Here is a 57,105-nt window from a genome sequence, read left to right as displayed (position 1 = left end):
GGACTCGGGGGACTCTGCGGCGGCGTAGTCGGCCCGGACGGGTATGCGGCGTTGGGCCCCGAGGTACCGGGCGTTCCGGAGGTACCGGGCGCAGGCGGCGGCGTATTCGGCCCGGACCGGAATGTGGTGTCGGGCTCCGGGACACCGGGCGTATCGGCGGTCCGGTCGCGCAGCAGCTCCAGCGCGGTGTCCGCGGTCAGCCGCGCCGCGGGGTCGCGCTCCAGCAACCCGGTGATCACCGAGCCGAGCCGCCCGGTGGCCGGCAGCGGCGGGATGGGCGCCGACAGTACCGCCGCGATGGCGGCCGTCATGGTGTCCCGGCGGAACGGCGAACGCCCTTCCAATGCGGCGAACAGGGTGATTCCCACGCTCCACAGGTCGGCGGCCGGGGCCCCGTGCCCGTCCTCGCCCTGCAGCCGCTCCGGCGACATGAACTCCGGCGAACCCACCAGCGCACCGGTGCGGGTGATGGCGTCGCCGCCCTCCATGGTGGCGATGCCGAAGTCGGTGAGGACGATCCGGTCCTGCTCGCGGACCATGATGTTGCCCGGTTTGATATCGCGGTGCACCACACCGGTCGCGTGCGCGGCCCGCACAGCCTCCAGCAGTTCCGCTGCGATCGCGGCCACCCGTGCCGGGGGCAGTGTCCCCTCGCGGGCCATGACCTGCTGCATGGAACTGCCGCTGATCAACTCCATGACCACCCACGGGTGGCCCTCGTGGTCGAAGACGTCGTGGATAGTGATCACCGACGGGTGGGAGACCCGCGCGGCCGTCTGCGCCTCGCGCCGCACGCGCGCGTGGGCCTGGGCGCGTTCGTCCGCGGTGAGGTGGCCCGGCAGCAGCACCTCCTTGACGGCCACGGGCCGGTGCAGGGCGGTGTCCAGTGCCTGCCAGACGATGCCCATGCCGCCGCGGCCGAGTTCGCGCTCGATCCGGTATCGGTCCGCGACCATGCGCGCGCCTGCGCCGCTGTCCAATGCCATGCGTAGCGCCTCTCGGGGGGATCTGCGGGGCCTCGCCGGGGTTTCGGGGCAGGTGGTCCTTAGAGCAGATTACTCAGTACCCGGAGCCGCGTAGGAGAGGGCCAAGCGCCGGAACATGGCCGCATGCGGCGTTTTCTCTGCAGGGCCGGTGCCCGTTGCGCCGGTGGGCCGGGGTGCGCGCGGGGCCGCCGGTGCCCGTTGCGCGCGCAAGGGCGGTGGCGGGCGGACCGGGCCCGCCCGCCACCGCCAAAAACATGCGGTCTTCAGAAACGTGCGACCGAGCGGTGCACAGCGCACCGGATCACCGCGAGTTGGTCATCCGCAGTACGTCCAGGGCCTCGTCGAGCTGGGCCTCGGTGAGCTTGCCGTCGTTGATGTAGCCCCGCGCCAGCACGACCTCGCGGATCGTCTTGCGCTCGGCCAGTGCCTGCTTGGCGACCTTGGCCGCTTCCTCATAGCCGATGTAGCGGTTGAGCGGGGTCACGATCGACGGGGAGGACTCGGCGTATTCGCGGCATTGGTCCTCGTCGGCCTCGATGCCCGCAACGCACCGGTCGGCGAAGACCCGCGAAACGTTGGCCAGCAGCCGGATCGACTCCAGCACGTTGCGCGCGATCATCGGCAGCTGCACGTTCAGCTCGAAGTTGCCGGACGAGCCACCGAAGGCGACCGCAGCGTCGTTGCCCACAACCTGCGAGGACACTTGCAACATGGCCTCGCACAGCACCGGGTTGACCTTGCCGGGCATGATCGAGGAGCCGGGCTGCAGGTCGGGCAGCCGGATCTCGGTGAGCCCGGTGCGCGGGCCCGAACCCATCCACCGGATGTCGTTGGCGATCTTCACGTAGCCCACGGCGATCGCGCGCAGCTGCCCGGACAGTTCCACCAGGCCGTCGCGGGCGCCCTGGGCCTCGAAGTGGTCGCGGGCCTCGGTCAGCGGCAGCCCGGTGGCCGCGGCGATCTCGGCGATCACCCGGGCGGCGAAACCCTCGGGGGTGTTGATGCCGGTGCCGACCGCGGTGCCGCCCAGCGGAAGCTCCGCGACACGCGGCAGGCTCGCCTCCAGGCGCTCGGCGCCGTTGCGAACCTGGGCCGCGTACCCGGCGAACTCCTGGCCCAGGGTCACCGGGGTGGCGTCCATCAGGTGGGTGCGCCCGCTCTTGACGACCGCGGCGAACTCCCCGGCCTTTGCCGTGAGCGCGCCGTCCAGGTGCCGCAGCGCCGGGATCAGGTCGTTGACCACGGCCGAGACCGCGGCGATGTGGATCGACGACGGGTAGACGTCGTTGGACGACTGCGACGCGTTGACGTGGTCGTTGGGGTGGACCGCGGCGCCCGAACGGGCGGCGGCCAGAGTCGCGACGACCTCGTTGGCGTTCATGTTGCTCGACGTGCCCGAACCCGTTTGGAACACATCGATCGGGAACTCGGCGTTCCACTTGCCTTCGGCGACTTCCAGGGCCGCCTCGCGAATGGGCTCGCCGAACTCCGCGGAGATCACCCCCAGTTCGGTGTTCACCTTGGCCGCAGCCGCCTTGATGTGGCCGAGGGCGGCGATGTTCGCGTGCTCCAGCCCTTGGCCGGAGATCGGGAAGTTTTCCACGGCGCGCTGCGTCTGTGCGCGCCATTTGGCCTCGGCGGGGACCTTGACCTCACCCATCGAGTCGTGCTCGATGCGGAATTCGCTCATCGTTGAAAGACACCTCCAGGAAACCTGTCCCCAAGAGTGCCAGACCGGCGGACCGGTCCGAGCGGCAACCCCGCGGCTCTGCCCTGGGCCGTTCGGGCCGTGCGGTCAGCCGAGCGCGGCGGGTCCGCGCCCCCAGGGCAGGCGGCTGCGGCGGCGCGGCGAGCGGACCCGGACGAGCCCGAACAGCGAGAATCCGGAGATCTCCAGCACCGGCGCGTCGCCGCGGCGCGGCGCACGCACCAGCGACCTGCGCAGCGCGAGGACGGACCGCCCGCGCACGCGGACCTCCACCCCGTCGGGCACGGTCACGTAGATGCGGCCGAACACGCTGACGGCGGTGAGTTCGACGTGGTCGCGCATCAGCAGCGCCTCGCGCAGGTCCAGGTCCACAGAAGCGCCTACGGCCAGCGCGGATTCGCGGGCGCGCACGACCCAGCGCCCGGAGCGGCGCAGCCCGGAGAACAGCGCAACCAACGGGGAGTCGTCCAGCCGGATCGGCTGCTTGTCGGCGGCGACCAGGTCGGCCACCACCGGCGGCAGATCGCCCAGGGTCCGCGCGCGGTAGACGCGGTCGGCGCGGTCTTCGAACTCGACGAGGTCCAGCCGGCCGTCCTCGACCGCGGAACGGAGCACGCCGATCACCCGCTCGCGGTCGGAGTCGGAGGCGCGGATGCGGGCGGGGGGCAAGCCGTCGTTCACGCTGCCAACGGTAACCGCCGCGGCGCGGCTCGGCCGCCCCCGCGGCCCGGCAACCGGTGGCCGGCTCTGTCCACAGGCCGCCAAAAGAAGTGGATATTCGCCGCGGCGCGCTTCTACGGTTGTCCCATGTCGCAACCGGGACACCGCTATTCGCCGGGCCCTGCCGGATCGTCCGACCCCGACGACCCGGCCGAGCTCCCAGATACCTCCGAACCCTCCGAATCCTCTGATACCGCGGAACCCGCCGCAGATCCGGCACACGCCGCCGATCCGGTCGGCGGCGACCCGGCGGCCATCCTGTTGCGCGATGTGGTCAAGCGCTTCGGCTCTTTCACCGCCGTCGACGGCCTGAACCTCGAAGTCCCCACCGGGGTTGTTTTCGGCCTGCTCGGCCCCAACGGCGCCGGCAAGTCCACCACGATGAAGATGCTCACCGCCCAGAGCCGCGCCGACTCCGGCACCATCACGGTGCTCGGCCATCCGGTCCCGCGCGCCTCAAAACGCGCCCGCGCCGAAATGGGCGTGGTGCCCCAGCACGACAACCTCGACGAAGAACTCACCGTCCGCGAGAACCTTGAGGTGTTCACGCACCTGTACCGGATCCCGCGGCCCCAGCGCGCCGATGCCGTCGCCCGCGCGCTGCGCCTGGCCCACCTTGAGGACCGCGCCGATATCCGCGCCGACAAGCTCTCCGGCGGCATGCGCCGCCGCCTGCTGATCGTGCGCGGGCTGGTGCACCGCCCGCGGCTGGTGCTGCTCGACGAACCCACGGTCGGCCTCGACCCCCAGGTGCGCCAGGAACTATGGGGCCTGATCACCGCGCTGCGGGCCGAGGGGGTCACCGTGCTGATGTCCACCCACTACATCGAGGAAGCCGAACGCCTCGCCGATGTCGTGGCGCTCATGGCAAAGGGGAAAGTGGTGGCCCAGGGGGTCCCGGCCGACCTCATCGCCCGCCACGCCGGCGCGACCGTCGAGGAGTACCCGCTGCCGCCGGGGGCGCCGGTCGAGGACACCGAACAGCGCCTGGCCGCCGCGGGCTTCGCCACCCGCCGCACCGGCGCCACACTGTCGGTGCTGCGCGCCGGCGACCTCCCCGAACCGCTGCGCGACTCGCTGGGCCGCGGCGCCGCGCGGGCGGGCGATCTCGAGGACGTGTTCGTCACCTTGACCGGGGAGCGTGTGGAATGAGCCTGGAAACCCGCAACCGGGCCCAGGCCCGCGCCGATGCCCGGCCCGCCGGGCACGTGCCGCCGGGCCGGTTCGAGTTCGCGCCGATCGCCGGGGTGCTCGCCCGCGAATGGGCGCTGTACCGGCGCAGCTGGAAACCCACCACCTTCGCGGCGGTGGTCGAACCGATCGTCATGCTGCTCGCGTTCGGCGTGGGGCTGGGATCCCTGGTGGGCGCCATCGGCGGCTACGAGTACATCCACTTCCTGGGCACCGGCATCGTGGCCACCTCGGTGCTGTTCACCTCGATGTTCCCCGGGCTGATCGACACCTACGTGCGCCGCGTGTTCCAGCACACCTACGACGGCATGCTGGCCGCCCCGGTCGACGTCCGCGAACTCGTCACCGGCGAGGCCGCCTGGATCGCGTGCAAGGCCGGCATCTACGGGTGCGCGCCGCTGCTGGTGGCGGTCGGGTTCGGGCTGCCGACCTCCTGGCCGATGCTGTTCGTGCCGGTCATCGCGTTCACCACCGGATTCGGATTCGCGCTGACCGGTGTGTGGATGTCGGCCGCGGTGCCCTCGATCAAGACGATGGACTACATCATCTCCGGGGTCATCACACCGCTGTTCCTTATCGCCGGCACCTTCTTCCCCATCGACACCCTGCCCGCGTGGGCGCAGTTTGTGGCAAAGGTGAACCCGCTGTACCACTGCGTCGAACTGGTGCGCGGCACGGTGTTCGGCATCGGCCTGCCCGGTGCCGCCGGGCACTTCGCCGCGCTGCTTGCCTTTGTCGCGGTGGTGTGGTGCCTCGCGGTGTTCCAGATGCGGCGCAAACTGATCGACTGATACCGCCGGTGCACCGGCAGGGGCGGGGCCCACCCGGTGTGCGCGGGTCCCCGCCCGCCCCCGCCATCCAGCGCGGCGGGCGGGGGCGGGCGGGCACCCGTGTCGGCGCTGCCGCCGAGCACGCGGCGCGGGCGCCCGGCGGATCCGTCCTTCCTACTTCCTGAACGCGGCTACGCGTCGCCGTTGGGCGCCCAGCGGGCCAGCATCGATACCGAATCCGAGCCGAAGGTCACCGAGGCACCGACCCCGCCCCACTGCTCGGGCGCGCTCTCCTCGGCGCTTTCGGCGACCGGCCGCAGGTCCAGGTACATGCCCATGTGGGCCGAGGAGGTGTCGGCCATCGTCTGCTTGTAGACCGGGTCGTCGCCCAGCCGCCCCGTTCCGGTGGTGCCCGAGGTCGCGACCGTGACCGGCCCCTCGCTGCTGACTCCGGGGGGTGTCGTGTAGGACCCCTCGTACATCCGGTCGATCAGGTCCTGGACCGCGGCCGAGTCGGCGCCGTCGGCCCGGTACTGCAGCGACGGGGCACTGCTGCTGCCGCTGAAGAACTGGTCGAGCGAGCCGCCGATGTCGGTGATGCCCAGCGCGGTGTGCCCGCCCAGCAGCTTGGTGAGCCCGCCGGGCATGGTCATGCCCAGTTCCGACATCATGTCGTCGAGGTCGCCGAGCTGCTCGGGATTGTCCTCGTAGGCCTGGCCGATCATGTCGTCCAGGCCGCTGCCGCCGACGGCCATGACGGTGTCGTCGGGCAGGTCGCCCATCAGGTCCAGGCCGGGGTCGGGCATTTCGTAGTCGGTCATGGAGACACCGTCGACGCTGACGCCGAAGGTGTCGCCGCGCAGCTCGACGTACTCGGCCTCGATGCGCAGGCCCATCGCCAGGCGCCCGGTGACATCGTCGAACTCCTGCAGGGACGCGGCCGGACCCGGGGTGGTCATCCCGCCGTAGCCGCTGCCCATGCCCGAGCTCTCCGCGGACAGCGAAGCGGCCTGGCCCAGGTCCATCCACGCCGAGGCGACGTTGTCGGCGCCGATCGCGTCCATGTCCTGGTTATAGGTCTCCTGCTCGTCCAGCGTTCCGTTGGATTCGAGCTGGGACTCGAGGTCGGTCAGCGCGGCGGCGCCGGGCGTGATGATCGCGAAGTCGTCGCGCACGTCAAAGGCCATTTCCGACGACTCGTTCTGCAGCTCGCCGAGTGTCTGCTCGGCGGCGTCCGTGTCCTCGGCCTCGATCGCGATCGCCGTGGCCGCGCCCGAGCTGTCGGCGGCATCCTCGTTGTCGGGTATCCACACCGACATGCCGAAGCTCTGGCCCAGCCAGGGCTCGAAGTCGGCCTCGTAGGTCATGCCGTCAAGGCCGGCGCTTTCGATGTAGGACTCGACCAGCTCCTTGGCGGGGTCGGCGTCCGGGTCGATCTCGCTGCGCATCGATTCGGGCAGCTTGTTGACGAACTGGGCGTAGTCGGCCAGTTGTGCGCCATTGGGCTGCAGGTCGAGCTTTGCGAATGCGATTGAGGAGCCGGGCAGCACGGTTTCGGGGTTGGCGCCGACGAAAACGTTCTGCGCGACCGTGTTCGCCGCCCATACGGTGCCGGCCATCAGGACCAGCCCCATGCCCGCCGCCACCGGAACCATCCACAGGCGGTTCGTCCGCCGCGGCGCCGGGGAGCCCGGCGGGCCCGGCGCACCGGGCGGACCCGGGGGCGGGCCATAGCCCGGCCCGGGAGGGGGCGGCTGGTACTGGCCGCCGGGGCCCGGCGGACCCCATTGCGGCTGGTTGGGGGGATCAGGGAAGGACATCGAACCTCCGGAGCAACGCGCTTGTCCGCTACGAAGGTACCAATGCGCAATCGTCCGATTGTCGGTGAATGCGAGGTCACTTCCCGGTGGAAGAGGTCGCCGCCGAGGCGAAGTCCACTCCGCTGAAGGAGGCGAGCTTGGCCAACCGGTGCTCGCTGCGCACCTGGCGGACCGTGCCGCTGCGCCCCCGCATGACCAGCGAGTCGGTGGACGCACCACCGGCCTCGTAGCGCACGCCGCCCACCAGCTCCCCGTCGGTGATGCCGGTGGCGGCGAAGAAAACGTCCTCGGAGGCGACCAGGTCGTCGGTGGTCAGCACCTTGTCCAGATCGTGTCCGGCGTCGCGGGCCCGGCGCCGCTCGTCGTCGTCCGTTGGCCACAACCGGCCTTGGATGACACCCCCCAGGCACTTGAGGGCACAGGCGGAGATGATCCCCTCGGGGGTGCCGCCGATCCCCAGCAGCAGGTCCACACCGGTGTTGGCGCGGGCCGCCATGATCGCTCCGGCGACGTCTCCGTCGGTGATGAACCTGATCCGCGCACCCGCCTCGCGCACCTCGCGCACGATGTCCTGGTGGCGGGGGCGGTCCAGGATCACCACGGTCACGTCCTGCGGGGTGGCGCCCTTGGCGCGGGCGACCGCCCGCACGTTGTCGGCGATGGGCGCGGTGATGTCGACCGCGGCCGCGGCTTCGGGGCCGGTGGCCAGCTTCTCCATGTAGAAGACGGCGGAAGGGTCGAACATGGAGTGGCGCGGAGCCACCGCCAGCACCGAGATGGCGTTGGGCATGCCCATCGCGGTCAGCCTGGTGCCGTCGATCGGGTCGACGGCGACATCGCAGTCGGGGCCGGCGCCGTCGCCGACCGACTCCCCGTTGAAGAGCATCGGGGCGTTGTCCTTCTCGCCCTCGCCGATCACCACCGTGCCGTTCATCGACACCGTGCTGATCATGTGCCGCATCCCGCGCACCGCAACACCGTCGGCCCCGTTCTTATCGCCGCGGCCCACCCAGCGGGCGGCCGCCAAAGCAGCGGATTCGGTGACGCGGACCAGCTCCAGTGCCAGGTTGCGGTCCGGTGCCTCCGAGTTGCCCGGTGCGGAGTTGGGAATGCTCATCGCTCAGCCCTTTCCAGCCGGTGCTGCACGCCCGCCGGGATGCGGTCGGTGGTTTTGGGACAAGCGTAATCACCTGACGTAATCTCGACCTAGGCGGGCCGACGGCACGCCGCCACGGAAAGGAACGGTAGCCCGACGTTGACTGTGGACAAGGCGCACAAACCCGTCCGGATATCCCATCGGGGAGCGGCCACGCGCAGCGCCCTGCTCACCGCCGCCGCGCACGTTTTCCGCACGGTGGGCTTCTCCCGCGCGGGTGTCAGCGAGGTCGTGGAGCACGCCGGTGCCAGCGTCGGCAGCCTCTACCACCACTTCACCGGCAAGGCCGACCTGTACATGGCGCTGTACGAGGAGTTCCAGCAGCGCCAGCAGGAGCGCACCCACCGGGCGGTGTCGTTGGCGCGGACCCAGGGCGAGAGCGACCCCACGCAGCTCATGTACACCGCTGCGCGCGCCTACCTCGACGGTGCCATCGAGGAGCGCGACACCACGCTGCTGTTCTTCTGCGGCGACGGCCCGCCGGGCTTCGACTCCCAGCTGCGCGAACGGCTGCGCGAATGGACCGACCGCAACGTGGCACTGTTCCGCAAGGCCGACGAACCCGTCGACGAAGCCCTGCTCATGGTGGTCAGCGGGGCGATGCTGGTGGCCGTCACCGAGGTCATCCGGCGCAGCGACACGGACGCCCGGCGCCTGGCCGACGACATCACCGGCCTGCTGTCGCGGCTGGGCCCGCGCGGCAGACCCGGGCACGACGCGTGAGTCCGGGCCGCAATACCGCTGCACCTATGATCTTGAACGGCACGATTAGACCGCGGTGAAGCCGCCGTCAGCGGCGACCACGGCTCCTGTGACGAAGCTGGAACGCGGGGAGGCGAGGAAACACAGGACCTCGGCGATCTCTTCGGGCTGTGCCACTCGGCCCAGCGGTTGCGCGCCGGCAAAGGACGCCAGGTACGCACGGCTGTCGGAGCGGAACGTGTCGAGGAAATCGGTCTCGATGACGCCTGCGGCAACGATGTTGGCGCGGATGCCCAGCGGCCCGCCCTCGACGGCGAGCACCTTGGTCAGCTGGGCCAGAGCGCCCTTCGACGCGCTGTAGGCGGCTCCGTTGGGTAGTGCGGTTGTGCAGGTGTAGGAGCCCGTGCTGACGATGGCACCGCCGCCGCGGTCCTTCATCGCCCGGAAGGCTTCGCGGGTGCAGAAGAAGGAGCCGCGGGCGTTGACCGCCATCACGGAGTCCCAGTCGTCGGCGGTGGTTTCGGTAATGGGTTTGTTCAGAGTGCGTCCGGCATTGTTCACCAGGATGTCCAGTCCACCGAAGGCGTCGATGGCCGACTGCACTGCATTTGCGGCGGTCTCCTCCCGGGTGATGTCGCCGCTTACTGCGAGAACGCCGGGAAATTCATCCGATAGGGCCTGGACGCCGGGGCGTTGGTCGACGGCGACGATGCGGGCGCCGCGGGCGCTGAGGAGCACCACCGTCTCCTTGCCCACGCCGCGTGCGGCCCCGGTGACAAGGGCTGTTTTTCCGGCGAACTCGGCGGCTTCGGCGGACGGAGTTGCAGGTGTCATGGTGGTTTCCCTGGATGAGGTGCGAAGGCGCCTGTGCGGGGCGCCTGAATTGCCGGGCGGTGGCGGGGCGGTCGGGGCGGGCGGCAGCCGTTGACGCGCTCACGGGGCGTTTCCCTTGCAGCGGGTCGGTGCCGGCATCGCGCGGCCCGGTTGCCTCTTAGTACGCGGTGAGCCCGCCGTCGACCACCAGCTCCGAGCCGGTGACGAACGAGGAGTCGCTGCTGGCGAGAAAGAGGATCGCGGGGGCGATCTCGTCGGCGCGGCCGGCCCGGCGCATGGGCGTGCGTTGGATGTCCGGCTGCTGGTCGCCGTGCTGGTCCAAGAGTTCCTGAATCATCGGCGTGGCGACCACCCCGGGATGTACCGAGTTGATCCGTACTCCTTGCCGGGCGTACTCGACCGCGGCGGTCTTGCTCAGCAGGCGCACCGCGCCCTTGGAAGCCTGGTAAGCCGCAGCCGCGCCGCTGCCCACCAGACCGGGCACCGACGACGTGTTGATTACGGAGGCGTTGCCGCTCGCACGCAGGAGCGGCATCGCCGCCTTCATGCCGAGCCACGTGCCCTTCTGGTTCACATCGATGACCCGGTCCCAGGCGTCTTCCCGCGTTTCCTCGATCCCCTGCCAGTCCAGGATGCCGGCGATGTTCACGAGCACGTCCAAGGTGCCGAACCGTTCGCGTACGAAGGTGATCACCTCGTCCCACTCCCGCGCGCAGGAGACATCGAGGCGGGCGGCGGCGACCTCCGCGCCGCGTGCCTCCAGCCGGTCGGCCAGACTCCGCAGCGGGCCTTCGGCGGCATCGGTGAGCACTATCCGGGCACCTTCGCGGGCGAAAAGTTCAGCGGTCGCTGCGCCGAGGCCGCCGGTCGCGCCGGTGATCAGTGCGACCTTGCCGTCGAGTCGTTGTCCTGTCATGGAAACGGTCCTTGGTTCTGGTTGGTGTGGTTCCCGCTGCCGCGGTGCGGTGGTTTCTCTGCCCGGTGGAGCACAAGGTGCTCGTGCTGGAGCACGCCGGCCCGGATGACGCGCGTCGCGCTGAGTCCCGTGTCGTCGATGAACCCGAGGCGGCGGGCAGCGGTTCCCGGCGGATGCGACCGTCCGCGGTCACCCGCAGCCCGGCCGCATCGGCGCGGTCGCCGAAGCGGTCGCGCCGCCGGCTGCGTTCTCCTGGGCAGGCCGGTGCGGTTCTGTCCTGCTCCACCGAGTTTGGGACCGTCAGCGGCGATCAACCAGGACGCGGACCGCCTGGGTGCGGCACACCCAGGCAGACCGCCGGGCCGCCGCCTAGCATGGACGCATGGACGCCAACCACCTGGGCGACTTCCTGCGCACACGCCGTGCGGGCCTGCGGCCCGATGACATCGGCATGGCGAGCTACGGTGCGCGCCGCGTCGCCGGGCTGCGCCGTGAAGAGGTCGCCGTCCTGGCCGGCGTGAACGCCGACTACTACACCCGCCTCGAACAGGGGCGCGAGCGCAATCCCTCACGCCAGGTACTCGAAGCGCTCAGCGGCGCGCTGCGCCTCGACGCGGACGCCCGCGCGCACCTCTTCCGGCTGGCGGGGGCCGCACCGGGCGACCGGCCCGCCTTCCGCGCCGCCGAACGGGTCACTCCGGCACTGCGCCAGTTGATGGACGGCTACCCGAACACGCCGGCGTTCGTCATGAGCCGGACCCTCGACATCCTTGCCACCAATGCTCTGGCCGACGCGCTGTACTCCCCGTTCGACCCTGCGGACAACCTGGCCCGCATGGCCTTCCTCGACCCCGCGGGCCGGTACTTCCACACGGACTGGAACCGGGTGGCCCAGGCGACCGTCGCCAACCTGCGCCAGGCATCCGGCTTCGACCCGGACGATCCCCGGCTGGGTGAGCTCCTGGCCGGCCTCACCGAGCACAGCGCGGACTTCGCTCGCCTCTGGAACGCTCACACCGTGCGCGGCAAGACCCGGGACGCCAAGGAGTTCCGCCACCCGGACGTCGGGCACCTTACCCTCACCTACCAGGCCTTTGACGTACGCGACGCACCCGGCCAGCAACTCGTCATCTACCACGCCGAACCAGCAAGCCCCAGCGCCCAGGCCCTCAATCTGCTCGGTTCGATCCACGCCACCCGGAACCGGCCCGCCCCCCGTCCCCACGGCTAGTCGCCCGGCGCAGCGCCCATAGGCGCCCGGAACCCGGCCGACGGCTCGCCGGCCTGCTGCGGGGGCCGGGACCGCGCGGCAAGTCCCGCAACGACGTGCGAATCGGGCCGAAACAGGCTCAACGCATTGCAGAATGACGTCCTAGACCGAATCCCATTTCCAGCCGAGCCGAAAAACCGCCGCGACTTCCGTGCCAGGGCCGCGTGGTGACGGCCGCGTTTCCGCCGCCGGGATTCGGGTGCTCGGGGAAGAGCCGTGCGCGGTGCCGTGAACTGGATATATGTTGCGATCTCCGGGGTAAGGGACGGGCCCCGGCAGGTGACGCGCCGCATTGTCGCCGCAGTCTTACCGCCTTCGCCGCGGTTTCGGCGGTCGTTTAGGCGGCGTTGAGGCCGGTGCGGGTATACCTGTTCTCCCAGCCACCAGATATGAGCCGGGTTCCCGGCACGGAGTTGATCTCAGATGCTCGACCAGGTTTTCGACTGGGTCAAAGGCTTTTTCCAGGACAACGCGGAATCCGCCGTCGGCGACGCCGCGAACGCGGCCGCCGGTGCGGGCGAGGCGGCCACAGGTGCGGCCGCGGGGGCGAGTGAGGCCGCCACCAGCGCGGCGGGCGATTTCACCGGCGCGGCCGAGACCGCGGCGGCCGATCTCGGCGGTGCGGCAGAACAGGCCGGCGGGGCCGCCGAAGGTGCTGCGCCCGAGGCTTCCCAGAGCGTGCAGGACGCCGCGAGCGGGGTGGGCGAGGACCTCGGCGGGGTTCAGGAGACCGCCGAGGACTTCCAACAGAGCGCCCAGGATGCCGCCGCCGACCCTGCGGCGGCGGCTCAGGAACACATCGAACGCGAGCGCTGAGGCCGCGGCGCCTGATACACGCAACCCGGCCCCGCCGCAGCGCACCGGTCCCTCGGATCGGTGGCCGAGCGGTCGGGGCCGGGGCTGGAGCGGCGGTCCTCAGCCGGTATTGCTCAGCCGGTGGTTTCGGCCCGCAGATCGCGGCGCAGTTCCTTCGGCAGCGAGAACGTCAGGCTCTCCTGCGCGGTCTCGACGTCCTGGACATCGCCGTAACCCGAACCCGCCAGCCGGTCGAGCAGGTCCTGGACGAGGATGTCGGGCACCGAAGCGCCGCTGGTGACACCCACGGTCTCGACACCCTCCAGCCAGGAGTCGTCCATCAGCGAGGCGTTGTCGATGAGGTGGGCGCTGGTGGCCCCGGCCTCCAAGGCGACCTCGACCAGTCGGACCGAGTTGGAGGAGTTCTCCGACCCCACCACGATCACCAGGTCGCACTCGGCCGCCATCTCCTTCACGGCATCCTGCCGGTTGGAGGTGGCGTAGCAGATGTCGTCGCTGGGCGGGTCGAGCAGGTTCGGGAACCGCGAGCGCAGGGCATCGACGGTCGTGTTGGTCTCGTCGACCGACAGGGTGGTCTGCGACAGCCAGGAGACGTTGTCGGGGTTGCGCACCTCGACCTTGTCGACCTCGTCGGGGCCATCGACGATCTGGATGTGTTCGGGAGCCTCGCCGCTGGTGCCCTCGACCTCCTCGTGGCCGGTGTGGCCGATGAGGATGATGTCGCGGTCCTCGGCTGCGAAGCGCTTGGCCTCCTTGTGCACCTTGGTCACCAAGGGGCAGGTGGCGTCGATCGTCTTCAGTTGGCGCCGGCCGGCTTCGTCGTGCACGTTCGGTGCGACGCCGTGGGCGGAGAACACCACGATGGCGCCTTCGGGGACCTCGCTGGTCTCCTCGACGAAGATGGCGCCGCGCTCCTCCAGCGTGCTCACCACATGGGTGTTGTGCACGATCTGCTTGCGCACGTAGATGGGGGCGCCGTACTGCTCCAGGGCCTTTTCGACCGTGACGACGGCGCGGTCCACGCCGGCGCAGTAGCCGCGGGGCTTGGCGAGCAGGACACGGCGGCGGTTCGTCGCAGTCATGCACCCATCCTAAGGGCCGCTCGCGCGTGCGGGTCCTTGCGCGGGAGGTGTGGCCGCGCACACAGGAGGCGGTGGGCGCTCGCACCGGCCGCTCTCGCCGGGCCGGCGGCCGGCAGGTGTGCGGGCGCGGTCGGGGCTTGGGGAGCCCGGGCGGATCGCCGCAGGTGACCCCCAGGTAACGGTCCGCGCTCGTTTCTGTCGCGGCAGGGCCGAACCATTCACATTCGGAGCGGTTCCGGCGACGCTTGCTCCTCTATTCTGGATTGATCTATGGAACCGAAAGGCGCCGTGGTGGCGTCAGACGCGCGGGGCGGGATAGACGGGATGGACGAAAAGTCTGCTACGTGTACCGTCCGAGCCGAGCACCCGGGGCCTGCGCAGCCCCGTTCCTCCCGACGAGAGCAATCAGGAGCCCCCAGTCCCATGTCGAATCCGTCCATCGCCAGCAAGCTGATCTCCAAAGTCAAGGGCATCTTCGGCCAGAAGCCGCCGGAGCAACCGGCCCTTGAGTCCAGCCCGCGGTCTGCGTCCACGGAGCAGCAGGCGGAGGCGGGTGCGGCCGAGCCCGCGGCCGCCGCCGCGGCCACCGGCACCAAGACCGCCGAGCCTGCGGCCGGGGCTGAGGCGAAGACGGCCGAGCCCGCGGCAGGCCGGGCCGAAAGCGCCGAGTCCGCGGCCGCTGAGCCCGCCGCAAGCGTGGCCACCGGGGGGCAAGAGGAGCAGGAGGCGCAGCAGGGCCAGGCGGCCGCGGAACCCGCCGCCGCCGAGGATGCCGCCGCCGGCTCCGGCCTCGTCAGCGAACAGGAGCGTGCCGCCGTCGCCGAGGAGCTCGCCGCCGCCGAGGCCACCACCCAGGTCGCCGACGACTCCGTCCTGGAGGACGTCCGCCGCCAGGCGGCTCCTGAGGCCGACGAACTCGCGGTACCCGGCTACGACGACCTGACCCTGCCCTCGATCCGTGCCCGCCTGCGCAAACTCACCATCGACCAGGTCCGCGACCTGCGCGCCTACGAGGTCGCCCACGGCGAGCGCCCCGAGTTCATCAAGATGTACGACAACCGCATCGCCAAGCTGCAGAGCGAGGCCGAGTAGCGGCGGCGCCGGTCCGGTCCGCGGCGCGGGCGGGCACCGGCGGTCCGGGGGCTGTCGGCGCGCTTGCGGGAGGGCGCGGCTGACGCCTGAGGGCGGCCGCGGGGCCGGTTCGTGTCGTGCCTGGTGGGCGTGTTCTGTCGGCCCTCTGATCTAGGCTCGCAGCCATGGGTATGGAAAGCTCGGCCGAATCCCCGCAGCCCGTCCGGGTGGTCATGCAGGCGGTCGGCGGGTGGATCGGCCGGCTGGGGCGGATCTGGGTCGAGGGCCAGGTCGCCGAGATGAACCGGCGGGGCGGCACGGTGTTCATGACCCTGCGCGATCCGGTGGCCAACGTCTCGGCGCGGGTGGTCTGCCCCGCACGCGTGCTGGAGGCGGTCGTGCCCGCCCCCGAGGCCGGCGCCAGGGTGGTCGTGCACGCCAAGCCCGACTTCTACGTTGCGCGGGGCACGTTCTCGCTGCTTGCCTTGGAGGTCCGCCACGTCGGACTCGGCGAGCTGCTGGCGCGGTTGGAGCGGCTGCGGGCCACGCTCGCCGCCGAGGGCCTGTTCGCCGGCAACCGCAAGCGTGCGCTGCCGTTTCTGCCCGGCACGGTGGGCCTCATCTGCGGACGCGATTCGGCGGCCGAGCGCGACGTCCTTGAGAACGGGCGCCGGCGCTGGCCTGCCGTGCGCTTCGAGGTACGCGAGGTCGCGGTCCAGGGCGACCGCGCGGTCGGCGAGGTACTCAACGCGCTCAAGGACCTCGACGCCCACCCCGATGTCGAGGTCATCATCGTGGCGCGGGGCGGCGGGTCGCTGGAGGACCTGTTGCCGTTCTCCGACGAAGCCCTGGTCCGCGCGGTTTCGGCCACCCGCACGCCGGTGGTCAGCGCCATCGGCCACGAGCAGGACAGTCCGCTGCTCGACCTCGTCTCGGATGTCCGCGCGTCCACACCCACCGACGCCGCCAAGAAGACCATCCCCGATGTCGGCGAACAACTCCAGCTCATCCGGCAGTTGCGCGACCGCGGCAGGCGCGTGCTGGTCGGCGGGGTCGAACGCGAGCGCTCCTGGCTCGCGGGCATGCGCTCGCGGCCGGTGCTCGCCAGCCCGCTGCGCGAGATGGACCGGCTCACCGAGCAGGTCGCCGGGCTGCGCGACCGCGCGCGGCGGTGCGTGACCGTGGCGCTGGACCGCGCCGGCGACGACCTTTCGCACACCCGCGCCCGGCTGCACGCGCTTTCGCCGGCCACCACGCTCGCGCGCGGCTACGCGATCGTGCAGCGCGGCGACGGAGCGGTCGTGCGCTCGGCCGGCGATGTCGGCAGTGGCGACTCGCTGCGGGTGCGCTTCGCCGAGGACAGCATCACCGCGACGGTCGACGGCCCCGGCGAGACCGACGGCACCGGTGCCGGCCCCGACTCCGCGGCCCCTCCGCAGGAGGAGCCCACGTGACCGGTGCGAATACGCGCCGGACGGACATCGACGAGCAGGAGGGCAGCGCAGTGGCCGCCAAGAACAACGGCACGGGCAGCGGCACAAAGGGCGGCGGCTCCAATGGAGGCAGCGGCGCCGCAAACGGGGCGAACTCCGCAGGCGAGGCGCCGGAGCAGGCCGCCGGTACCGCGGCGGACGGATCGGCCGGATCGGCCGGATCGGCCGAGCCCGCCGGAAACGCCGAAGCCGAACTCAGCTACGAACAGGCCCGCGACGAACTCGACTCCGTCGTGCGCCGGCTTGAGGCGGGCGGGCTGACGCTGAAGGAATCGCTGGCCCTGTGGGAGCGCGGCGAGCGGCTCGCCGCCACCTGCGAACGGTGGTTGGAGGGCGCCCGCGCCAAGCTCGCGGTCGCCATGGAGGAACGCGACCAGGGCGGCTCCGCCGACTCGGAGACCCCCTTCTAGTGACCGCAGGCGGCTGGGGCGGGCAACTACGGGGGTGATCCCGTCGACCCTGCGGAAGTGCCCAGATCAAGCGCCGGATCTGGTCATTTCCCCATGATCGTTTCCACGCAGGCCCCGGAAACGGGCATAAGGGGCCACAGGGGCACCCACCGACCGCGCCGGGCGGGTGGCGGTGCGGGCTCAGCGTTTGCCCGGCGCACGGTCGGCGCTCTGGTGCGGCGGGGTGCGGGGGCGGCGGCCGTTGACCTCGTCGCTGAATGCGCGCACGTTGCCCGGCAGGCCGCGGAAGACCGCGATCACCAGGAGCAGCCCGGTGCCCAGGAACAGCGACGGTGCGACATCGGCCAGGCGGGTCGCCATGCCGATCGTGACCGCACGGGAGAACCCGGTTTCGCCCAGGGTCAGCGCCATCTCGGCGATCAGCGCGGCCACGAAGTAGGCCAGCGGCGGGCTGACGGTGAGCGACAGCAGGTCGGTGGGGCGCACCAGCAGGGCGGCCACGACGCAGGCGGCGGTGAACGCGACTCCGCTGACCATGGGGGATCCCGCGAAGTGGCCGATCACGGACGACACCAGGCTGGCTACGGAGATCACGAGGATGCCGCCGCGCCCCGTGAGGCGGACCCGGCCCGGGGCAGGGGGCGTTGCCGTCTCGGTTGCGGGCCGGGGGGCGGCGCGGTGGGGAGGCCGCTGGGCGGTGAGCGGCGCTCGGGGGTGGTCCATGCGCTGCGGTTTGCGCGTCGCCATTCCGGCACGCTCCCTTGTGTAACTCACAGTGTTCAGTGTGTCACTCTCGGTGAAGAGTTCTTGGGTTCCGTGGTGTCCGTGTCCCCTGCCGTGGTCCGGTTTGCGGGCTCGTTCCCGTTCACGTGTGTGTCGTCCCCATTGGCGTGCCCGGCCGGGCCGCCGTGCGCACCCCGGGGTTCCTCCGCCCCCGCCGAGCCGGCGCCGAAGGCGGCGCCGAAAAGGTGGGCGCCGGGCTCGACGCCGCCGGCCGGGCCGGTGCCGTCGGTGCCGGCCAGCTCCGCCGCCGCCAGCGGCCGCGCCTGCTCATGCACGCCCTCGGGCCGGGCGAGGTCGTCGTCGACCAGGCCCAGCTCCTCGAACCTGCGTGCGGTCACCAGCACCCGGCTCTCCAGGGACCCGACCGTCTGGTTGTAGGCCGAAACCGTGCGGGAGAGCGCCTTGCCCAGCCCTTCGACGTGCCCGCCGAGGGTCGACAGCCGCGCGTGCAACTGCTTGCCCAGGTCGAAGACCGCGCGCGCGTTCTCGCTGAGGGCCTCCTGCTGCCAGGCGTACTGGGCGGTGCGCAGCAGCGAGATGAGTGTGGTCGGCGTGGCGATGTGCACCCGCCGCGCCATGGCGTGTTCCAGCAGCTGCGGATCGAACTCCAGTGCCGGTGCCAAAAACGCCTCGCCGGGCACGAACAGCACCACGAACTCCGGTGCGGGGCTGAACGCCGCCCAGTAGGACTTCGCCGCGAGCTGGTCGACGTGTGCGCGCAGGTGCTTGCTGTGTGCGCGCAGGCGTTCGGCGCGGGCATCGGCGTCATCGGTCTCGACGGCCTCCAGGTAGGCGGCCAGCGACACCTTCGAGTCCACGACGATGTTCTTCCCGCCGGCCAGCCGCACCACCATGTCCGGCCGGAGCCGGCCGCTGTCGGTGGCCGCGCCGGCCTGTTCCTCGAAGTCGCAGTAGGAGCCCATCCCCGCCAGCTCGGCCACCCGGCGCAACTGCAGCTCGCCCCACCGGCCGCGCGCCTCGGGCCGCCGCAGCGCGCTCACCAGCGACTGGGTCTGGTCGCGCAGCCGCTCCGACCCCTGGCGCACCTGGTCGACCTGCTGTGCCAGCTCGGCGTGGGCGGTGCGCCGCCCGGCGTCGACCTCGCGCAGCTGGTTCTCGACCCGGCTGAGGGTGTCCTTCAACGGGGAGACGAGCTGCTCGACCGCCGCGCGGCGCTGCTCCATGTCCTTGCCGGTCTCGGCGCCGACAGCGCGCAGCCGCCCTTCGGCGAGCTCCATGAAGCGCTGGTTGGTCGCATCCAGCGCCTCGGCCGACAGTGCGCGGAAGCGTTCGCCGAGGTGCTCTTCGACGTAGGCGGCGCGCTCGTCGGCGGAGCGTGCGTGGGCGCGGGCATCGGCGACTCGGCCGCGCGCCAGCAACCACCCCAACGCGACACCCACCGCCAGTCCCACCAGTAGCACCAGGATCAAGTCAAGGCCGTCCATAGCCGCCCATCGTCTCAATCCAGGTACCCGCGGCACCTTCCGCCACGCGCGGGTAAGCAACCGGAAAAGCGCGGCTGCGCGCAGGGTGGCCGAATCCGGACCGGTTCCGGCCGGGGCCCGGTCCGGTTCTGGGCTCCGGCGGGGACGGAAAATGCGCTCCCACCGGCGATGACGCCGGACCTGGACTATTTACCGAGTAGTCGGTAGGTTAAATTTCGTCTTCGCCCGCAGCGCCGCTGAACCCTCCGGACCTTTACAGGAGCGACATGACCACAGCACACGGGACCGCTCATCCGGCAGACGCCGAACGCGAGCGGCACGTCGAGGCCGCCCTGGCCCGCCTCGACCTGCAGGGGCGCATCCGGCTGCTCTCGGGCGCCACCATGTGGGCCATCGCCCCCAACCCCGACATCGGGCTCGACCGGTTGGTGATGTCCGACGGGCCCGTCGGCGTCCGCGGCGAGAGCTGGACACCCGACGACCCCGCCGTCCAATTGCCCAGCCCCACCGCCCTGGCCGCCACCTGGGACCCCGGCCTGGTCCGCACCGCCGGGCGGCTGCTGGCCCAGGAGGCACGGCGCAAGGGCGTGCACGTGCTGCTCGCCCCCACGGTGAACATCCACCGCTCGCCGCTGGGCGGGCGGCACTTCGAGTGCTACTCCGAGGACCCGCTGCTCACCGGCAGGATCGGCGCCGCCTACGTCAACGGCGTCCAGGACGGCGGCGTGGGCACCACGGTCAAACACTTCGTCGCCAACGACTCCGAAACCGACCGGTTCACCGTGGACGTGCGCGTCGACGAACGGACCCTGCGCGAGATCTACCTCGCCCCGTTCGAGGCCATCGTCGCCGACGCCCGCCCCTGGGGCGTCATGGCCGCCTACAACAAGGTCGACGGCACCACCATGACCGAGCACACCCGGCTCAACGCGGTGCTGCGCGACGAATGGGGCTTCGACGGCTTCATCGTCTCCGACTGGACCGCCGCCCGCGACACCGTCGGCTGCGCCCTGGCCGGGATGGACGTCGCCATGCCGGGGCCCGACACCGTCTACGGCGACGCGCTGCTCGCCGCCGTGCGCGAGGGCCGGGTGCCCGAGGAGGCCGTCGAGGCCATGGCCCGCCGCGTCCTGCGGCTGGCCGCCCGCACCGGGGCGCTGGAAGGCGCCGAGCCGGCGGTGCCCGCCGCCGCGCTGCCGCCCCGCATCGACGGGCGCGCACTCGCCCGCCAGGCGGCGGCCCGCTCCTGCACCCTGCTGCGCAACGGCAGCGGGGCGCTGCCGATCGACCCGGCCGCGGTGCGCAGCGTCGCGCTCATCGGGTTGGCCGCCGACGAGGCCCGCACGAGCGGCGGCGGCTCGGCAACCGTGTTCACCGAGCACACCGTCAGCCCGCTGGAGGGCCTGCGTGCCGCGCTGCCCGCGGACGTGCGGCTCGACTATGCGATGGGTGCCGACCCGAGGAAGACCCTTCCGCCGCTGCCGGGGCCGCTCACCGCCACCTTCCGCGCCGCCGACGGCGCCGTGCTGGCCACCGAACGGCTGACCGACGGCACCGCGCGGTGGGTGGGCGAGCTGCCCGACGGGGTCACCACCGCCGAGCTGGCCACGGTCGAGCTCGCCGGCACCCTGGTGCCCGCGGCCTCCGGCACCCACCGCTTCGGTGTCAGCGGGGTCGGCCGGTTCCGGCTGGCCGTCGGCGGGCGGGAGGTTTTCGACACCGTCAACGAGGTCGAGGGCGACGATCCCGGCGCCGGGTTCCTCAATCCGCCGGAGACCACCGCCGAGCTCGAGCTCACCGCAGGCGAACCCGTGGACGTCTCGGCCGTGGCCACCGTCCCGGGCGCGGTCGGGGACTTCGCGTTCATCGGGTTCTCGCTGAACCACGGCGAGCCGCGGGCAGGCGGCGACGAGCTGATCGAGGAGGCCGTGCGCACGGCCGCAGGAGCCGACGTGGCGATCGTCATCGCCGCCACCACCGAGGAAGTGGAGTCCGAAGGCTTCGACCGGGACACGCTCGACCTGCCGGGGCGCCAGAACGAGCTGGTCGCCCGGGTCGCCGCCGCCAACGACCGCACGATCGCCGTGGTCAACGCCGGGTCCCCCGTTGCCATGCCCTGGCGCGACGACACGGCCGCGGTGCTGCTGACCTGGTTCGGCGGCCAGGAGGTGGGTGCGGCCCTGGCCGACGTCCTGCTCGGCACCGAGGAACCCGGCGGGCGCCTGCCGACCACCTGGCCCGCCGCGGAGTCCGACGTCCCCGTGCTCGGTGTCACCCCCGGTGACGGCGTGCTGGAGTACTCCGAAGGCGTGTTCGTCGGCTACCGCGCCTGGCAGCGGGCCGGCACCGCGCCCGCGTTCTGGTTCGGTCACGGGTTGGGCTACACCACCTGGGAGTACACGCGAGCCGAGGCGCAGGTGCGGCCCGACGGCGGGATCGCGGTGACCGCTGATCTGGCCAACACCGGTGCCCGCAGCGGGCGCGAGGTGGTGCAGGTCTACCTGGCCCCGCGCGATCCCGGCGGGGCGGCCGAGCGGCCGCAGCGCTGGCTGGCCGGGTTCGCCGCGGTCAGCGCTGCGGCGGGCGGCAGCGCCCGGGCCGAGATCGATGTCCCGGCCCGCGCAGTGCAGGTGTGGGACACCGCGGCCGCCGGCTGGCGGACGGTTCCCGGCGACTACGACGTGCTCGTGGGCCGATCCGCGGGCGACACCCCGCTGTCGGCCCCGGTCCGTATCGGCTGAGACCGGCGGGGGCGGGCCGCAGGCGGTGCCGGTGTCCGGTGCCGGGGCCTCAGCCGGCGCCCAGCGCCCGATACAAGGACCGGGCGCTGCGCCAGACGGGCTCGGGCACCGGCTGCGGCGCGAACAGCCACATGCGCTGCACCGGGTCGGGGCCGCGGCCCATGATCACCGCGCGCAGCGGGTAGGGCGGTTCGCCGCACAGGTGGTACCAGCAGTAGCCGAAGGGCTCCAGCAGTGCCATCAGGCGCTCCGCCACCCCGTGGTCGGGCCGCACCTCGCAGAAGATCCACGGCCGGAAGCGGCGCAGCACCTCAAGGCCGCCGGCGATGATGTCGGGTTCGGTGCCCTCGGTGTCGAGCTTGAGGATCGAGGGCGCCGCGCAGGCGCGCTCGCGCCAGTGCGAGAGGGTCTCGACCGCCACGGGGGTCCGGCCGAGCTGGGAGCGGGGGTCGGCGGTCAGTGAGGTGGCGGTGTCGGCGCTGGGCGAGAGCCGCAGCGCCGCTGTGCCGCTGTGGTTGCTCAGCGCAAGCCGCACGACCTCGAAGGCGAGCCCGTTGTCGAGGGCGAGGTCCTGGGCGGTGTCGGCGAGCCGGGGTTCGGGTTCGAACGCGTAGACCCGCCGCTGGCTGCGGGCCGCCGCCAGGGCGGCGTACAGGCCGGTATTGGCGCCGACGTCGAGCACCGCCCCCGGGCGGGCGTACTCCAGCGCGGCCAAGAAGCAGGAAACGGTTTCGGGTTCGTAGGCGGCCAGGCCGCCGTAGTGCAGCCGCCGCGGCACCCGGTAGTCGCCGGGAGCGGTGACCGCGAGCGAGGAGGGGCCGGAACCGCGCGCTCCGGGCCGGCGGGGCAGCGCCAGGTCGAATCTGCGCACCCGCGGCGGCACGTGCGCGGGGTCCAGGCCGCCCAGGCGCTGCGGCAGCCGGATCCTGATCTGTCGTGTGGCGTAGCGCACCGCCGGATAACGGTGGACGAAGGCGCGCATTTGGCCGTGTACCACGGAAGGTCCCCCATTCCTGCCTCGGCTGCGGCCCGCAGGCACTCCGCTACTCAACCGTGGCGACCGCGGCGCGGACGGGTCGGCCGCCCCCCAGCGGCCGACCGGAATCCCCCTGCTTGCGCGCCCGGTGCGTACCCTCGGCGTGCACTCGCGCATACGTGACCGGTTGCACATGAACTTACTCGGAATCGGTGCGGCCCGCAGGGCATTTCATCCAAAGATGGTGTGCGTGCCATGAAAAGTCCGCGTCCGCGCCGGACGGCGAGTCCGCCCCCCGCAAGCCCTTAGACTCGGTCCCCGTGAGTCTGTCAATCGGGATCGTCGGCCTGCCCAACGTCGGCAAGTCCACGCTGTTCAACGCACTGACCAAGAACGAAGCCCTGGCGGCGAACTACCCGTTCGCCACCATTGAGCCCAATGTGGGTGTCGTCGGGGTGCCCGACTCCAGGCTTGCCACGCTGGCCGAGATGCACTCTTCGGCCAAGGTGATCCCGGCTACGGTCGACTTCGTGGATATCGCCGGCATCGTGCGCGGTGCCTCCGAGGGCGAGGGCCTCGGCAACCAGTTCCTGGCCAACATCCGCGAGAGCGATGCGATCTGCCAGGTCATCCGGGTCTTCGAGGACCCCGACGTTACCCACGTCGACGGCGACATCGGGCCTTCGCGCGACATCGAGACCATCAACACCGAGTTGATTCTGGCCGATCTGCAGACCCTGGACAAGGCTCTGCCGCGGTTGGAGAAGGACGCCAAGCGCAACGCCAAGGACAAAACCGCCCAAGAGGTGCTGGCCTCCGCGCAGGAGGCCCGCCGGGTGCTGGACGAAGGCGTCGGACTGTCGGTGGGGGCGGCCCCGGCCGGCATCGACGTGTCGCGGCTGCGCGAGCTGAACCTGCTCACCGTCAAGCCGTTCATCTACGTGTTCAACCTCGACACCGAAGAGCTGTCCGACCCGGCGCTGCGCGCCAAGATGTCGGAGCTGGTCGCGCCGTCCGAAGCGATCTTCCTGGACGCCAAGATCGAGGCCGAACTGGCCGAGCTCGACGAGGACGAAGCGGCCGAGCTGCTGGAGTCCATGGGCCAGACCGAATCCGGCCTGGCCCAGCTCGCCCGGGTCGGGTTCGCCACCCTCGGCCTGCAGACCTACCTCACCGCCGGGCCCAAGGAGGCCCGCGCCTGGACCATCCGCAAGGGCGACACGGCCCCCGAGGCCGCCGGCGCCATCCACAGCGACTTCCAGCGCGGATTCATCAAGGCCGAGGTCGTCTCGTTCACCGACCTCATCGAGGCGGGCTCGCACCAGGCCGCCAAGGCCGCGGGGAAGGTGCGCATGGAGGGCAAGGACTACGTGATGCACGACGGCGACGTGGTGGAATTCCGCTTCAACGTGTAGCGGTCTCGTAGCGCCGGAGCCGCGCGGATCCGGGGCAACGCGCCTCAGCCGTCAGCGTGCTCGCGTGATGCCCGTGCGAGCCTTATCACGAGATCATCCGGGACCGGCTTGCGCGGTGGGAAGGTGACGCCGGTCTTGCTCGCTTTCAGGCCCGCCGCTGCGATCTCTTCGGCATGAGCCGAAATCGCAGGGGCGGGAAAGTACAGCCCGACCTGCTTGCTGAACGCCGCGTAGCTCGCAACGACCGTGCCACCGATCCTGAAGCCCGGCATGCTGTACGCCGTCATCTCCTCTGCATCCGGGAGAGCCCTGCGCAGGAGGTCCCGGAGGTGGTCGAGAACCGGGCGGAACGCCTCCGGCGCAGCGGCGATGTAGGAGTCATGGTCGGCGATGGTCGCCATGTCTCTGCCTTCCTCTCAGGTGTGGAAGCTCTGGCAGCGTCCGGTCGCCGGTCCCCGTAGGTGAGTCCGGGGCAGGCGGACGCGACCGGTGCGGCTGGCCGGGCCCGGGTACGCAGCCGATTCTCCGTGCTGGAGCTCGGTGGTATTCAGGTTCACTGTATAGATTGCCGGATCGGAGCCGATTCCGGAGCGCGCAATGCACCGTGGCCGGGTTCCGCTCCGGCGACGTCCCGGCCATCGTGTGTGCCGGCGGCGCGCACGATGGCCGCGTGATGTGCTGAAGCAGGAACCACTTTCCGGCCGGCGATCTGGTCGTGTCGAGACTGTAGGCTCGCGCCATGCCGGGTTCTGTGCAGTTGATCCGTTCTGAGAAGCTCTCCGATGTCGCCGAGTATGCCTACGCGGCTACCGCGCCGAAGGATGCCCGATTGATCTTCCTGGCGGGATCGTGCCCCTTGGACGAGAACGGCGCGACGGTCGCGGTCGGAGACTACGCCGGACAAGCGGCGGCATGTGTGGAGACCATGACCCATGCGCTGGCGGCTGCCGGCGCCACGCTCGGCGACGTCATCAGTACGCGCGTACTCGTGGCATCGTCCGCGCGGGCCGACCTCGTGTCGGCCTGGGGGGTCGTGCGCGATGCGTTCGGCACCCACGACGTGCCGAGCACGCTGATGGGCGTGACCGTCCTCGGATACGACGACCAACTCGTGGAGGTCGAGGCTGTCGCCGCGGTTGTCGACTGAGGCCGCAGAAGACATTGCTCTGTGCCGGAACGTCGTGGAGTTCCGGTTCAACCTGTGGTCGCGCTAGAGCACGGCCGCTCGATGGAGGCCGAGGCTTGCGGCATCCTTGCGAAGGGCACCCGTCGGCCCCACATCGGCATCGCGCTCCTGTGCGCGGCGCAAGCGGCCGGTGGGGTCGAGGATCTGCCCGTGCCCGAGCGCGCTTCGCTCGCAGCGCTCGCGCTGCGCGCCATGGCACCGCGGAACCGGGCCTGATTCCGCCGTCCCGCCGTCCTTGTCCATGGCGAGCAATCGGCGGAACTGCTTGGCGTGCTCCATGCGGACCGACCGCCGCCACCGCCCGCGGTCGCCCGTGCGGTCGGGTTGGAGTAGCGTCCTGTGGACGCCGAGACGTGCCGGGGGAAACGCTCGCTGCGCATGCGGTCGAGCAAATCGGGGCAGGTGGCGAAACGATGGCGCGGACCTGTGCGGAGACGCGCGCGGTATCGGCGGCACCGCTACCCGGGGACCCGCCAGATGCATCGGCGACTGGGAATCACTCAACAATAGGCAGGTCTTGATGCCGCGCACACGAGTCCACAATCTTTTCGTCTCTTCGGACGGATATGCCGCAGGCGATTACGTGACGTTCGAGAAACCGATCGGCGGAGCCGCGGCACTCTTCAGCAAGTTCGACGGACGCGTCATCCACGGTATTCAAGGCATTGACGGTCCGGTCACCGCGGATCATGCCCTGTTCAGCATGTGGGGCCAGGGCATCGGAGCCGAGATCATGGGGCGCCGCAAATTCGGACCGCAGCAGGGCGACTGGCCGGACGACGGCTGGCAGGGATGGTGGGGAGACGCGCCACCGTTCCGCACCCCTGTCTTCGTGCTGACCCATTATCCCCGCGAAACCCTCGAGTTCGCCAACGGCACCAGCTTCCACTTTGTGGATGCAGCGCCGGAGGAGGCGCTTCGCTTGGCGCAAGGTGCAGCCGGCGGGTTGGATGTGCGGATCGGTGGCGGGCCATCGTCCGTGCGCGCGTTCCTCCAAGCCGACCTCGTCGACTTTCTGCACCTTTCGATCGTCCCGGTCGTGCTAGGCGCCGGTGTCCGTATATGGGACCACCTGGCCGGTTTGGAAGAGCGATTCACCGTTGAATCCATCGGTACCTCCAGCGGCCTGACGCATCAACTGTGGAACAGGAACCGCTGAGCGCGCCGGCAACCTTCGCGAGGCGGCATGAGCGCCGAGGAGCCGCCCTGCTTGCCGGGCCCCGGTGGCGCGCAAGCCGCGCTTCCGGGGCTGCGGCCAACCGGTTTCGACCGACTAAGGGGCCGCGTTGCCGTCGAACGCAAGGATCGCGCTGGTCTCCCGATAGGGCCCCAGCGCGGCATCAACCTGCTCGGCTCCGAGCAGTATGGCGACGTCCTCGTCGCGCGTGAAAGGGCCGGACTGCCGATCCGCATGGCAGATGCCCAGATCGCGGCGATCTGCCGGGTGCACGGGGCCATGTGCGCGACCCGCAACGCGAAGGACTTCGTCGCCACCGGAGTCGAGCTGGTCGACCCTTGGGCTTCCTGACCTCGGGCCCCGATGGGCCTGGGCGGTGACGCCGGCGTTGCACTACGGTTCCAGCCATGGCGCCTAGCTAGGCCGCGGCGGGGGCGGGCGACGCACCGACCCTGCAGAAATACCCAAATATCAAAGCTAAGACGGGCATTGCAGCATGATCATCGCCGGGAACCGCCGGGGTTGAGCGTGCAGCCCGTTGCCCGCAGCGTCACTCGCGCAGGAACGCGACGTCGGAGACCATCTCCAGGTGGGCGCGCATCGCCTCGGCCGCCTCCTTGGGGTCGCCCGCCCGGATCGCCGCGGCGATGCGCTCGTGACCGGCCAGGGACGCCCGCGGTCGCTCGGGCTGGGACAGCGACTCCATCCGTGTCTGCAGGATCATCGGCGAGATCTCGTCCATCATCCGGGCCAGTAGCCCCGACCGCGCGGCCCGGGTGACGGCGGCGTGGAAGCGTTCGTCGCCGGTGGCGCCGCGCTCGCCGGAGACGACCTCGGTGCGCATCGCGGCCAGAGCGGCGTCGATCTCGGCGATGTCGGAATCGCTGCGCCGGACGGCTGCAAGTTCGGCCAATTTGACCTCAAGCGCCTGACGTGCGTCGATGATCTCGGTACGCCGGTTGTCGCGGTCGCGCAGGACCCGCAGCACCTCCTCGTCGGACGGGCTGTAGCGGACCACGGCACCGTCGCCGTGCCGGACCTCGATGATGCCTTGGACCTCCAGCGCCACCAGCGCCTGGCCGAGCGACACCCGGCTGACGCCCAGCGCGGCGGCGAACTCGCGTTCGGAGGGGAGCTTGTCGCCCGGGCCCAACTCCGCCTCGCGGATGTACTCGCACAGCCGCTTGACGAGTTGCTCGTACAGCCGTGGGCGGGCGAGGGGGCGCGGCTGCGGTCTGGACCTCATGTTTTCCTTCGGGAAGCTCCCGGGGACAGGACATCGGCCGTAGGCCTTGACAGAAGGATAACTGACCTATTGGCTAGGCCACTGTTCCAGGTGATTCGCACCACAACCCCCCAAACCACCCGTCCAGTCTCATCAACCCCTTCCCTGATCGGTTCACCGTGTCTCCACAGTTACTGACGATCCTCGTCCTTGTGGCGATGTTCGTGATCGCCACCGCTCTCCCGGTCAACATCGGTGCGCTCGCGTTCGTGGCCGCGTTCCTGGTCGGCACCTTCGCCCTCGCCATGGATACCGACACCATCCTCGCCGGGTTCCCGGCAGACCTGTTCTTGACCCTGGTCGGTGTCACCTACCTGTTCGCCATCGCCAAGAACAACGGCACCATCGACCTGCTGGTGAGAGGGGCGGTGCGGTTGGTCGGCGGGTACGTGATCGCCATCCCGTGGATCATGTTCGCCGTCAGCGCGCTGCTCACCGCGGTGGGCGCGGTCAGCCCGGCCGCAGTCGCCATCATCGCGCCCATCGCACTGGGCTTCGCTGCCAAGTACCGGATCAGCCCGCTGCTCATGGGCATGATGGTGATCCACGGCGCGCAGGGCGGCGGATTCTCTCCGGCGAGCGTCTACGGGGTCACCGTGAACGGCGTCGTCGCCGACAGCGGGCTGACCCTGGCCCCGCTCACGCTGTTCTTCGGCAGCCTGCTGTTCAACCTGGCCATCTCCGCGGTGCTGTTCGTCGTGCTGGGCGGGCACCGGCTGATCGGCGTGCACGCCCGCGACTTCGAGACCGCAACCGTCGGCGCGGGCGCCGGCGGAGACACCGGGACCGGCGGGTCCGCGGCCGCGCCGGCGGGCGGCGACTCCGCCGATTCTCCCGGCCAGGATGAAAAGCAGGCGGCCGCGGGCATCCGGTTCGACCAGATAGCCACGCTCCTCGGGCTCGTCGTCCTGGGCGTGCTCGCGCTGGGATTCGGGATCGACGTGGGCTTCGTCGCCATCACCGTGACGGTGGTCCTCGCGCTGATCTCGCCCAAGGCGCAGAAGGGCGCCATCGGCCAGATCAGCTGGTCCACCGTGCTGCTCATTACCGGGATGCTGACCTTCGTCGGGGTCATGGAGGAGGCCGGCACCATCGACTACGTCGGCAACGCCGCCGCGAGCCTGGCGGCGCCGATGCTGGTTGCGGTGCTGCTCTGCTACATCGGCGGCGTCGTGTCGGCGTTCGCGTCCTCCACGGCGATCCTGGGAGCCACCATCCCGCTGGCGGTGCCGTTCCTGCTCGAAGGCGAGATCGGCGTGGTCGGCGTGATCACCGCGCTCGCCGTCGCCTCGACGATCGTGGACGTCAGCCCGTTCTCCACGAACGGCGCGCTGGTGCTCGCCAATGCCACCGGCATCGATCCGGACCGCTTCTACCGCCAGATCCTCGTCTACAGCGGGATCGTGGTGGTGCTCGGTCCGCTGCTGGCCTGGGCGGTGCTGGTCGTGCCGGGCTGGTTGTGAGGTCCGCACCCGGCGCCGACCGGGCTCCGTAGACCGGCGCCTCACCGGTTCAAGACTGCAAGGCCCGGGGTGTCCGCAGCGGGCACCCCGGGCCTTGACATGCGCCGTATTGGCCTATTGGCTAGTCCACTAGGACACCACTAGGGGAGGCAGCCGTGGCGTACACGAGGGAGAAGGCCCGACGGCTGGGCGCACGCGGCCTGTGCAACGCCGTGCTCGACCAGGGGAGTTTCCGCTCCTGGGACACCGAACCCGTCGACGTGCGCCCCGATCCCGACTACGCCGCCGAACTCGCCGCGGCACGCGAGCGCAGCGGCTGCGACGAGTCCGTGCTCACCGGCGAAGGGCTGCTGCGCGGCCGGCGGGTCGCCGTCATGGCCTGCGAGTTCCGATTCCTGGCCGGCTCGATCGGGGTCGCCGCGGCCGAGCGGTTGGTCGCCGCCGTCGAGCGCGCCACCGCCGCAGGGCTGCCCCTGATCGCCGCGCCCGCATCCGGCGGCACCCGCATGCAGGAGGGCACGCTGGCGTTCCTGTCCATGGTGAAGATCTCCGCGGCGATCGCCGAGCACAAGCGCGCCGGCCTGCCCTACCTCGTCTACCTGCGGCATCCCACCACGGGGGGCGTGCTCGCATCGTGGGGTTCCCAAGGGCACCTGACCATGGCCGAGCCGGGCGCCCTGATCGGATTCCTCGGGCCGCGCGTGTACGAGGCACTGCACGACCGCCCTTTCCCCGAGGGGGTGCAGACGGCCGAGAACCTCGCCGGCCGGGGCGTGATCGACACGGTGCTGGAGCCCGCCGCCATCGCGGAGTTCGCCGACCGGGTGCTCGGCGTCCTGCTCGCCCCGCCGAACGGGCACCCGCCGGAGCCGGACGCGGCGCCGGAGGCCGTCGGCTGTGCTGAGGCCGACACTGCCGACGCCGCGGATCCGGCCGAGGTGCCCGCCTGGGAGTCCATCACCCGTTCCCGCCGCGGCGACCGCCCCGGCGTCCGCGAACTGCTGAGCCGCACCGCCGGGGACGTGGTGGAGATCAACGGCACCGGCGACGGCGAATCCGACCCGGGGCTGCTGCTGGCTCTGGCCCGCTTCGGAGACACCCCCTGCGTCGTGCTCGGCCAGGACCGGCACCGCCAGACCGCCGAACATCCGCTCGGCCCGGCCGCGCTGCGCGAAGCGCGGCGGGGCATGCGCATCGCCCGCGAACTGCGCCTGCCGCTGGCCACCGTCATCGACACGCCGGGCGCCGAACTGTCCCAGGACGCCGAGGAACGCGGCATCGCCGGGCAGATCGCCCGCTGCCTGGCGGAGTTGGTGACACTGGAAACGCCGACTCTGGCCGTGCTGCTCGGCCAGGGCAGCGGCGGCGGAGCGCTCGCCCTGACCCCCGCCGACCGGGTCGTCGCCGCGCAGCACGCCTGGCTCTCGCCGCTGTCGCCCGAGGGAGCCAGCTCCATCGTGCACCGCACCGTGAGCCGCGCCCCCGACCTGGCCGCCCACCAGGGGGTCCGCGCCGCCGACCTGCGGGCGAACGGCGTCGTCGACGTGGTCGTTCCCGAACGCGACGATGCCGCCGACGAACCCGCAGCGTTCTGCCTGCGTCTGGGTGCGGTGCTGAACCGCGAACTCGCGCTGCTGGCCGCCGCCGACCCCGCGACCCGGACCGCCGAGCGGCGGACCCGCTACCGGCGGCTGGGCCTGCCGTAACCGGGCTCGGCGGGGATACCGGGCGGCGGTCGACCGGCCGGCTGCGCTGCAACATGCGCCTGCAGCGGAGCCCGCCGTTGCTGCGCCGGCTCCGGCGGCGTGAACCGGCCGACGGTGAACTCCGCGCCTTGCGGGGGGTGTGTCGGGGCCCGGGCCCCGACACCCGTCACCGCCCCGGGCCTTCACATCTTCGCTTCGCCCTGCCAGAAGTCCCAGGTGTTGCCCCACGGGTCGGTGGTGGAGACGCTGCGCGGACCGTACGGCTTGTCCACCGGAGGGTCGGTCTCGACCCCGGCGGCACGGATCCTGCGGTACATCTCGTCAGCATCGCGCACGCCGATGATCAGGTAGGCGCCGCCGTCGGTGTCCGCGCCGCCCTTGTCGCTGATCGCGATCCGGACGGGCCCGGCCGCGATGTGCCCCTCGTACCACCGGCCGTTTCCGTCCCTGGCCGCTTCGGCGGGGCCGAAACCGAAGACCCGCCTGAGCCAGGCCGCCGCGGCGTCCCCGTCCGGATAGCGCAGGTACGGGGTCACGGTCGAAAACATCCGGTCGTTGCCGTCGTCACTCATGGGATCGATGATCGTGCCTGCGCGGCCGCGCGTCTTGTAGGAAATCGTCGGCGGCAGGCAGCCGGACGTGGAACGGATCCGCGGACGCCGCGCGATGCCAGCGCGTGGGGCTGATTCCGGCGAGGTCGGCGAACTCGTGCACTAGGTGCGCCTGGTCGTAGAAGCCCGCCGCGAGCGCGAGACCGGGCCAGTCCGGCTCTGGTTCGGCCGCCGCCAGGCGCACGGCGGTGTCCAGGCGGAGCAGCCGCTGGCAGCGCTTCGCGGTCAGCCCCGTCGCCGCGCGGAAGCGGCGGTTCAACGTGGATTGGCTCACACCGATTCGGTCGGCCGTTCCGCGCACCGACGCGCCGGCCCGCAGGTGTGCGATAGCGGCACGGCAGCAAGGGTCGGCCGCGGCCCGGCCGCCGACCATGTCCACCAGGGCGGTCTCCAGCCGGTCCAGCGCAGCTTCGCCGGTTGCGCCCGATCCGGCGGCCGCCTGGAGCCGTTCGGCGCCGGAGCCCCACAGGATGTCCAATCCGGTGAGGGGGCCGAGTGCGTGGGCGGGGATCCCGGCAAGCGCGCCGACGGCCTCCGGGCGGATCACCACTCCTGCGGTGCGGCGCTGTTCGCTTCGGTCGAGCACGACCGCACCTGCCGCGATCGGGGAGAGACCCACGGCCCCTGCGGTGGCAGTGCCCGCCGGGCCGCTGCCGCAAGTACGGGTGCTCAGCCGGGGCGCGTCGAGGTTGACCACGAGCTGCGCGGTCGGGGTGGGCAGCTTGGTTTCGATTCCGTACCGGTCCGGTGCTGATACGTACCAGAATCGGTCGACGATCCCCCGCAGCGCGGGCGACCTGGGCGGACGCCCAGCGGTCTCGGTCTCGCTCACACTCGGAATCCTCCCACTGCCACCGGACCGGTCACGGGTGCCGCCGGCCGCGTCCGGCCTTCGCGGGGAACGCGCGTCCGCCACCGGCGCGCAGGCCGTTTCGGACTGCATTTAGGTCTGGCCTGGCGTGACCGGTTACCGGACCTTTTCTATACAGCGCGTAGTATTTCCAGTTCACGGCTTTGTGGTGGTGTCTTATGCGAACCGGATGCGAACAGCAGGTGAAGGCCGGGTCGCCGGCCGCGGCTTCGCAGCTGCTTTCACGATCGCCGCGGTGCGCGGCCACTGCCGAATACCACGGTAAACATGCAGGTGAAAGTACATGCCCGGCGTGTTCGGCGGCTTCTCTAGAGGCGTAAACGCCACAGAAACCTTCCTGGGCAGCGCTACCTTCCTTTCCGGTCCGCCCGCAACCGGCACGTTGACCCTGTCTGTTTCCTGGGTTTTGCTGGTATTGCCCCGGCATGCGCCGAACGTCGTTGATCATGAGTGCTGCCCGGGGCTATACCGTGCGATCGGGCACGAAACACGGAGGAGTATTGGCGGCGGAGATGCGGAACAATGGCGCACCATAGGTGTGGGGTAGACATGGCTTCGACGAAGCCGGCCGTTGGGCTGTGCCTACGACGGGATGGGGAGGCGTGATGGCTCGCAAGCCGACCGCGCGGCGCGGCGGACCCGCTGAGGACTCCGCCGAGGCGGACGGCCTCTACGGGTACGACGAGCCCCAGCGGCGCAGCCGGCGCCCGCGCGCCGGTGCCGGCGGGCGTTGGTGGCTCTGGGTCGGCCGCGCCTTCCTCTGGGCGTTCATCATCGTCGTCATCTTCAACGGCATCTGGCAGCCCCTGCGCGACGGATTGGCCCAGCCCTCGGCCGAAGAGGACCGGCCCACCGCCGAGGAACCCGCCTTCCCCGAGACCTCCGCAGCGGGCTTCGCCGCGCGCTTCGCAGGCGCCTACCTGAATACTTCCGGGATGCAGGGCGAGGAACGCGCCAACGCCATCGCCGCCTTCGTCCCCGAAGGCCGCGCAGCCTCCTTCGCCGCCGAGGGCGCATCCCTTGCCGGCGAGAACATCGGCGTGGTCGGCGTCGACGTCCGCGACGACCACAACGCGGTCGTCACCCTCAGCGCCGATGTCAACGGGTCCGCGATGAGCCTGGACGTTCCCGTCTATGCTGCCGGCGCCGACAACTTCGTGGTCTCGGGGCCGCCGGCCCTGCTCGCCGCGCCGGGACGGGCCGAGCTCCCCGAGCCCGAATCCGCCGAGACCGACACCGCGGCCCGCGACGAACTGCAGCCCCGCCTGCAGAACTTCTTCACCGCCTACGCCGAGGACACCGACTACCTCTCCGAGTTCGTCGAACCCGGTGCCCGCATCGAGCGGCTGCCCGCCGACTCGTTGGAGTTCGACGAGCTTGTGGACATCTCCGTTCCGGTCGGCGGTTCGGGTGACAATGGAGGCCGGAAGGTCACGGCCGAGGTGCAGTGGCTGCCTGCCGGGCAGAACGGGAACGAATCCGCCGAACTCACCCAGAGCTACGAACTCACCGTCGTCAAGGACGGCGAGAACTGGTATGTCCGAGACATCCAAGGAGCCCCGCAGTCGTTCGGCGAGTAACCGCGATAACGACCACCCCCCGCAGGGCCGCAGAGCCGAGGAGACACGCAACCATGCAGCACAGATGTGAGACACGAGGGGACGGCGACTGAAATGCACCCCCTGCTCACGGGTCTCACCCATGCGGCCGTCGAGATCGCGGGACCCCTCGCCCTCGCAGCGACCGAGGACGCCCCGGACACCGCCGGGCTCGCCGAGTTCCTGCGCGGGTTCTTCGGACCCCTGTTCCTGGTGATCGTCTCGATCGTCGCCATCTTCTTCCTGTTCACCAGGGAGATCACCCGGTTCGCCCAGTTCATCATTCTGGCGATCTTCATCGGGATCGTGTTCTACGTGCCGGGGATCATCGAGGTGACCGCGCGGGCCATCGCCCAGGCGATGGGCGTGTCGACCGAGTAGGAGGCCACAGGCGTGGACCTGCCCACGTACACCAACATCTGGCGTATCGAGAAAAAGCTCTACAAGCTGTATGACTTCCGGCTGCCCCAGCCGGTCTCGGTCGTCTACATCGGTGTCGTCGTGGGCGTGGCCTTCGTCTGGGTGCTGCTGCTGCGGCTGCTCGGCGTGCCGTGGCAGATGCCGCTGCACGTCATCTACATCGTGCCGCCGTTCGTCATCGCCTTTCTGGCAACGCGGCCGGTCATGGAGGGCAAGCGGCTCAGCGAACTGATCGTCTCCCAGGCCCGCTACCTCGCCGAAGCCCGGGTCTTCACCCGGTTGCGTCCCGAGTACGAGCCCGGCACGGTCGAGGTCACGGTGCGCGTGTGGCACCGGCACCCGATGGCGGGCCCGCTGCCCGCCATCGCCGACCCCGCCGGTGTGCGCAAACGCGGGCGCACCGGCGGCCAGCGGCGCGCAGCCGAACCCCGGCCCGGCACCGATCCCGAACCCCGCACCGATTCCGAGCCCCGCAGGACCACCGACCAGGCTCCGCCGCTGGCCGACGCGCTGCCGACCGGTCCGGCCGGGCAGCGCCGGACCGATGCGCCCTCCACCGCCGATGAGGCTGCCGGACAGCCGCTGTGGGAGACTGCGCCGGACGTGCCGGTTGAGGCGGACCTGCCGGTCGGGCCGGTTGGGCAGGTCGGGGCGCGGTCCGAGCCCGTGCACCGACACGGCCCGGCTCCGCAGCCCGCACCCGCGGTCGAATCCGCCGACCGGGTCCAGGACCGGCCGGTCCCGCAGCGCGCCGCCGAACCCGCGGCCGAGTATGCGGCCGAACACGTGGCCGGGCACGCGTCTCCGGTCCGGCCCAAGGCCCCGGCCGAGTCCGCACCCGCAACCCGCCCAACCGCCACGCGCGGGGCAGTCCCCGCCCGCCCGGCCGCGGCTGAGCCGCCGCCCGACCCCCGCGGCGAATGGGAGCTCGACTCCGGCCGCGAACGCAGCGCTCCCCGGCGGGGCGTCGGCCTGCGATTCCTCAACTACTTCGGATTCGCACTCGACAAGGGGCGGCCGAACACCGCCGACCCCGCTGCGCAGCGCTCCGCCGCTCCCGCCCCGGGCGGGCGTTCCGGGCGCCGCAGCGGCCCGGATTCCGGACCGATCCCCGGGGCGGCCCGCACGCCGGCCGAGCTCGCCGAGCACCTGGTCGCAAGCGAGAACCGGGCGCTGGACGACCACGGCGCACGCACCCGCGCCGCCGAACCCGATGCCGCCACCCAGCGGCCCGGTGCCGAGGCCTGGAACGGCGTCGGCACCGGTGCCGGTGCGGCCCCACTACCGGAGCACCCGGCCGGGCAGGCCGAGCCGGTCGAGCCGCCCGCAGCGGCCGACCCCGGCGAGGACAGCGCCACCTCCCGCAAGCGCGCCGAGGAGATGATGGCGGCACCGTTGCCGGCCGAGCCGCAACCCGCCGCCGCTGCAGGTGCCCAGGCAGCCGAGGCTGCAGAACACCGCGCCGAACCCGCAGCGGGCACTGCGGCTGCGCAGGGCGAGGCGGCAGAGCCTGCGGCCGCGGCGCCGCAGCCGCAGCCCGCGCAAGCCGCTGCGCAGTCGGCTTCGGCCGCGGGCGGGCCGCAGCGCCGGTTGCGCGGGCGTGTCCAGGGCATGCTGGTCGCCCGCCGCCTGGAACGCGAACGTTCGTCCGAAGACCCCACCGCTCCCGCCGCCCAACCCGGCGCACCCGCCGCAGCCGGCGCTTCCGCGCCCGATCGCGAGTCCGGCGCCGACACGGGCACCGGGGGCGAGCGCGGCCGCGAACGCGTGCGTGCGCGCCCGGCCGAACCCCCCGAGACCGCGCGCGGAACCGGCGACCCCGCCGAGACCGGCCGCCCGTCCCTGCGCGAACGCCGCGCCCAGCGCCGCCCCCACGCGGCTCCGTGGGACCTGCCGGTGCCGCTGGCGGGCGCCGACCCTGACCCCGACCCCGCCGATTCCGGCACCAGCGGCCAACCCGAGCACACCGGGGCCGCGCCGTCCGACCGCGCCGCCGCCGGTTCTCCTGCCCCGGACAATGCGCGCCCCCCGGCCGGCGCGGACGCAGCCGACGAATCCGCACCGGCAACCGCGCCCGGGTCCGCCGATGCCGACACGGCCGCCTCCGGTGTTCCCGGCGCCCCCGGCGACCGGGACACCGGAGACAAACCGGCGCTGCAGCTCGACCACGGCACGGGCGAGCACGCAAGCCTGTCGGAGGTGGTGCGGGTATCCCCGCCGCCGTCAGCGCCCGAGCCCGGCACCGGGCACGCCGACCACGGCGCGCGTGCCGAGCGCACTCAGCGGCGGGACACGCCGTCCGCGGCGGGAGACGGCGGTGCCGGTACCGGCACCGACACCGGGCTGCAGTCCGACGCACCGGAGCCCGTTGCTTCCCCGGCCGACCACGAGCCCGGCCGTTCCGTCGCCCAACCCGCCGCTGCGGGCGGCGACCCCTCGCCGCCCGCAGGCAAGCCGGCGCTGCAGCTCGACCACGGCACCGGCGAGCACGAGAGCATGTCCGGGGTGGTGCGGGTGTTCTCCGCACCGACCGGGGGCGGCAACGGCCAATCCGCAGCAGAGCAACAGGCCGAACCGGTCGACTCCACCGACTCGGCGGCGCCGACCGAATCGGCGGATGTCCGCCACCAGGGCGCCGCGGACACCGACCGGCCCGGCACCGCATCCGGCACCGCCGACAGCTCCGAGCCGCCCGCCGGCGATTCGCAGCAGCGGTCCGCGGACCCAACCGCCGACAGCGCCGGTCCGCTGCATCGGTCCGGCGCAGCCGCACCGGAACACCTTTCGGCAGCGCCCGACCCGCACCCCGCGGGCCACGATGCGGTTCGTCCCCCCGCCGACACCGCCGGGGACGACCCCACCGAGGATCCCGCGACATCGGAGTCCGCCACCGACCGCCGGACCGACGACCGGCTGGAGGTGCTGGACCGCTACCTGAGCCGCACCGACACCCCGCCGCCGCCCGCCCCGCGCTTCGCCGAAGCCGGTGGCGAGGCCCCCCGCCGGCCCGTGGCCTGGTTCACCGACGGCACCGACCCGCAGCAGCCCGGCAACGGCCCCGACCGCCACCCGGGCGCTGAGCCCACAGACCGTACCGGCGAGTGCCGTCCGGCGGAGCCGCCGCGTTCGGGTGCCGACATCGACCGGAGCACCGCCGCCGACGGCTCCGACCCGGGCGGCGGTGCTGCACTGCCCGGGTCGGAGCACGCCGCTCACGACGAGCAGCACGCACCGGCCGAGCAGTTCGAGCGGGAGCAGGCCAGTGCTGCCGGCGGGTCCGCGCACCCGGGCGACTCCGCCGCGCCCGCGGGCCCTTCCGAGCCCGGCCACCGCGCCGACACCCCGCAGCCCGCCGCACCGGCGCCCACCGACTCCGCTCCCGCCGGCGGTCCCGCAGCCCGACCCCGCGCTCCCGGCGAGCCCGGTCCGGTCGTATCCGCCCCCGACGCCCCGCCGGCGCCAGGCGCAGCCCAGGCGGCGCGGGCCGAGATCGCGCCTTCGGTCGTCATGCCCGGAAAGCCGCCACTGGAGCTCGACCACGGAACCGGCGAACACAAGTCGTTCGGCCACGTCGACTCGCCCCAGCGCCGTACGACGGCCGCCGACCTGGAAGCGGCCGAGGCCGCCGCCATCAGGGCGCGCCGCAACCGTGAAACGCGGGCCGAAACACCCGGGCACGGCACCGCCGACACCCCCGCGGCAGCGCCGTCCAACCGCGCGCCGGCCACCGCGGAGACCGCCGACGGTTCCAACAGCGCCGATAGTGCCGAAAGGGGGGGCAACGCCGAACGGGCGGACAGCGCGGACGGCACCACCGGAACCGCCGGCCCCACCGCCACCGCCGAAAACACCGACCGCTCGCACCGGCTCGCCCGCACGATGCGCGCCAACCCCACCGGCGGTTCACCCGCACCGACCGGCCTGCGCGGGAACAACCGGTCCGCCGACACCCCCGCGGCAGACCCGGACCGCCCCGGCACCCCGGCCGGCGCCGGCTCCGACCCCGCCGGCCCCACCGGCGGCGGCCACGCCCCCCGCGAGTCCGAGGCCCGCGCCGACGACGGCGTCTTCAGCCGCGTCGCGCAGAACGCCCGCCGCATCAGCCACCTGTTCGGCCAGACCCCGCCGGGCACCGCGCCCGATCCCGGCTCCGGCTCCGCTGGTAGCGGATCGGCGCCCGCCGCCCCCGAATCGGGCGGGCGTACCACCCGGCCCGACCCGGCCGAATCCGGCGGCGTCCCCGCCGGCGCCGACAAGCCATCACTGCAGCTCGACCACGGAACCGGCGAACAGCAAGGGTTGCGCGAAACCCCCGATAACGGGGCCGCACCCCGGCGCCGGGCGCCCGCAGCCGACCGGCCGGCGGAGTCCGAGTCCGGAGGCACCCGGGGCTGGCGCAGGCTCGCCCGCGTGGTCACCGGCGGCTCCCAGGCGGCCGCAAAGTCCGACCTGCCCGCCGGCGACATCGAGCGGCTGCGCGCGCCGATGCAGGGCTCGCGCAACGTGGTCGTGCTCGGCTGCACCGGGGGAGCCGGCCAGACCGTCACCACCCTCATGCTTGGGCACACCCTCGCCGCCTACCGCGACGAACGCGTCGTCGCGGTCGACGTCAACCCCGGAGCCGCGGGCCTGTCGCGGCGCATCCGCACCGAGACCCCCGAAACCCTGACCTCCCTGCTCGCCAACGCCGAGGCCGTGCACGGCTACGGGGGCATGCGCCGCTACACCTCGCGCGCCGCCACCGGCCTGGAGGTCGTCGCCACCCTCGACGACCCCTACGTGCAGACCCTCGACGACCGCGACTACGCGGGCCTGGCCGGGCTGCTGGAACGCTTCTACGAGCTCACCGTGCTCGACCCCGCGGCGACCGGCGTCGCCCGGGCGCTCCCGGCGGCCGACGGCATGGTGCTGGTGGCACCGGCCAGCGAAGACGCCGCACGCGCCGTCGCCATGACCTTCGAATGGCTGGATGGGCACGGGTACTCGGCGCTGCGCTCCAAAGCGGTCGTGGTCATCAACGGGGTGAGCAAGCGCAGCCTGGCCGACGTCGACGCCGCCGAGCAGGTGGCGCGCGGACGGTGCCGGGCCATCGTCCGGGTGCCGTGGGACGACCACCTGGCGGCGGGCAAGGCCGTCGACGTCGGTGCGCTGCGCGCCACCACCCGCCGCGCACACGCTGCCCTGGGCGGCGTGCTGGTGCACGGGCTGGAGCAGGCAGCGGGCGCGGGACCCCCCGCACCGGGCGGCGCGCAGCAAGGGTCGTCCGAGGCCCGCCGATGACACCGCCCAGCCCCCGGCCGCCTGCGGGCGGCGACCGCCACCAGACCACCAACCACACACTCGGGGAGGCCACGCGATGAACGGAAGCAGAAGCGCCAGCCGCCTCTCGGTCCGCTACTTCGACGACCGTATTCTGCTCAGCGACGCCGAGGCCTGGGCCTACTTCCGGCTGCCCACGGTCTCCTACGAGTTCGCCACCCCCGACGAGCGCGAAGCCCTCGCCACCAACATCACCATCGCCCTGGCGGCGATCCGGATGAACGACGCCGAGGTCCACCTGCGGGTCGCCCACCGCACCTACCCGGCGGCCGACTGGGCCACCCGGCTCGACGCCACCTCCGACTCCGGACCGGGCTGGTTCGACTACCTCGACGAGATGTACCGGCACGTGTGGGCCAAGGACTTCTGGACCAAAGAGGTCTACCTGGGGGTCCGGCTGGGCCAGCGCGGCGGGGTGCGCGGCCAGCTCTCGCAGAGCGTGCTCGCCCAGTTACTGTCCGCCTACAAGCGGAGCGAGCAGGTGCTGGGCATGGAGGACGACGCCACCGACGCCAAGGAGATCGCCCAGTGGCGCGACCAGGCCGAGCGCCTGGGCCGGGCCCTCACGGCCAGCTCCCTGCACGCCCGCCACGCCACCTCCGACGAAGCCGCCTGGCTGGTCCGCCACGCGGTCACCGGCACCATCGAGGAGTCCCGCCGCTCGGCCGCCGGCCGCCGCACCTGGGGCAAGGGCGAAATCGAGCAGCTGGCCGAGGGCGTGATCCACAACGGGCGGTCCATGCTGCGGCTGGAGCAGCCCGTGGGGTCCACCTACGTCGCCTACCTGTCGTTCTCCCGGTTCCCCGACCTGATGCCGTTCCCCGACGGCGAACCGTGGCTGCACTACGCCGACGCGCTGCCGTTCCCGGTCGAGATCTCGCTGCGGATGAAGCTGGTCCCGCCCGCGAAAGCGAGCAAGGACGTCGGCCGCAAGCTCGCCCACGCCCGCGACATGGACGCCCACATCCGCGAGGCCGGCCAGGCCGCCCCGATCGCGCTCGCCGAGCAGATCGATGCCGCGCGCATGCTGGAGCACGGGATCACCAAGGAGCGGCTGCCGTTCGTCTACGGCTGGCACCGGCTGATGGTGTCCGCACCCACCGAGGATCTGCTCGTGCAGCGGGTCGAGGCGGTCGTCGAGCACTACCGCGACATCGGCATCGACGTCGTCAACTCCACCGGCGACCAGCTCTCGCTGTTCTCGGAGACCCTGCCGGGCGACCGCATCCGGTTGAACGCCTACGCCCAACGCCAGCCGCTGCGCACGATCGCCGGAGGCATGCCCACGGCGACCATCGACCTCGGCGACCGCCGAGACTCCTCCGGTTCCGGGTGGATCGGGCCCTACATCGGCGAGACCATCGGGCGGGCGCGCTCAGTGGTGCACTTCGACCCGATGGTGGCGGCGGCGCGCAACCGCCCCACCGCCATCGCCATCACCGGCGAACCCGGCGGCGGCAAGACCACGCTGGCGCTGCTGCTCATCCACCAGCTTGCGCTGCGCGGGGTGACCGTCGCCGCCATCGACCCCAAGGGCGACGCCGAGTCGCTGGTGAAACTGCTGCAGCGGCGCGGGCGCAAGGCGCGCATCATGTCGATGGCCTCGGCCGAGCCGGGGCTGCTCGACCCGTTCGCCTTCGGTGACGACCTCTCGGCCCAGAAGACCATGGCGACCGAGACCTTGCGGCTGCTCCTGCCGCGCATGAGCGAGGAGCGGGAGTCGGCGATGATCCAGGCGGTGGCCGCCGTCGCCAACCAGCCGCGGCCGAGCCTGGCCAAGGTCGTCGTCCACCTGGAGGACTCCGACGACCCGGCGTCGCGGAACCTCGGCGCGGTGCTGCGGTCGATGTCGGAGATGCGGTTGGCGGGACTGTGCTTCGACCCCCAGGGCGACACCCAGATCGACACCGAAGGTTGGACCACGGTGTTCACCCTCGGCGGGCTCACCCTGCCCGACTCCGCCATCCAGCGCGACGACTACTCCTATGAGCAGCGGTTGAGTGTCGCCCTGCTCTACCTGGTGAGCCAGTTCGCCCGGCGGTTGATGAACGGCATCGACCGCCACCTGCCCAAGGCCATCTTCCTCGACGAAGCGTGGGCCGTGACCTCCACCCCGGAGGGCGCCAAGCTGGTGCCCGAGGTGTCGCGGATGGGACGCTCCCGCAACACCGCCCTGATCCTTGTCAGCCAGAACGCCGGCGACCTGCTGAACGAGCAGGTCACCAACTGCCTGTCCAGCGTGTTCGCCTTCCGGTCGAGTGAACGGTACGAGGTCGAGAGCGTCATGTCCCTGCTGGGGGTCGAACCCTCGGAGGACCACCAGGGCATGCTCCGCAATCTCGGCAACGGCGAATGCATCTTCCGCGACCTTGACGGGCGCGCTGGACGTGTCGCGGTGGACCTGGTGTCCGAAGAGCTACTGGAGTGGCTCGACACCAACCCCACGCGGCAGCGGCCCGACACCCCCGAAGACGACGGCGCAGGCACCGGTGCCCTGGTTGGAACGGGCGGCACCGGCGCTACCAGGAGGATGGGGCAGGACCAGTGACCAACACCGCGACGCCGACCACCGCGCCCGGACACGAGGGCGGCCACGGGGACGGCTCCGACACCCCAGAGGACCAGCCGCCGCGCCACCGATGGCGGCGGTGGAGCCGGCGCCGTTCCCGGCACCACCGCCGGAGCTTCCGGCGCAACCTGGCGATGGCCGTGCTGATGCTGGCGTTCTTGATGACGCCGCTCGGCAGCGCCCAGGCCGCCCCGGTCTGCGAGGGCGAGCCGGCCCCGCAGCCGGAGGCAGCGGGCAGCGGAGCGGACGGGCTGCTGGTGCCGCCGCAGGCGGCCGAAACAGCCGCGGCGTCCCCGGATGGCCTGCCACCCGACTCCAGTCTGTACGGCCAGTACGGGACCGCGGGCCAGCAGTGGCACGTGATCCGCGAGTCCTGTGTCGACAAGATGGGCTCGGCGGCGATAGCGACGTTGAGCAATACCGCGTGGAACCTGTCGAAAACCATCAACCAGTCGACGATCACCGTTTATCAGGCGGCACTGTCCAATGAATTGCTGGACAGCTTCAACCGTATCGTCTCCGACATTGTGGTTGAGCTGCGAGAGGGAATATGGCGTCCCCTCCTTCCCACGGTGATCATACTCGGGGCGGTCTGGCTGGGATGGTATGGACTGATTCGGAAGCGTGTCACTCTCACCATTGAAAGTGCGATCTGGATGGTCTTGGCCACCACTCTTGGAATATGGGTGCTGGTCAATCCGATGCAGATACTCGGATATGCCGGTACCATCGTAAATTCGGGAAGTCAGCTAGTAAACAGTTCTATTTCCAGGGTGGCTCCAGCGGGTGCCGCGGCGACCTGTCCGCGCGGTGCCGAAGAGATCCAAAAGGCGGATTGGGAAAGTCAGAATGACTTCGCGATCCGACAGAATTCTCAGATGCTTTGGTCGGGGCTCGTATGCAAGCCCTGGGTCTCCGGGGAATTCGGTTCGGTGGCCGGGTCGCGGACGGCGGAGCGGGAGCATGGGCTGGCGTTGCTGGAGGCCCAAGGCTTCAGTCGCGTTGAGCAGCAGCAGATCATGGACGGCGATGCTGATGCGGCTGAACTTTCTCAAGAGAAGCAGGACCAGTATGAGCAGATAGCTTCCGAGATCGAATCAAATTACCCCCAAATCTACCCTCTGTTTGAAGGTGAGCAGCAAAGTAGCAGGCTGGGGGTTGCGACGCTGGCTTTGTTTGCCGCGGTCTTCGCGGGTGGTCTGATTCTTGCTGGTTCTGTGGCGCTTATTGTATTGAAGATCGGATTCTTGCTGCTGCTGCTGTTCTCTCCTGTTTTCCTCTTGATAGGTATACATCCTGGGTATGGGAGAACGGTGCTGCTGCGCTGGTTCGAAATGATGGTTGGCCTGCTGTTGAAGCAGGTATTTATAGTTCTGCTAATATCCGTCCTTGTCTTGTGCTACGGGATGATTATCGGGTCCGCGCTCGGGTGGGGCCTCCAGATGATCCTGCTTGCTCTGTTCACGCTGGCGTTGTTCATCTACCGCAAGCCGTTCGCGCATCTCTTCCAGTCGGTGAATGCCAACACGTTCACCTCGCGGATGGTCAGCGATGCGGTGTCCAGCAGCGCACTCAGCCGCAGCGCCAACGTCCTGCCGCCGGTGGCCTACATGCGGGCGCAGAAGTGGGGGCTCAAACGCGCGCCTCAGCTGGCCGCAGCAGCGGGCGCCGTATCGGCCGGAGGCCCGCAGGCCGGCGTGGATCAAGCCGAGGCCGCACGCGGCTCGGCGCAACCCGATGCCGGAGACGGCGACGGCGGGCAGAGCCGCGAATCCTCCAGAGCCCGCGGCGCCGCCGGGTACGGCCGGGTCCGCAGCAACTCTGCGCCGCCGCCGCTGAAACTGCGCCAGAACGATGGCGGAGAGCAGGACAAGCCCCAGCAAGGCGCGGCAGCAGCCCCTGCCCGCTCCTCAGCTCAGGCGCCCCGGCTCAGCGAAGCCGCATCCGGCGGGTTGGGCAGCGGCGGAGCGCGTGCCGCCTCCAACGGGGCGGGCAGCATCCCACCACGGCCCTCCGGCGGCTACACAGGTGCCGGCGATACCGGGTGGGCCTCCGTGTTCGGGCGCGGAGGCGGCGGCGACCAGCGCCCGGCCCCGCAGGGAGGCTCCGGTGGCGGAGACGCGCCCGCGGGCGGAACTCCGGGGCGCGCCGATCCCAACACCGGCGACGGCATCTTCCGCGGGCGCTCCGCTACGCCGCCGCAGGGCAACGTCAACCGCGGATCGCGATGGGGCGGCCCCCGCACCAGGCCCGGCGGCCAAGCTCCGCCCCCGCGCCAGCCGCGGCAGGCGCCGCCGGCCGAGTCGCGCGAGGGCGGGAACTGGCTCACCGGCTCCGGCGACAAGAAGAACGACGCTCCGGTCAGCCCTTTCTGGACCGGGGCGGAGTCCCAGCGCCGCCGGGACTCCGGGCGCGACGTCCCGTTCTGGTTGCGGGATGAGGACTGAACGAACCGCGGTTACCGCCCGTACTAGGAACCCCCTCCATGCCTAAATCGCTCAGTGAAGGTCAGCAGCGCCTCCTATTCGGCGGCCTCGTGGTCGTCCTTGTGATCTTTGGTGTCTATCTGAGCCTGGGCGGCTGGGGCGGCGGCGGAAACGAGGACGGGGCGGGCTCCGGGGCATCGGCCGACGGCCAGGGCACCACGGGTGCGGCCGACGCCGTTCCTCCCAGCCCGATCCCCACCACGGCCACCGACGACATGCAAGTGCTGGACTGGTTCCCGTTCAGCGAGGACGAGTTCAAGTCCGCCGCTGCGACGGCGCAGGGTTTCGCCCGGGCCTACGGCACCATCGACTACTCCCAGTCGCCTGAGACCTATTACGCGAGCATGCAGGAGCTGGCCACGGACAGCTATGCGCAGACCTTGGCGGAGAGCTCCGGGGCCGGCGCCCTATGGGAGGAGAAGGCCGGTCAGGAGGCGGTGTCCGAGGGGCGCGCGAACGTGCAGTCCATCCGCATGTTCGGCGACGATTCGATCACGTTCGAGGTAAAAGCGCAGTCGATCACCGAAGGAAGTGCGGGTTCCACCGAGGACCTCGGCGAATACGCAGTCACGGTCGTGAAGGAGGGCGGCGAATGGCGGGTCTACGACTTCCAGCCCGCCGACGCCGGAAACTTCGGTGATGTTCCCGGCTCGCCCGGAGATTCGGCAGGTGACTGAATGATCTCTCTATTCGCCGGATCGCCAAGGTCGGCAGGGAAAGACTCGGAAACAGGGGCGTGCGCCACCTGGTTGGCGGTCGGTGTGGGCGTGCTGGTGGTCGGCACGATCGGTTTGGGGTTTCTGATCGTCCCCATGACTGCGACGACGACGAGCCCGGGCATCATCAACGCCGTCGGAGGCCTGCAGTGCACCTCGGACGGGTCCGCGCAGCAGGCCGAAAGCAGCGGATACGCTGAGGACTCCATTCCAGAGAACTACCTGGAAATCTACCGTTCGGTGGGCGAGGAAAAGGGAATTCCGTGGAACATCCTCGCCGGAGTCGGCCAGGTCGAAAGCAAGCACGGCCGCTGGGACGGGCCGGGCATCACCGAGGGACACAACAGCGCGGGCGCCGCCGGTCCCATGCAGTTCGGCGCTCTTGACGGTTCCGCCGCGGGCAACAGTTGGGGCGGAGAACCGGTCATGGACACCGAAGACCGCCCCGAGGAGGGCTACGGGCAGGACGGGAACGACGACGGAGTGGTGAGCGTCTACGACCCGGCCGATGCGATCCCCGCGGCCGCCGACTACCTCCTTGCGCATGGGGCGGAGGAGGATATGGACCAGGCCATCTACGGCTACAACCACGCCTGGTGGTACGTCGATGACGTGACGCGTTGGGCGGACCAGTACGCGGACGGCAACTTCGACACCAGCGGTTCCATCGAGCAAGCGGTCAACTGCGAGCTCAATACGCAGGGCCAGCCGATCGCCCAGGCGCCGGACGAACTGAGCCAGGCGGTTGTCGACTGGGCCATGGACCAGCGGGGCAAGCCGTACTTGTGGGGCGGCACGGGTCCGTCGGCCTTCGATTGCTCCGGACTGGTGCAAGGCGCCTACAAGGACATCGGTGCCGCCATTCCCCGCACGTCCCAGGAGCAGTGGAGCTTCGGACCGAAAATCCCGGAAGGACAGGAACAGCCAGGCGACCTGGTCTTCTTTGATGTGCAGCAGGGCGACATTCCCGGACCGGGGCACGTTGGGATGGTCATCGGCGACGGACTGATGGTCGAGGCGTGGTGCACCGACTGCGGGCCGATCGCCGTGCGCGAGTATCATGCTCCCGGCCGCGCGGCTGTCATCGGGTTCACACGCCCGCTGGAGCACGAAGATGTGAAGGCCCAGTTGGAAGCCCGGGACCAGTAACGCTGTCGTTCGGCGCACCCCGCCCCCGCCTCAAGAGGATCCAGCATGCCGGAGAGATCGAGTCGGCCCCGCAGAAAGGCGGGGGTACACGGATGGCGCGCCTTCTTTATGGTGTTCGGGTGCGGGACCATGGCGGCTGTCCTCGTGGTAACCATTGTGGTCGGAGTAGTGCGCTTATTCGTGGATGCGGCCACCGGTCCTGCGGCGTCTGCCGAGCAGTCGATGTTCCCGACCCGGGAGCCCCGTGAATCCATGAGCCCTGGAAGCCTGGATCTATGCGCTGTTATGGAGCAAGACGCTCTTCCCACGGGCCTCTACCCGAGGCGTCAGGATGACGGGGGAGTACCCCCGGACTCAGCAACGCTGGATCCTGAACCTGCCTCGGAATTTAGGACAGTGGAGGATGAGTGCTCATGGCTGATATCTCCTGATGGTGTCTCTGATTGGCAGCTCGATCTTTCTTACACCGCTTATATCGAGCCCTATGGGAATACTTCGGTTATAGACCGGGCGAAGCAGTTGGCAAGATCAACTGAGCAGGAGTACGTGTCGAGTATCGGGGAAGAAGTAAAGAGTCCTGGAAAGAACACCTGGGGAGATTCGGCAGCCGTCCTGTACGAACCCGGTGGAGGAGGGTCTGGCGGTGGTGAATACGTCGTCATCATGCGCAAGAAAGGCGTCGTTTGCGAGTTGGAGTTTCGCGCAATGGAGCAAGGCGTCGAAGTGGATGAGACGTCCTTCGAGGTAGAGGCCGACCCGGCACTCACCGCTCTGGCACAAGAAATCCACCACCTGCTCCCTGACTGAGTCCCGGGCCGTATGTCGCCCGCCGGTTATCCACAAGCCGGTGATCGTCCTGGCGCTCAGAGGCGCTGCCCCGCGACGCTTGAAGCATGATCTTTGGGAAGTCATTGCCCTGCCAGGGAGACGACGCCGTTGCCCTGTTCGCGGCGGCTCAATTCGGGTTGGTCGGTCATGCCCAGGCTCGGCGGGCCGGGTTGTCGGCTGAAGATGTTGCCGTGCGTCTGCGCCGCGGGTTGTGGGTGCGGACGCTGCATTGGGGGGTGTTCCGCGTGCTGGGGTACGGCACGCTGGCCTCTCCGCTGAAACGGGCGGTCGTCGCCGCGCAGTTGGCGCTGGCTCCGGGCGCGTTCGCGTGCCGCGAGACCGCGGCGCGCCTGTGGCGGCTCGACGGGTTGCCGCCGTGGGACGGGTGCACGGTGCATATGGGGCTGCGGTGGCGGCCGGGCGGGCCGGGTGGGCGCGGGGCCGGGGCGGTTTCGCCCGCGGTGCGGGTGCATTCGCTGCGCATCGGCGAGGGCGAGGTGGTCCGCCACGCTCCGATCCGGTTGACCGAGGTCGGCAGGACCCTGCGGGACATGTCCGAATGCAGCGGGAAGAACACGCACACCCGCCTGCGCGGGGCGGCGGTGGGCCGCGGGTTGGTCCCCTCCGGCGCAGCGAAGGGGCTTCCGCGCCGCAAGCGCGCCATCTGCCGGAACCGGTGGCTGCCCGCGGCACGCGACAGCGGGGACGGCAGCGCCGGTCCCGCCCGCCCCGGCGAAGACGGCGCAGCAAGCCGGGATCCGGGGCCGAACCGTCCGACCGGAAAACAGGAGTAACAGGGGCTTGGGGCAATCGGCGATCGGTCGGTCGGCTGGCGGCCACCGGCCGACCGGCCGGTCATATCGGCCGGCCGGCTGATCGCCCAACGGTCCAACCGAACCGGCGACCGATCAGCACACCAACCAATCGACCACGGGCCCACCGACCACATCACCCCAATGGCCAAAAGCGCGGGCGTTCCCGCGGAGCACTGGGCAGGCGCACCGCCACGTCGGTCCACTGGCTGCTCAGCAGGTTCCGCAGGGCCGTGGTGGCGGCCGCGGTGGTGGGCGCCGGTTCGCCCGCGATGGCCAGTGCTGCGCCGAGCAGTTCGGTGGAGTCCGGGCGTTCGGCCGGTTGCTTTGCCATCGCGGCCAGCACCAACTGCTCCAGGTCGGCGGGAAGCCGGTCCAGGTCGGGCGCTTCCCGCAGTACCCGGCGGGCGAGTTCCTTGGGGTGCCCGTGCCCGAACGGGTCGTGGGCCGCCGCGGCGAACGCGACCAGGCAGCCCCACAGGAACACGTCGGAGCGGTCGGTGGCGGGCTCTCCCCGATACTGCTCGGGACTGATCCAGCCGGGCGTGCCCACGCGGTCGCGCGGGCCCGCGCCCGGCGCCTCGGTACCCGGCAGGCCGCCCGGGGGCGCGGCGCCCAGGCGTTGCAGGCCGCGGCGGAAGCGGCGCACCCGCATCCAGCGGGTCGCATCTTCGGGTGCGGTGGGGCGGGCGATCCCGAAGTCCAGGATCTTCGGCCCGGACGGTGCGATGACCACGTTGCTGGGCTTGAGGTCGCGGTGCACCACACCCACGGAGTGCACGGCCTTTAGCGCCTCAGCGGCACCTGCGGCCAAGCCGGTGAGCATGCCGCCGCGCAGTGGGCCGTGCCGCTCGACGTGGCGGCGGACAGTGGGACCCGGAACGTACTCGGTCGCCAACCACGGCGGCTCGGCTTCCACATCGGCTTGCACGAAGCGGGCCACGCACGGGCTGTTGACCCGTGCCAGCAGCCGGGCCTCGTAAGCGAACTGCCTGCGGAACTCCGCGGTGGCGGCGCCGTTGGTGCTGTTGACCACCTTGACCGCGAGGTACCCGCGGATGCCCGGAGCGGTGCCGGCATAGACCGTGCCCATACCGCCGGAGCCGATGCGCCCCACCAGTTCGTATCCGCCAACCTCCGCCGGATCGCCGGGAAGCAGCCGGCCCAGCCGACGTATACCCCGGGCCTTCATCGAGCCTCCAGCGCAATCGCAGCGGCACCCGCGCCACCCGCCCGCATCCCGCACCACCAGCCCCGGAAACCGGGGGAGCGGCGATGGACAGTGCGGCGGCAAACGCGCCAGTGCACGGATTCTAGCGCTGGGGTGCTTGGTGCGTTCTGCTCGCGTGTAGGTGGCACCCGATCGCTCCGCCCGCCGCATGCGCGCCCGCGGCGGACAGGGATCAGTGGTCTTGGGAGCTCAGCAACTGCTCCGCGGCACCCAAACGTTCCACGACGTCGCTGCTCAACTGCTTGAACTCCGATCGGCACGTCGCCACGTACTGCTGTGTGCTCCCGATTGCGCCATCCGCAGGCTTCAGGTCGAACATCGGTTTATGAGCATCGTGAGCAAGAGGCATGAGACTGCGGTAGTTGCGGATTGTGGCGATTTCGTGGGGCGTGAGCACCTCTTCGCTCGCCATCCCCTGGACGACGTGTTGCTGGAACTCAGGGGGGATGCGGTCGAGCCACCGCTGGTATGCCTTGACCGGACGATCCAGGCGGACGCCCGGCTGCATGATCACGTAGCCGAGCGGAATCATGTCTCCGCTGGGATGTTCGATTGCCGGTGGCATGTTCGCGAGGATCTGACCGCGCCACGTGGAGCGCCACTCGCGGAACGTCGGTCCGAGGTTGCGCAACCCCTGTAGGGAGAACAGGTCGGCGGCGAGCGGCACCAGCAGAGTGTCCGCCGCCAGCAGAGCCGCCCGGTTGATCGCCCCCAGATTGGGGCCCACGTCGATGATCGCCATATCGGCATCGACCGCGCGCGCAGCGTCCTGCATCAGCCGGAAGAAGGCTGTCGTCGTTCGTACCGCGCCGGGTTTGCCGAGGATCGTATCGGACCATGCCTTCGACAACTGGTCCTCGAACCCGCTGAGTAGCAGATCCCCCGGCGCCAACCACAGATTGTCCGCCATTTCAATGGGCTAGACGGATTTCACGTCGCCGAGGCCCTCAACGATCGGCTGCACGGCTTCCGCCACAGTCGCGGCCGGCGACTGCCCCGAGGGCCCTGCGGATAGCGAACTCCAGTTCCACATATCCTCCAGATGGTCCTCCGGAAGAAAGTAGGAGGTGAGATTCGCCTGCGGGTCGAGGTCGACGGTCAGCACCCGCTTTCCCGACCGGGCCAGCATGTGCGCCAGGTGGTAGGCCAGCATCGTCTTGCCGACACCGCCCTTGTTGTTGAACAAGGCCATGGAGATCACGGGCGAGTCCTCCTCAACAGATCGCCGCCGCCCTTGCCGTTGAGATCGTTGGCGAATGCGCAGATCGCCTTGCGAATCGCGTGGCGGTCCTTCGCCTCACGCTTGAACTCCAAGGCACAGGGATCTCGTGTCCCCAATGTTTCGGCGAGATCATTCTCCATGGGCATCCATTCGCCGGGCCATGCATGTATGCCTACCACCGTAGGCACGTCCAATGGGAAGTGCGCGCCCCGCGCTGTACCGCAGCGCTGCTGCGCGGAGCGCGCGCCGTGGTTATTGCTCGTCGTCGCGGTCGAGCAGGTCGCTGAGGCGGCGCCTGATCTCCATGGCGGTTTCGCGGGCGCGGCCCAGCCAGTAGACGCGGTCCTCGGTCGCCTCGATCAACTCGTCCAGCAGGTCGCGCAGCGCCGTCCGCTCGGCGTCGGTCAGCGCAACCTCGGTCGGCGGAGCCTGGGCGGCGTGCTGTTCGTCGGCGTTCACAATCCCACCCCCGCCAGGGTTCCGGAGGTGGAGGCGACTGGTGCGGTGCGGTTGTCGAGTCGCAGCATCCCCGCGAAAGGGCGGTCTGCGACGCGCATACGGGCGGCGCGCTCAAGCGCGGCGAGCACGTAGGGACGCCCGGCCACAACGCGCTTCGGGCGCGCGGATGGAGGCGTCACTGCAGTCGCGGGAGCAGGTAGGGCGGGTGTATACGGGCGGACTCGCGTCGCCCTGCGGGTTGACGGCGGGGCGGCGGGAACCCGTGCGGGCTCCGGTATCGCCAGGCGGGCTCGCCAGATGCCTAGGCCGCGCAACAAACGGCCGATAAGGTCGTCCACGTCATCATCTCCGCTTCAGATGGTGGCCATGCCCCCGGGCCGTTGCCGCGGTCGCGGGGGTCAGGTTTTTAGTACCTCTTGAAGAGTACTCAAGGATATACCCCTCTGCACAGGGATACAGAGGGATCCATGAAGATCCATGCAGGTGTCTCTTTCTACGTTGAGCAGGTGAGCGATGCAGAAGAGTTGAAGCAGCAGAGCGCCACCCCGCTGTATCGGCAACTGGCCGACATCATCGCGGCGAAGATCGAGTCAGGGGAGATGCAGCCGGACACCCCGATCCCTTCGGAGGTCCGTCTTGCCGAGGAGTACGGCATTGCCCGCCTTACCGCTCGCCGTGCCGTTCGCGACCTGCGGGAGCGGGGGTTTGTTGTGACCGTGATGGGCAAGGGAACATTCGTCGTTGAGAACCGCGGCGTATAGCGCATGGTGCACCCTGTCTGCATGGACTTGCCGACCGGGTACGGGCCCGATACCGAGATCGACCACGACGGGATGGACCCTGTGTGGATGCAACTACGCCGATTCTCGTGGCCCGTATTGAGGCTGGCCGATACGTGCCTGGGCGTCCCATCTCGTCGTTGAATCAGCTCCGCCAAGAATTCGGCGTGGCTCGAGGGACAGCGGTCAAGGCCACGGATTATCTCGTGGAGCAAGGGCTCGTCCGGGCAGTACATGGGCGGGGCGTGTACGTACTTCCGCGGTGACCGCCGCCTGAGCCCGCAGATGTCCTCGCTGGAGTTCGCAGCCGTCCGGCTCTGGAAGCCATACATTGGCCCCGTGAGGGAGCAGAGTGGGACTCCGGAGTTCGATCCGCAAGGTCCGGACCTTGTCTATGCCGCCCTCGCCGACCATGTCGTGGCGCGGGTAGCAGCGGAGGACCTGGTGCCTGGGGCCCGGTTGCCGGCGGAGCGAGATCTGGCTGAGGAGTACGGGGTCGCCTACATGACCGTGCGGCGGGCGATGCAGGTCCTGCGTGAGCGCGGCGTGGTCGTCACCGTTCATGGCAAGGGAACGTTCATCGCTCAGGACGCTCGGCAGAAGATCGAGAAGGACACTGAGTAGCCCGAAAGCCCGTGGTGCCCCGGGCCCAACTGCCCCATCCACCGGACAAGCCGCCGCAAATCAGGTAGCAATAAGGGTGATGTCTGCCGACCCTTCCCCTCTTGCGGACCCGGAGAACGCATCGGGTTCCCCGGCATCCCGCTACCAGCCGTTTGCGCACCTCACCGCGCCCAATGCGGAGCTGTACCGGGCGATCATGGGTGTCTTCGTCGCGGAGAAGGAACGCTTCACCGTCCACCTGCGGCCCGATGATGTGCACCGGCTCCTTGGCGAGGACGTGCACGTCGACTCCGATGATGTGGCCAAGGCGCTCGACCGGCTCGCCGACTGGGGCAACCTGCGGCCCGATCCCGATACCGGGCGGGTCACCGCTGTTGAGGATTTCTACCGGCGCCGCTATATCTACCAGCTCACCCGTGCGGGCGAGGCCGCCGAGGAGGCGCTGGCCGCCTATGACTCCGGGCTGGGGCGGCGCGGGGCGCTGCAGTCCGTGGCGTTGGCCGACATCGCGGCGCGCCTGCGGGAGCTGCTCGCCTGGACCGGGCCCGACGCCGCTGAGTCCGACCCCGCACTGGTGCACCGGGCGCTGCGCGACCTGGCCGGGCGTTTCGGGGAGCTTGCCGACAACGCGCGGGCGTTCATGGGCTCGCTCCAGCGCACCATCGACCTGCACGACGCGGACGTCGAGGCCTTCCTCGCTTACAAGGACCGGCTGATCGACTACCTGGAACGGTTCATCGCCGATCTCATCACCACCGGCTCCGAGATCGCCCGCCGGCTCGCGGAGCTGGAGGAGCGCACCGGCCCCGCCGGTGAACGCGCCATCGACGCCCTGCTGGCCGCCGCCGCCGACCGCGAGGCCGCCGACTCCGCCCCCGGCGATCCGGCCGACCCCGCCACCGCAGACGGCGCCGACGACTCCGCGCGGGCGATGGCGCTGGAGGACTGGAACCGGCGCTGGGAGGGTCTGCGGGGTTGGTTCCTCTCCCGCCCCGGGCACGAACCCCAGGCCAAACTGCTGCGGTCGGCCGCGCGCAGCGCCATCCCGCAGCTGCTGGCGGTCGTCGCCGCGCTCAACGAGCGGCGCTCGGGCCGCTCCGACCGGTCGACCGACTTCCGTGTGCTGGCGCGCTGGTTCGCCCAGGCGCCCGATGACGCGTCGCGGCACCGGTTGTGGCGGGCCGCGTTCGGTCTGCACCCGGCCCGCCACCTCACGATCGACGCCGCGACCCTGGAGGCCCGCGACCAGGCGCCCGAGCCCGCCACCACGCCGTGGGCCGAGGCGCAGCCGGTCCACATCAGCCCGCAACTGCGCCGCACCGGCCAGTACGAGCGGCGCGGCCGGCCCCGCAAGGTCACCGACCGCAGCACCGAGCGCCGCCACCTCGCCGAGCACGCCCGCAAGCAGGCGGCAGAGGTCGCGGCCGCCCGCGCGCGGCTGGACACCGGCGGCACGATCCGGCTCTCCGACATCGGCGAACTCGACCCGGCCGCGTTCCGGCTGTTCCTCGGGCTGCTCGGCGACGCCCTGGCGCACTGGCCGCACGACACCCGCGAGACCGCCACCACCAGCAACGACGGTGGTCTGCGGATCCGGTTGCTGGCGCTGGGTGACGGCCGCACCGCCGAGGTCCGCACCCCTGACGGTGTCTTCCGCGGTCCCGACCACCAGGTGGAGATCACCGACCTTGAAGGCGGGGCGCAAACACCGTGAGCACCGGAAACCGCAGCGGCGAGCAGACTCGCGCCGAGGTCCGCCGGGCGGCCCGGGCGCTGCTGCGCGAACCGCTGCTGCGCGGCGGCGGCCGCACCGCCGACGACTTCCGCCTGGTCCGCCAGCATGCCCGGGAGCTGCGCGACTGGTTCGACCGCAACACCGGTTGGGGGCTGCACGTCGACAGCGAAACCGCCCGGCTGCGCAAGGCCCCCGGCACGCCCGACGACCCTACCCACCCGGCACGCGAGACCGGCGGCGCGAAGCTGCCGTTCACGCGCCGCCGCTACGTGCTGCTGTGCCTGGCCCTGGCGGTGCTGGAGCGCTCCGAAGCGCAGATCGCCCTGGGCCGGCTGGCCGAGCAGGTCGTACTGGAAGCGGCCGACCCCGCTCTGGCCGCCGCCGGTATCTCGTTCACGCTTGAGGAGCGCAGCGAGCGCGCCGACCTGGTCGCCGTGGTCCGGCTGCTCTCGCGGTTGGGCGTCATCACGCTGGTGGCCGGCGACGACGAGGACTACCTGCGCTCCACCGGCGACGCGCTCTACGACGTGCGCCGCCGTGTCCTGGCCGGACTCCTCGCGGGCGGCGTCGGCCCGTCCATGGTCGCGGCCGGCACGACCCCGGAGCGGCTGGCGGCGCTGACCGCCGATCCCGTCCTGGAGTCGATGGACAGCGCCGACCTGCGCAACCGGCGGCTGCGCCACACTCTCACCCGCCGGCTGCTCGACGACCCCGTGCTGTACTACTCCGCACTCACCGACGACGAGAAGGCCTATCTGGCCAGCCAGCGCACCGCGATCACCACGCGCATCGCCGAGCTGACCGGGCTGGTCGCCGAACCGCGGGCCGAGGGCATCGCCATGGTCGACCCCGACGACGACCTCACCGACGTGCGCATGCCCGAGCGGGGCACACACGGCCACGTCACCCTGCTCCTGGCCGAGTACCTGGCCGCCGGGCCGCCGCGCCCGGTCCCGCGCGCCGAGCTGGAAGAGCAGGTGCGCGCCTTCGCCAAACAGGCGGGCGGCCACTGGTCCAAGACCGCCAAGGAGCCCGGCGCCGAACACGACCTGGTGGCGCGTGCCATCGAGAAGCTTGAGGCGCTCTCGCTGGCGCGGACCACGCCCGATTCCGACGGATCCTGGTCCGTCCGCGCCCTGCCCGCCCTGGCCCGGTTCGCGGTCGGTGAGCCGGTCGTGCGCGGCGGCACCCCGGACTCCGCAGCAGCAGAGGAGAGCAGCCGATGAGCGACACCCTCCCCGGTGCCACGCCGCACCCGGCCGCGGCCGGGCCCGCAGCGCCGGAACCGGAGCACGAGCCGGGCGCGGTGGCGGCCGGGCACCTGCCGGCGCCCGCGCGCAGCCGGTGGCAGCCGCTGCGGCTGGGGCTGGTCGACCTGTTCTACTACGAGAACGAGGAGTTCCCGTTCCGCGACGGGCGCCTGCTGCTGCGCGGCAACAACGGCACCGGCAAGTCCAAGGTCCTCGCGCTGTCGCTGCCGTTCCTGCTGGACGGCAACATGACCGCCAGCCGGGTCGAGCCCGACGGCGACCCCAAAAAGCGCATGGAGTGGAACCTGCTGCTCGGCGGCGAGCACGACGCCCCCGAGCGGCTCGGTTACACCTGGATCGAGTTCGGCCGCGTCGACGCCACCGGCACCGCCCACTTCCGGACACTTGGCTGCGGCATCAAGGCGGTGTCCGGAAAGGGGGTCGCCCGGCACTGGTTCTTCGTCACCACCCAGCGCATCGGCGACGGCTCCGCTGCCGGTCTGCGGCTGCTGGACAACACCCGCACCGCGCTCACCCGCGACCGGCTGGCCGAGGCCGTCGGCGAACACGGCCGAGTCTACGACAGCGCCCGCGACTACCGCCGCGCCGTCGACGAAGAGCTTTTCGGGCTCGGCGAGGAGCGCTACCGCGCACTGGTCGACCTGCTCATCCAGCTCCGCCAGCCGCAGCTGTCCAAGCGGCCCGACGAGGCCGCGCTCTCCCGGGCGCTCACCCAGGCGCTGCCGCCGCTGGACGACGCCGTGGTCGCCGACGCGGCCGAGGCGTTCCGCAGCCTCGACGAGGACCGGGCCGAGCTGGACGCCATGAGCGAGGCGCACGGCGCCGCCGAGCGGTTCCTCGGCCACTACCGCGCCTACGCGCGGGTGGCCGCGCTGCGCCGCTCCCGGCCGCCGCGCGACTGCCACGCCGACTACGAGCGGCTGCGCGAGTCACTGCGCGGGGCCCAAACCCGCCAAGAGGCCGCCGAAAACCGGGTCGCCACCGCTGAGGCGGCCCAGCACAGCCAGCGCGAGCGCGAAGCCCGCCTGGGCGCCGAAGAGCGGGCGCTGCGCGAGGGCCCTGAGATGCGCGACGCCCAAGCCCTGGAGCGCGCCGCCGAGGACGCCCGCGGCGCCGAGGAGACACTGCGTGCGCGCCGGGGCGATGCCGAGCGGGCCGCGGGCGACCACACCCGCGCCCGCGTCCGGCTGCAGGCAGCCGAAGACCGCGGCCGCGCCGCCGCCGAGCGGGTCGAGCGGGCGCTGGGGCAGGCGCGCGAAACCGCGGCGGCCGCCGGGATCGGC

48 protein-coding genes and 3 pseudogenes (1 of these 51 only partly in view) are annotated in these 57,105 nt (G+C 71.1%); 30 read left to right on the top strand and 21 right to left on the bottom strand.

The genetic code is table 11. The features are described 5' to 3' along the window. The 3 genes from ACYVD5_RS24380 to ACYVD5_RS24370 all read right to left on the bottom strand — a co-directional run. Positions 1-986, bottom strand: partial view of a serine/threonine-protein kinase gene (locus ACYVD5_RS24380; protein ID WP_461003470.1) — the 5' portion only. The gene continues 790 nt to the left of window position 1, outside the view; the window shows 986 of its 1,776 coding nt (coding positions 1-986); the start codon lies at positions 984-986; the stop codon falls past the left edge of the window. A gap of 301 nt (positions 987-1,287) precedes the next feature. Next, positions 1,288-2,676 (bottom strand): class II fumarate hydratase, encoded by a 1,389-nt coding sequence (locus tag ACYVD5_RS24375; protein WP_461003469.1) that lies wholly within the window; start codon positions 2,674-2,676, stop codon positions 1,288-1,290. A gap of 105 nt (positions 2,677-2,781) precedes the next feature. Then, entirely contained in the window at positions 2,782-3,375 is a 594-nt protein-coding gene (locus ACYVD5_RS24370) for a DUF1707 SHOCT-like domain-containing protein (protein ID WP_461003468.1), read from the bottom strand. Positions 3,376-3,684: 309 nt separating this feature from the next. Between ACYVD5_RS24370 and ACYVD5_RS24365 the strand changes: the two genes are divergently transcribed. After that, a complete protein-coding gene (locus tag ACYVD5_RS24365; protein WP_461003494.1) occupies positions 3,685-4,566 on the top strand; it encodes an ABC transporter ATP-binding protein in 882 nt (293 codons plus the stop codon). Next, positions 4,563-5,396: an ABC transporter permease gene (locus tag ACYVD5_RS24360; RefSeq protein ID WP_461003467.1), complete on the top strand. Its 834-nt coding sequence runs from the start codon at positions 4,563-4,565 to the stop codon at positions 5,394-5,396. Before ACYVD5_RS24365 ends, ACYVD5_RS24360 begins: the two co-directional genes overlap by 4 nt. Positions 5,397-5,566: 170 nt before the next feature. On the opposite strand, the gene ACYVD5_RS24355 is transcribed toward ACYVD5_RS24360, so the two are convergent. Both ACYVD5_RS24355 and glpX read right to left on the bottom strand, forming a co-directional pair. After that, positions 5,567-7,030, bottom strand: coding sequence for a hypothetical protein (locus ACYVD5_RS24355; protein ID WP_461003466.1), 1,464 nt, complete (start codon positions 7,028-7,030; stop codon positions 5,567-5,569). 241 nt (positions 7,031-7,271) lie between these two features. After that, complete coding sequence (gene glpX, locus ACYVD5_RS24350) at positions 7,272-8,312, bottom strand: class II fructose-bisphosphatase (protein WP_461003465.1); 1,041 nt, start codon at positions 8,310-8,312, stop codon at positions 7,272-7,274. A gap of 144 nt (positions 8,313-8,456) precedes the next feature. Here glpX and ACYVD5_RS24345 point away from each other — a divergent pair, with 144 nt between their 5' ends. Beyond that, positions 8,457-9,074 carry a TetR/AcrR family transcriptional regulator gene (locus ACYVD5_RS24345; RefSeq protein WP_461003493.1) on the top strand — a complete coding sequence of 206 codons (618 nt, stop codon included), beginning with the start codon at positions 8,457-8,459 and terminating at the stop codon, positions 9,072-9,074. A gap of 45 nt (positions 9,075-9,119) precedes the next feature. Here ACYVD5_RS24345 and ACYVD5_RS24340 read toward each other — a convergent pair whose 3' ends face one another. Together ACYVD5_RS24340 and ACYVD5_RS24335 are read right to left on the bottom strand one after the other, a co-directional pair. Then, entirely contained in the window at positions 9,120-9,887 is a 768-nt protein-coding gene (locus ACYVD5_RS24340) for an SDR family NAD(P)-dependent oxidoreductase (RefSeq protein WP_461003464.1), read from the bottom strand. A 157-nt stretch (positions 9,888-10,044) separates the two neighbouring features. Further along, positions 10,045-10,803 (bottom strand): SDR family NAD(P)-dependent oxidoreductase, encoded by a 759-nt coding sequence (locus ACYVD5_RS24335; protein WP_461003463.1) that lies wholly within the window; start codon positions 10,801-10,803, stop codon positions 10,045-10,047. A gap of 382 nt (positions 10,804-11,185) precedes the next feature. Here ACYVD5_RS24335 and ACYVD5_RS24330 point away from each other — a divergent pair, with 382 nt between their 5' ends. Then, positions 11,186-12,034: a helix-turn-helix transcriptional regulator gene (locus tag ACYVD5_RS24330; RefSeq protein ID WP_461003462.1), complete on the top strand. Its 849-nt coding sequence runs from the start codon at positions 11,186-11,188 to the stop codon at positions 12,032-12,034. A gap of 462 nt (positions 12,035-12,496) precedes the next feature. Further along, entirely contained in the window at positions 12,497-12,889 is a 393-nt protein-coding gene (locus ACYVD5_RS24325) for a hypothetical protein (RefSeq protein ID WP_461003461.1), read from the top strand. Positions 12,890-13,002: 113 nt separating this feature from the next. Here ACYVD5_RS24325 and ACYVD5_RS24320 read toward each other — a convergent pair whose 3' ends face one another. Further along, the gene (locus tag ACYVD5_RS24320) at positions 13,003-13,971 is read right to left on the bottom strand and encodes a 4-hydroxy-3-methylbut-2-enyl diphosphate reductase (RefSeq protein ID WP_461003460.1); all 969 of its coding nucleotides are present in this window, start codon (positions 13,969-13,971) and stop codon (positions 13,003-13,005) included. Between the two features lie 423 nt (positions 13,972-14,394). On the opposite strand from ACYVD5_RS24320, the gene ACYVD5_RS24315 reads away from it, so the two are divergent. The 3 genes and pseudogenes from ACYVD5_RS24315 to ACYVD5_RS24305 form a co-directional block, all read left to right on the top strand. Further along, positions 14,395-15,063 carry a hypothetical protein gene (locus ACYVD5_RS24315; protein ID WP_461003459.1) on the top strand — a complete coding sequence of 223 codons (669 nt, stop codon included), beginning with the start codon at positions 14,395-14,397 and terminating at the stop codon, positions 15,061-15,063. Between the two features lie 164 nt (positions 15,064-15,227). Continuing rightward, positions 15,228-16,496: an exodeoxyribonuclease VII large subunit gene (gene xseA / locus ACYVD5_RS24310; RefSeq protein ID WP_461003458.1), complete on the top strand. Its 1,269-nt coding sequence runs from the start codon at positions 15,228-15,230 to the stop codon at positions 16,494-16,496. Positions 16,497-16,702: 206 nt separating this feature from the next. Continuing rightward, positions 16,703-16,945 (top strand): annotated as a pseudogene (locus tag ACYVD5_RS24305) (exodeoxyribonuclease VII small subunit); the annotation flags it as partial. Positions 16,946-17,125: 180 nt separating this feature from the next. Here ACYVD5_RS24305 and ACYVD5_RS24300 read toward each other — a convergent pair. Next, on the bottom strand, positions 17,126-17,692 hold the full coding sequence (locus ACYVD5_RS24300; protein ID WP_461003457.1) for a DUF6542 domain-containing protein: 567 nt from the start codon (positions 17,690-17,692) through the stop codon (positions 17,126-17,128). Between the two features lie 32 nt (positions 17,693-17,724). Then, entirely contained in the window at positions 17,725-19,173 is a 1,449-nt protein-coding gene (locus ACYVD5_RS24295) for a DNA recombination protein RmuC (protein WP_461003456.1), read from the bottom strand. 266 nt (positions 19,174-19,439) lie between these two features. Between ACYVD5_RS24295 and ACYVD5_RS24290 the strand changes: the two genes are divergently transcribed. After that, positions 19,440-21,914: a glycoside hydrolase family 3 protein gene (locus ACYVD5_RS24290; RefSeq protein WP_461003455.1), complete on the top strand. Its 2,475-nt coding sequence runs from the start codon at positions 19,440-19,442 to the stop codon at positions 21,912-21,914. A gap of 49 nt (positions 21,915-21,963) precedes the next feature. Here ACYVD5_RS24290 and ACYVD5_RS24285 read toward each other — a convergent pair whose 3' ends face one another. Continuing rightward, a complete protein-coding gene (locus ACYVD5_RS24285) occupies positions 21,964-22,896 on the bottom strand; it encodes an FkbM family methyltransferase (RefSeq protein ID WP_461003454.1) in 933 nt (310 codons plus the stop codon). A 314-nt stretch (positions 22,897-23,210) separates the two neighbouring features. Here ACYVD5_RS24285 and ychF point away from each other — a divergent pair, with 314 nt between their 5' ends. Further along, complete coding sequence (gene ychF, locus ACYVD5_RS24280) at positions 23,211-24,305, top strand: redox-regulated ATPase YchF (protein ID WP_461003453.1); 1,095 nt, start codon at positions 23,211-23,213, stop codon at positions 24,303-24,305. 44 nt (positions 24,306-24,349) lie between these two features. On the opposite strand, the gene ACYVD5_RS24275 is transcribed toward ychF, so the two are convergent. Continuing rightward, positions 24,350-24,706 (bottom strand): iron chaperone, encoded by a 357-nt coding sequence (locus ACYVD5_RS24275; protein WP_461003452.1) that lies wholly within the window; start codon positions 24,704-24,706, stop codon positions 24,350-24,352. A 338-nt stretch (positions 24,707-25,044) separates the two neighbouring features. Between ACYVD5_RS24275 and ACYVD5_RS24270 the strand changes: the two genes are divergently transcribed. Beyond that, on the top strand, positions 25,045-25,452 hold the full coding sequence (locus tag ACYVD5_RS24270) for a Rid family hydrolase (RefSeq protein ID WP_461003451.1): 408 nt from the start codon (positions 25,045-25,047) through the stop codon (positions 25,450-25,452). A gap of 63 nt (positions 25,453-25,515) precedes the next feature. Here ACYVD5_RS24270 and ACYVD5_RS24265 read toward each other — a convergent pair whose 3' ends face one another. Continuing rightward, positions 25,516-25,770, bottom strand: coding sequence for a hypothetical protein (locus ACYVD5_RS24265; protein WP_461003450.1), 255 nt, complete (start codon positions 25,768-25,770; stop codon positions 25,516-25,518). A gap of 241 nt (positions 25,771-26,011) precedes the next feature. Between ACYVD5_RS24265 and ACYVD5_RS24260 the strand changes: the two genes are divergently transcribed. Both ACYVD5_RS24260 and ACYVD5_RS24255 read left to right on the top strand, forming a co-directional pair. Then, a complete protein-coding gene (locus ACYVD5_RS24260; protein WP_461003449.1) occupies positions 26,012-26,650 on the top strand; it encodes a dihydrofolate reductase family protein in 639 nt (212 codons plus the stop codon). Between the two features lie 27 nt (positions 26,651-26,677). Further along, positions 26,678-27,019: a PIN domain-containing protein gene (locus tag ACYVD5_RS24255; RefSeq protein WP_461003448.1), complete on the top strand. Its 342-nt coding sequence runs from the start codon at positions 26,678-26,680 to the stop codon at positions 27,017-27,019. A 199-nt stretch (positions 27,020-27,218) separates the two neighbouring features. Here the strand turns inward: ACYVD5_RS24255 and ACYVD5_RS24250 are convergent, their stop codons facing one another. Beyond that, a complete protein-coding gene (locus tag ACYVD5_RS24250; protein ID WP_461003447.1) occupies positions 27,219-27,914 on the bottom strand; it encodes a FadR/GntR family transcriptional regulator in 696 nt (231 codons plus the stop codon). 158 nt (positions 27,915-28,072) lie between these two features. On the opposite strand from ACYVD5_RS24250, the gene ACYVD5_RS24245 reads away from it, so the two are divergent. Together ACYVD5_RS24245 and ACYVD5_RS24240 are read left to right on the top strand one after the other, a co-directional pair. Beyond that, on the top strand, positions 28,073-29,416 hold the full coding sequence (locus ACYVD5_RS24245) for an SLC13 family permease (RefSeq protein WP_461003446.1): 1,344 nt from the start codon (positions 28,073-28,075) through the stop codon (positions 29,414-29,416). A gap of 155 nt (positions 29,417-29,571) precedes the next feature. Then, positions 29,572-31,122 carry a carboxyl transferase domain-containing protein gene (locus ACYVD5_RS24240; protein WP_461003445.1) on the top strand — a complete coding sequence of 517 codons (1,551 nt, stop codon included), beginning with the start codon at positions 29,572-29,574 and terminating at the stop codon, positions 31,120-31,122. 182 nt (positions 31,123-31,304) lie between these two features. On the opposite strand, the gene ACYVD5_RS24235 is transcribed toward ACYVD5_RS24240, so the two are convergent. Beyond that, positions 31,305-31,694 (bottom strand): VOC family protein, encoded by a 390-nt coding sequence (locus ACYVD5_RS24235; protein ID WP_461003444.1) that lies wholly within the window; start codon positions 31,692-31,694, stop codon positions 31,305-31,307. Continuing rightward, positions 31,687-32,565 carry a helix-turn-helix domain-containing protein gene (locus ACYVD5_RS24230; RefSeq protein WP_461003443.1) on the bottom strand — a complete coding sequence of 293 codons (879 nt, stop codon included), beginning with the start codon at positions 32,563-32,565 and terminating at the stop codon, positions 31,687-31,689. The genes ACYVD5_RS24235 and ACYVD5_RS24230 overlap by 8 nt, the downstream gene beginning before the upstream one ends. 644 nt (positions 32,566-33,209) lie before the next feature. Here ACYVD5_RS24230 and ACYVD5_RS24225 point away from each other — a divergent pair. The 9 genes from ACYVD5_RS24225 to ACYVD5_RS24185 all read left to right on the top strand — a co-directional run bounded on the left by ACYVD5_RS24225 (position 33,210) and on the right by ACYVD5_RS24185 (position 48,483). Then, positions 33,210-34,184 (top strand): conjugal transfer protein, encoded by a 975-nt coding sequence (locus ACYVD5_RS24225; protein ID WP_461003442.1) that lies wholly within the window; start codon positions 33,210-33,212, stop codon positions 34,182-34,184. Between the two features lie 93 nt (positions 34,185-34,277). After that, on the top strand, positions 34,278-34,583 hold the full coding sequence (locus tag ACYVD5_RS24220) for a hypothetical protein (protein ID WP_461003441.1): 306 nt from the start codon (positions 34,278-34,280) through the stop codon (positions 34,581-34,583). 12 nt (positions 34,584-34,595) lie between these two features. Continuing rightward, positions 34,596-39,902 carry a TcpE family conjugal transfer membrane protein gene (locus ACYVD5_RS24215; protein ID WP_461003440.1) on the top strand — a complete coding sequence of 1,769 codons (5,307 nt, stop codon included), beginning with the start codon at positions 34,596-34,598 and terminating at the stop codon, positions 39,900-39,902. 76 nt (positions 39,903-39,978) lie between these two features. Next, complete coding sequence (locus ACYVD5_RS24210; RefSeq protein WP_461003439.1) at positions 39,979-42,489, top strand: ATP-binding protein; 2,511 nt, start codon at positions 39,979-39,981, stop codon at positions 42,487-42,489. 155 nt (positions 42,490-42,644) lie between these two features. Continuing rightward, on the top strand, positions 42,645-44,957 hold the full coding sequence (locus tag ACYVD5_RS24205) for a type IV secretion system protein (protein ID WP_461003438.1): 2,313 nt from the start codon (positions 42,645-42,647) through the stop codon (positions 44,955-44,957). A gap of 38 nt (positions 44,958-44,995) precedes the next feature. Beyond that, positions 44,996-45,673 (top strand): hypothetical protein, encoded by a 678-nt coding sequence (locus ACYVD5_RS24200; RefSeq protein ID WP_461003437.1) that lies wholly within the window; start codon positions 44,996-44,998, stop codon positions 45,671-45,673. Further along, positions 45,674-46,861 carry a C40 family peptidase gene (locus ACYVD5_RS24195; protein ID WP_461003436.1) on the top strand — a complete coding sequence of 396 codons (1,188 nt, stop codon included), beginning with the start codon at positions 45,674-45,676 and terminating at the stop codon, positions 46,859-46,861. Between the two features lie 396 nt (positions 46,862-47,257). After that, a complete protein-coding gene (locus ACYVD5_RS24190) occupies positions 47,258-47,668 on the top strand; it encodes a hypothetical protein (protein ID WP_461003435.1) in 411 nt (136 codons plus the stop codon). 212 nt (positions 47,669-47,880) lie between these two features. Continuing rightward, positions 47,881-48,483 (top strand): hypothetical protein, encoded by a 603-nt coding sequence (locus ACYVD5_RS24185; RefSeq protein WP_461003434.1) that lies wholly within the window; start codon positions 47,881-47,883, stop codon positions 48,481-48,483. Positions 48,484-48,637: 154 nt separating this feature from the next. Here the strand turns inward: ACYVD5_RS24185 and ACYVD5_RS24180 are convergent, their stop codons facing one another. From ACYVD5_RS24180 to ACYVD5_RS24160, 5 genes are all read right to left on the bottom strand, one after another. Further along, entirely contained in the window at positions 48,638-49,693 is a 1,056-nt protein-coding gene (locus ACYVD5_RS24180) for a serine/threonine-protein kinase (RefSeq protein ID WP_461003433.1), read from the bottom strand. A 211-nt stretch (positions 49,694-49,904) separates the two neighbouring features. Next, the gene (locus ACYVD5_RS24175; protein WP_461003432.1) at positions 49,905-50,642 is read right to left on the bottom strand and encodes a ParA family protein; all 738 of its coding nucleotides are present in this window, start codon (positions 50,640-50,642) and stop codon (positions 49,905-49,907) included. Positions 50,643-50,651: 9 nt separating this feature from the next. After that, positions 50,652-50,924, bottom strand: a complete 273-nt coding sequence (locus ACYVD5_RS24170; RefSeq protein ID WP_461003492.1) for a ParA family protein — start codon at positions 50,922-50,924, stop codon at positions 50,652-50,654. A 5-nt stretch (positions 50,925-50,929) separates the two neighbouring features. Next, on the bottom strand, positions 50,930-51,094 hold the full coding sequence (locus ACYVD5_RS24165) for a hypothetical protein (RefSeq protein ID WP_461003431.1): 165 nt from the start codon (positions 51,092-51,094) through the stop codon (positions 50,930-50,932). Between the two features lie 112 nt (positions 51,095-51,206). Beyond that, the gene (locus ACYVD5_RS24160) at positions 51,207-51,413 is read right to left on the bottom strand and encodes a hypothetical protein (RefSeq protein ID WP_461003430.1); all 207 of its coding nucleotides are present in this window, start codon (positions 51,411-51,413) and stop codon (positions 51,207-51,209) included. Between the two features lie 467 nt (positions 51,414-51,880). On the opposite strand from ACYVD5_RS24160, the gene ACYVD5_RS24155 reads away from it, so the two are divergent. The 6 genes and pseudogenes from ACYVD5_RS24155 to ACYVD5_RS24130 all read left to right on the top strand — a co-directional run. Beyond that, the gene (locus ACYVD5_RS24155) at positions 51,881-52,174 is read left to right on the top strand and encodes a GntR family transcriptional regulator (RefSeq protein ID WP_461003429.1); all 294 of its coding nucleotides are present in this window, start codon (positions 51,881-51,883) and stop codon (positions 52,172-52,174) included. A gap of 21 nt (positions 52,175-52,195) precedes the next feature. After that, positions 52,196-52,458, top strand: a pseudogene (locus ACYVD5_RS24150) (GntR family transcriptional regulator). Between the two features lie 73 nt (positions 52,459-52,531). Continuing rightward, positions 52,532-52,816, top strand: a complete 285-nt coding sequence (locus tag ACYVD5_RS24145) for a GntR family transcriptional regulator (protein ID WP_461003428.1) — start codon at positions 52,532-52,534, stop codon at positions 52,814-52,816. Between the two features lie 79 nt (positions 52,817-52,895). Continuing rightward, a complete protein-coding gene (locus ACYVD5_RS24140; RefSeq protein ID WP_461003427.1) occupies positions 52,896-54,530 on the top strand; it encodes a TIGR02677 family protein in 1,635 nt (544 codons plus the stop codon). Beyond that, positions 54,527-55,777, top strand: coding sequence for a TIGR02678 family protein (locus ACYVD5_RS24135; RefSeq protein WP_461003426.1), 1,251 nt, complete (start codon positions 54,527-54,529; stop codon positions 55,775-55,777). The genes ACYVD5_RS24140 and ACYVD5_RS24135 overlap by 4 nt, the downstream gene beginning before the upstream one ends. Beyond that, positions 55,774-57,105 (top strand): annotated as a pseudogene (locus tag ACYVD5_RS24130) (TIGR02680 family protein); the annotation flags it as partial. The gene ACYVD5_RS24135 and the pseudogene ACYVD5_RS24130, both read left to right, overlap by 4 nt.

The sequence above is a fragment of the Streptomonospora sediminis genome (assembly GCF_054778995.1).
This window is presented reverse-complemented; position numbering and strand designations above follow the sequence as displayed.

Bases quoted from the DNA above. Each gene is read 5' to 3' on its own strand.
- ACYVD5_RS24320 (WP_461003460.1), bottom strand. From the start codon at position 13,971: ATGACTGCGACGAACCGCCGCCGTGTCCTGCTCGCCAAGCCCCGCGGC.
- ACYVD5_RS24335 (WP_461003463.1), bottom strand. From the start codon at position 10,803: ATGACAGGACAACGACTCGACGGCAAGGTCGCACTGATCACCGGCGCG.
- ACYVD5_RS24355 (WP_461003466.1), bottom strand. From the start codon at position 7,030: ATGGTTCCGGTGGCGGCGGGCATGGGGCTGGTCCTGATGGCCGGCACC.
- ACYVD5_RS24165 (WP_461003431.1), bottom strand. From the start codon at position 51,094: ATGGAGAATGATCTCGCCGAAACATTGGGGACACGAGATCCCTGTGCC.
- ACYVD5_RS24235 (WP_461003444.1), bottom strand. From the start codon at position 31,694: ATGAGTGACGACGGCAACGACCGGATGTTTTCGACCGTGACCCCGTAC.
- ACYVD5_RS24270 (WP_461003451.1), top strand. From the start codon at position 25,045: ATGCCGGGTTCTGTGCAGTTGATCCGTTCTGAGAAGCTCTCCGATGTC.
- ACYVD5_RS24330 (WP_461003462.1), top strand. From the start codon at position 11,186: ATGGACGCCAACCACCTGGGCGACTTCCTGCGCACACGCCGTGCGGGC.
- ACYVD5_RS24255 (WP_461003448.1), top strand. From the start codon at position 26,678: ATGAGCGCCGAGGAGCCGCCCTGCTTGCCGGGCCCCGGTGGCGCGCAA.
- ACYVD5_RS24375 (WP_461003469.1), bottom strand. From the start codon at position 2,676: ATGAGCGAATTCCGCATCGAGCACGACTCGATGGGTGAGGTCAAGGTC.
- ACYVD5_RS24360 (WP_461003467.1), top strand. From the start codon at position 4,563: ATGAGCCTGGAAACCCGCAACCGGGCCCAGGCCCGCGCCGATGCCCGG.
- ACYVD5_RS24290 (WP_461003455.1), top strand. From the start codon at position 19,440: ATGACCACAGCACACGGGACCGCTCATCCGGCAGACGCCGAACGCGAG.
- ACYVD5_RS24210 (WP_461003439.1), top strand. From the start codon at position 39,979: ATGAACGGAAGCAGAAGCGCCAGCCGCCTCTCGGTCCGCTACTTCGAC.
- ACYVD5_RS24275 (WP_461003452.1), bottom strand. From the start codon at position 24,706: ATGGCGACCATCGCCGACCATGACTCCTACATCGCCGCTGCGCCGGAG.
- ACYVD5_RS24220 (WP_461003441.1), top strand. From the start codon at position 34,278: ATGCACCCCCTGCTCACGGGTCTCACCCATGCGGCCGTCGAGATCGCG.
- ACYVD5_RS24260 (WP_461003449.1), top strand. From the start codon at position 26,012: ATGCCGCGCACACGAGTCCACAATCTTTTCGTCTCTTCGGACGGATAT.
- ACYVD5_RS24225 (WP_461003442.1), top strand. From the start codon at position 33,210: ATGGCTCGCAAGCCGACCGCGCGGCGCGGCGGACCCGCTGAGGACTCC.
- ACYVD5_RS24300 (WP_461003457.1), bottom strand. From the start codon at position 17,692: ATGGCGACGCGCAAACCGCAGCGCATGGACCACCCCCGAGCGCCGCTC.
- ACYVD5_RS24200 (WP_461003437.1), top strand. From the start codon at position 44,996: ATGCCTAAATCGCTCAGTGAAGGTCAGCAGCGCCTCCTATTCGGCGGC.
- ACYVD5_RS24285 (WP_461003454.1), bottom strand. From the start codon at position 22,896: ATGCGCGCCTTCGTCCACCGTTATCCGGCGGTGCGCTACGCCACACGA.
- ACYVD5_RS24265 (WP_461003450.1), bottom strand. From the start codon at position 25,770: ATGGAGCACGCCAAGCAGTTCCGCCGATTGCTCGCCATGGACAAGGAC.
- glpX (WP_461003465.1), bottom strand. From the start codon at position 8,312: ATGAGCATTCCCAACTCCGCACCGGGCAACTCGGAGGCACCGGACCGC.
- ACYVD5_RS24205 (WP_461003438.1), top strand. From the start codon at position 42,645: ATGGCCGTGCTGATGCTGGCGTTCTTGATGACGCCGCTCGGCAGCGCC.
- ACYVD5_RS24250 (WP_461003447.1), bottom strand. From the start codon at position 27,914: ATGAGGTCCAGACCGCAGCCGCGCCCCCTCGCCCGCCCACGGCTGTAC.
- ACYVD5_RS24295 (WP_461003456.1), bottom strand. From the start codon at position 19,173: ATGGACGGCCTTGACTTGATCCTGGTGCTACTGGTGGGACTGGCGGTG.
- ACYVD5_RS24340 (WP_461003464.1), bottom strand. From the start codon at position 9,887: ATGACACCTGCAACTCCGTCCGCCGAAGCCGCCGAGTTCGCCGGAAAA.
- ACYVD5_RS24180 (WP_461003433.1), bottom strand. From the start codon at position 49,693: ATGAAGGCCCGGGGTATACGTCGGCTGGGCCGGCTGCTTCCCGGCGAT.
- ACYVD5_RS24325 (WP_461003461.1), top strand. From the start codon at position 12,497: ATGCTCGACCAGGTTTTCGACTGGGTCAAAGGCTTTTTCCAGGACAAC.
- ACYVD5_RS24175 (WP_461003432.1), bottom strand. From the start codon at position 50,642: ATGGCGGACAATCTGTGGTTGGCGCCGGGGGATCTGCTACTCAGCGGG.
- ACYVD5_RS24195 (WP_461003436.1), top strand. From the start codon at position 45,674: ATGATCTCTCTATTCGCCGGATCGCCAAGGTCGGCAGGGAAAGACTCG.
- ACYVD5_RS24140 (WP_461003427.1), top strand. From the start codon at position 52,896: ATGTCTGCCGACCCTTCCCCTCTTGCGGACCCGGAGAACGCATCGGGT.
- xseA (WP_461003458.1), top strand. From the start codon at position 15,228: ATGGGTATGGAAAGCTCGGCCGAATCCCCGCAGCCCGTCCGGGTGGTC.
- ACYVD5_RS24170 (WP_461003492.1), bottom strand. From the start codon at position 50,924: ATGGCCTTGTTCAACAACAAGGGCGGTGTCGGCAAGACGATGCTGGCC.
- ACYVD5_RS24155 (WP_461003429.1), top strand. From the start codon at position 51,881: ATGAAGATCCATGCAGGTGTCTCTTTCTACGTTGAGCAGGTGAGCGAT.
- ACYVD5_RS24315 (WP_461003459.1), top strand. From the start codon at position 14,395: ATGTCGAATCCGTCCATCGCCAGCAAGCTGATCTCCAAAGTCAAGGGC.